Genomic DNA, 56,419 nt, shown 5'->3' on the forward strand with positions numbered 1-56,419 from the left:
TTCTCGGCCTGTGAGTTGACGTCGATGATGAGGCCGTGCGCGTCCACGACGTACATGGCGACGTCCAGGACGGCACCCGTCTCCCGGATCAGCTCCGGGCTCTGCCCGCTATGTCTTTCCGCGCCGGAACTGCTCACTCCCATGCCTCCTCAGCTCCGCCTTTCTCGGTCCGCCACTCTTCCACACCCCCTGGTATGTCCCCCGGCCGTGGCGGCTGCAAGCGGACCGGGCGGCATCCCCGGGCGGCCTGGAGAACCTGCCTTGTGTACCCCGTCAGCGGCGGCCAAACTCCGGGCACCGGAGTATCCGCTCCGCACCGCAGGTCGTACCGGCGTTCGTGCGGCAGATCACAGGAAGCGGGCTCGTGGCGGTCACCCGCGGTCGCCACCGTCGTCGCGGCCTTCGCCGTCGTCGCGCACCTGCCGATCCGGCACTCGCGGCCTCCCCGGCATGGCGTGGCCGGCGCGGTGTCCTGTCCGCGCCCGCGCGGCGGCGTCCGCCGTCCGCCGGCGGGTGCGCCCACGTGAGAGGGACGGGGAAAAATTGCGGCGGAGCACGTCAAAAGGCCCTGTTTACGGCGGATTTGAGGCCGTACGTGTGGATCATGCAGCCGGTGCCGGTGGTTAGACTCACCCGACTGCGATCGGGGACGTCAGGCAGCCGCAGGAGGCACAGGATGGTGCAGGCGAAGAAGATCATGCTCTACGTGGTCGTGGTCTTCGCGCTCTATACGATCATCACGTCCCCGGCCAGGGCCGCCGACCTCGTCCAGATAGGTTTCGAGGGCATATCGAGCGCAGCACAGGGCGTGGGCCACTTCATGACGGAGCTCGTCAACTAGAGCACCGCCCCCGTGCCGCTCCCGGGACGTTCCGCGGGAGCTCCGGCGTACTCGGCAGTCGGCCCTCGTGCTTCACCGGTGCGGGGGCGGAACGCTGTCCGCGTCCACCCTCACCACCCTCCCGCACCCTCCGGCATCAGCGCCCGGGAAGCCTTCCTCGCTCCTCAACTCACCACCAACACGGCACTTTACGGTGCTTGCACACGTTGCACATGTCTTGTGATGCTATGACCGCTTTTGGCCGATGCATCGAGCGAGACAGACCCGGACCCGTGAATAGGTGGTGGCTGAGTGGCGGCGACCCAGACCCGCGAGAGCCGCAGCGCGGAGGCCCGGGCGCTGACCCAGGAGCTCTTCGAGCAGCTGGCCGGGCAGGAACCCGGCACCGCCGGCCACGAACGGGTGCGCACGGCGCTCATCGAGGCCAACCTTCCACTGGTGCGCTACGTCGCGGCCCGCTTCCGCAGCCGCAACGAGCCGATGGAGGACGTCGTACAGGTCGGCACCATCGGACTCATCAACGCCATCGACCGGTTCGACTCCGAGCGGGGCGTCCAGTTCCCGACCTTCGCCATGCCGACGATCATCGGCGAGATCCGACGCTACTTCCGCGACAACGTCCGCACCGTCCACGTCCCGAGGCGACTGCACGAGATGTGGGTGCAGGTCAGCAGTGCGACGGAGGACCTGACCACCGCCTTCGGACGTTCGCCGACCACGGCGGAGATCGCGGAGCGGCTGAAGCTCGCCGAGGAGGACGTCCTCGCGTGCATCGAGGCGGGACGCTCCTACCGCGCAACGTCGTTGGAAGCCGCGCAGGAACGTGAGGACGGCCTGCCGGGGCTGCTGGACCGGCTCGGCTACGAGGACCCCGAGCTGGACGGCGTCGAGCACCGCGACCTGGTGCGGCATCTGCTCGTCCAACTCCCGGAGCGGGAACAGCGGATCCTGCTTCTGCGCTACTACCGGAACCTGACGCAGTCACAGATCAGTGCCGAGCTCGGTGTGTCCCAGATGCACGTGTCGCGGCTGTTGTCCCGAAGCTTCGCACGGCTGCGGGCGGCGAACCGTATCGAGGCATAACCGGGCAGAGTCGGACGTAACAAGGACTCAACTGCCTTCGCTGTGCAGTTTTATCGACATGAGGCTACGTCGCGTTGCCTACTTGTGACATTCTGCAAGAGCTGCGTTTGCCGCAACGGTGCTTCCGGTATGCAGGGGGAGGTGCCTCCCTCGAACGAGGGTGCCGCTGCGACCCGTCCGCGACCTCAAGGGGGTGGCATGTCCGTAGAACTGGGCAGCTCGAAGGTGCTCACCGAGAACACGAACGCGACCGGCGACGTCGACGCCATGGGGGCCCTTGAGGCGCCGACAGAGAACGCCGCCATCGACACGCGCACCCTCTCCCGCTCCCTCTTCCTGCGGCTGGCCACGCTCGGCAAGGAGAGTGCGGAGCGGACCTACGTGCGGGACACGCTCATCGAGCTCAACCTGCCGCTGGTGCGGTACGCGGCGGCGCGCTTCCGCAGCCGCAACGAGCCGATGGAGGACATCGTCCAGGTCGGCACGATCGGCCTGATCAAGGCGATCGACCGCTTCGACGCCGAGCGGGGCGTGGAGTTCCCGACGTTCGCGATGCCGACGGTCGTCGGCGAGATCAAGCGCTTCTTCCGTGACACCTCCTGGTCGGTGCGTGTGCCCCGGCGCCTGCAGGAGCTGCGGCTGGCGCTCACGAGGGCGAGCGACGAGCTGTCACAGGCCCTGGACCGCTCCCCGACCGTCCCCGAACTCGCCCAGGCGCTCGGGGTGTCCGAGGAGGACGTGGTCGACGGGCTCGCCGTGGGGAACGCCTACACGGCCTCCTCGCTGGACTCCCCCTCCACGGAGGAGGACGGCGGCGAGGGCTCCCTCGCGGACCGCCTGGGCTACGAGGACGCCGCCCTGGAGGGTGTCGAGTACCGGGAGTCGCTGAAGCCGCTGCTGGCCAAACTCCCGTCGCGCGAACGCCAGATCATCATGCTGCGCTTCTTCGCCAACATGACGCAGTCGCAGATCGGTGAAGAGGTCGGCATCTCGCAGATGCACGTCTCCCGGCTGCTGACCCGCACGCTCGCGCAGCTGCGCGAAGGGCTGATCGCGGAGGAGTGACCGCTCCGGCCGTACGGACACACGGCGCGCGGAGACGCTCCGCGCGCGGCCTCCGTACGCGCCACCGCACGATGACGGGCATGCGCCCGCGACCGCAGCCGGACCGGCCCGGAAGACAGACGGGCCGGTCACGAGCCGAGCGGTCGAGGCCGGGCCGTCGAGGCTGGGCCGTCGAGATCGGGCCGGTGAACTGCCGTTCCCGCCCCGGCCGTCAGGCCAGTGCGAGCCAGATCGCAGCAGCGACGACCACGACGCCCGCGACGACGCTGAGGACGACGCCCGTACGCGAACCGGACGAAGCCGCCTGCGGGGCGGAACGCCGCTGTGCGCCACCGGCGCCGCCCTCCTCCTCGACGAACGCGCGGAACATCTGCGTGCTGCCGGCCGGATCCTGAGAGTGCTCCGGGCCTTGCGGTGCATGCGGGTTGTGTGCCATGACGCAGGACCTTAGCGAACGCCGCGGGAGGGCCGACAGCCCCGCCCGGCCCCGGAGTGCCGCTCCCCGCGCCCTGTCGCCGTCGCCCCCAGTTTGCAGATTCTTTGCTTCCGGTTTTGCCATTTCATTTGCGTACGGCAACTAACCGACTATAGTTGCCCTAAGCAACAATAAGGAGGGGGTGGGATGGCTGCGCGAGCCGCACGCAGAAGCTACGAGGAACTGGCCCGGCACCTTAGCGGCATAGGCGCCGTGAGGCGAGAGATGGCGCGTGGATTGCCGCAGGACTGCCCGCCCGCTTCCGCAGCCGCCCTGACCCTTCTGCACAAGTACGGCGAGATGCGGATAGGCCGCCTTTCCGAACTGATGGCCGTAGACATGTCGGTCACCAGCCGTCACGTCTCACACATAGAGGAGCGGGGCTGGGTCGAGCGCCATCCCGACCCGCAGGACGGCAGATCGCGGCTGCTGCGCCTCACCGAACGGGGCAGGCGGCAGCTGGACACGCTCGTCCAGGTCACCACCGAGACCCTGGAGACCTTTCTCCACGACTGGACGGACGAGGACATCGCACGGCTGAACGGAATGCTTGAGCGTCTTCGCCAAAGCTTCGGCGACTCCCGTGCATCGCGCCTCGCCCACGAGGACACTCCATAGACCACCGCACCGCACCGAGTACGAAGTAGGGAAACGAATGGCCACGACCACACCTTCCGGTGTGCACGGCGCCGGCGCCGGAGGCGGAGCCGGGCACGCGTCGCAGACGCCTGCGCACGCCTCCGGTGGTGCCGCACCCATGACGCACCGGCAGATCATGGAGGCGCTGTCCGGGCTGCTGCTCGGCATGTTCGTCGCCATCCTGTCGTCGACGATCGTCGCTAACGCCCTTCCGAAGATCGTCTCGGAGCTGGGCGGCGGGCAGAGCGCGTACACCTGGGTGGTGACGGCGTCTCTGCTGACGATGACCGCGTCGACGCCCCTGTGGGGCAAGCTCGCTGATCTGTTCAGCAAGAAGGCCCTGCTCCAGACCGCCATCGTCATCTTCGTACTGGCCTCGGCGACCGCGGGCCTCGCGCAGGACCCCGGCATGCTGATCGCCTCGCGCGCCGTGCAGGGCATAGGCATGGGCGGCATCTCCGCCCTCGTCCAGACCGTGATCGCCGCGATGATCTCCCCGCGGGAGCGCGGCCGTTACACCGGCTACATCGGCGCGACCTTCGCCGTCGCGATGGTCAGCGGTCCCCTGCTGGGCGGTGTCATCACGGACACCAGCTGGCTCGGCTGGCGCTGGTGCTTCTACGTCGGCATACCCTTCGCCGTCGTGGCGCTGGTGGTGCTCCAGGCGACCCTGCGGCTGCCCCGGGTCAAGCGGCAGGTGAAGATCGACTGGCTGGGTGCGTTCCTCGTGGCAGCCGCCGCCTCGCTGCTGCTGATCTGGGTCACCTTCGCCGGCGACAAGTACGACTGGCTCTCCTGGCAGAGCTACAGCATGGTCGGCGGCTCGGTGGTACTGAGCCTGCTGTTCGTGCTCGTCGAGGCGAAGGCCTCCGAGCCGATCATCCCGTTGCCGCTGCTGCGGAACCGGACGATCGCGCTGAGCTCCGCCGCCTCGATGTTCGTCGGCATCTCGATGTTCGGCGCGACGGTGTTCCTCAGCCAGTACTTCCAGCTGGCGCGCGGTGAGTCGCCGACGATGGCCGGTGTGATGACGATCCCGATGATCGTGGGCATGTTCCTGTCGACGACCGTCTCCGGACAGGTCATCACGCGGACGGGCAAGTGGAAGCTCTGGCTCTGCTCCGGCGGTGTACTGCTGACGGCCGGTCTGGGTCTGCTGGGCACCCTGCGGCACGACACCGTCTACTGGCAGGTCGCCGTCTTCATGGGCATGCTCGGCATCGGCGTCGGCATGATGATGCAGAACCTGGTGCTGGCCACCCAGAACCAGGTGGACGCGGCAGATCTCGGCGCCGCCAGCTCGTCGGTCAACTTCTTCCGCTCGCTGGGCGGTGCGGTGGGCGTCTCCGTGCTCGGCGCCGTCCTCTCCCACCGCATCTCGGACCATGTGAACAAGGGCCTGGACAAGCTCGGCATCGACCACGGCGGACCCACCGGCGGCGCCGGCAGCGAGATCCCCGACCTGTCCGAACTGCCCGGCCCCGTACGGCAGGTGATCGAGGGCGCGTACGGGCACGCCATCGGCGACATCCACCTCTACGCCGCGCCCGCCGCCCTGCTGGGCCTGCTGCTGGTGCTGCTGATCAAGGAGGTGCCGCTGAGGACCACGTCGGGCATGGAGCAGCCGGGCGCCGACGGGGACCTCACCGGGCAGGCCGGAGCGCAGGCCACCGACACCACCGCGCAGCACGCCCTGCAGCAGGCCGGCGCCCAGCAGGGCCAGAACCTGCACGCTCCGCCGTCCGCCCTGGAGGCCGCGGAGAGCGAGCAGTCGGGCAACTCGCGGCACTCGGTGCGCGGCACCATCCGCAACCTGGACGGTTCCGGGGTCCCGCGGGCGGCGGTGACGCTGATCTCGCTGAGCGGCAGTCAGCTCGGACGAGCCGTGGCACGCACGGACGGCCGGTACGGAGTGGACACCCCCGGACCGGGCAGCTACGTCCTGATCGCAGCCGCGGAGGGCCACACCCCGCAGGCGTCGACGGTGACCGTCGGCGAGGAACCCCTCCGGCACGACATCCTGCTGGCGGCGACCAGCGGACTCGCCGGGCGCGTGCGCAGCACCGACGAGGGACAGCCGGTGAGGAACGCGATGGTGGTCGTCACCGACGCCAGGGGCGAGGTGCTGGCGACCGGGCGTACGGGCGAGCGGGGCGAGTTCAACTTCGACGAGCTCGTACCGGGGACGTTCACCATCGCCGTGAACGCGCCGGGCTACCGCCCGATCGCGCGTCCCGTCGAGGTCGCCAGCCAGGGCGTCACCAGGATCGATCTCGAACTGGCCGCGGGCGCCCGCGTGCAGGGCGTCATCCGGGCCGGGAGCGACCGGCGCCCGCTGCCCGAGGCGCGGGTGACGCTCATCGACGCGGCAGGCAACGTCGTCGCCACGGCCATGACCGCCGAGGACGGCGCGTACGGCTTCACCGACCTGGACGCCGGGGACTACTCGGTCATCGCCAGCGGCTACCCACCGGTGGCGACCGCTCTGAACGTCCACGGCCATGGTGCGGACGACTACGACATCGAGCTGCACCACCCTGACGAATGACGCATGGGGGTCGCCGCGTGACGAACACGGATCACGCGGCGACCTGCGCAAAGAAGCCCGGCACCGCACCTCCCGTTACTCGCGGGCAGCAGGAAGACTGGGCGGCGGGCAGGGGACGGCACGCCGTCCCCGGTGCCGGGGGGCCTGTCATGGGCCGCAAGACCGGGCCTGAGCGAGAAGGAGCGAATCGGAAGATGGCAGGCGCAGGCGTACGGGCGCAGATCCAGACCCGCGAGGGGTGGCCGGTACAGCACGCCGTGCTGACCGTGACCGACATGACAGGCGTGCAGGTCCTCCGCGCGGAAGCGGACTCGGAAGGCATCGCTCAGAGCGACGAGGCGCTGCCCCCGGGCCCCTACACGGTGATCGCGACCGCGCTCGGTTACGCGCCGGCGGCCGCGACGGCCCTTGTCACCGCTTCGGGACGGGCCGAGCTGGGGACGCTGACGCTGGTACGGCAGGGCGGCACCGAACTGCCGCCGCCCGGCCCCTGGACGATCGACCCCGTGCACTCGACGATCGGGGCGACCGCTCAGCACCTGGGCATCTCCAGCGTGCACGGCCGGTTCACGGAGTTCAGCGGACGCGTGGAGATCGACGAGGACCCGGAGAAGTCCTACGTCGAGGCCGTCATCGAGGGCAGCAGCATCCAGACAGGCAACAGGATCCGCGACGCGCATCTGCGCTCCGAGGACTTCCTCAACGTGGAGAAGCACCCCCAGCTCACCTACCGCAGCCACGCCGTCGAGCCCTCGGGCACCGACCGCTGGACCGTGCACGGCTGGCTGGCCATGCACGGCGTCGTGCGGGACGTGGCACTGGACCTGTCCTACCTCGGTTTCGGCCCGGACCCGTGGGGCGGCGTACGCGCCGCTTTCCGGGCGACGGCGGAACTCAAGCGCGAGGACTTCGCGATGAACTACAACCAGATCCTCGCCGCGGGAATCGCCGCCATCGGCACCACGCTCAGGATCGAGCTGGACGTTCAGGCCGTACAGGGTGAGGAGCTGCCGGACCTGGGGTGAGGACCGCTCACGGCGCCGCGCCGTTCATCTGTGCGCGGCGCCTCGCGGGCGTCCTTGCGACTGCTCCCGCACGAACTGCGGTGGCCCGGTCCGAGAAGGACCGGGCCACCGAGTTTCACTCCCGTGTTGTGTCTGTTGCTCCGTTCTGAAGCATCACCCCGTCTGCGTCAGCCGTTGACGTACCCCATGTACGTGTCCCAGTTCCAGTTCGGACCCGGGTCGGTGTGGTCGTTGCCGGGGACCTCGTTGTGGCCGACGATGTGCGCCCGGTCCTTCGGGATCCCGTGCTTGTCGCACAGGTGCTTCGTGAGCGCGCCCGACGCGCGGTACATCGCGTCGGTGAACCACGACGGGTCGTCGACGAAGCCCTCGTGCTCGATGCCGATGGCCGACGCGTTGCCGCCCCTGGCGTGCCAGGCGGTGTCCGCGTCGCGCACCATCTGCGTGATCTCGCCGTCGGAGGAACGCACCACGTAGTGCGCGCTGACCTCGGCCTCGGGGTTCTGGAACCAGCTGATGGTTCCGGCGTACGCGCCCTGGGTGACGTGGACGACGACCTGGGAGATCGCCGCGTCACGGCCGGTGCTGTAGTTGGCCGCGTTGGCGGGGTTCCAGATCGCCGGCGGGTAGTCCTCGCTCTTCGTGCCGACACCGGGTGCCTTGGCGTCGGCGAGCTTGCCGCGTTCCGGCGTGACCTTCTGCGGCGACATCTCGACCTTCGTGCCCTTGGTGGGGATGCCCTTGCTCACGAAGTCGTACGCGGCGTCCGCGTAGAGGCGCTTGAGGGAGGCGCTGTCGGCGCCGCCGTAGGCGGCGACGGCCGGGTACCAGGCCTCGATGCGCTCGCGGTCGGCCGCCTTGAGCCCGGCCTTGTCGGCGAGGGCCCGCAGGACGGCGGCACCGCCGCGGATGTTGGCGGCGTCGTTCTTCTTCAGGTCCGTGACGGACTCGTCCGTGATCTTCGCGGCCTGGTCGAGCGTCTGGCGCTCGGGGTTGTCGACGAGGTGCATGACGCCGAAGCCGTTGTCCTGGCTGGGCTCACCCTTGTGCCCGTCCAGGTGGGTCTCCGCGTAACCGACGGACACGAGGAGGTCGCGCGGCACGTCGAACTCCTCGGCCGCGTCGGTGAAGGCCTCGTTCATGGTCGGCTCGGTGGGAGCGGCTGTCGCGCTCTGTCCGACGACCGCCATCGTCGCCGCGAGCGCGCCGCCGACGGTGACGGCGAGGAGTCTCTTCCGTGAGTTCATCGGGTCTGGCTGCCTCTCTGCATGTCCGGCGCGTGGTGGGGGGATCGAGCTCCTGGCACCGGCCGGCGCACCGGATCTCGGCCGGTGCCAGGGTCGTGCGGTGGTACGCCCCGGAAGGGCGACGATCCGGCGAGTGGGGCTGCGCCGGGGACGTGCCGTGGTGCGGGGGTCGTGCGGGACGGCCTTGCGGTCGAGGCCCTGTGAAGGGCCGTCAGGCCGGGGCGGGCCGGGGACGTGGAGCCCGCCCGGGAGGTGGCGGACCGTCTCCCCGCCGCCCCCGGGAAGCGCGCCCGGGAGCGGTGAACGGGCGGCCGGGGACGGTTGACGCCCTGTCGGGTCTGCCGTTCAGGGCGTGCAGGGCAGGGAGACGCCGCGCTCGGACATGTAAGCCAGCGGGTCGTCGCCGAAGCCCGTGCCGCCGTCGCGGTGGACCTCGAAGTGCAGGTGCGGACCTGTCGACTGGCCCTCGTTGCCGACGGAGGCGATGCGCTGTCCGCCGGTGACGGTGTCTCCGACGTTCACGAAGCGCTCGTTCATGTGGCCGTACTCCGTGACGGCGCCGTCGGAGTGCTTGATGCGGATCCACTGGCCGTAGCCGCTGGCAGGACCCGACTCGGTGACCGTACCGGGGCCCGCCGCGAAGATCGGCGTACCGAGGGGCGCAGCGAGGTCGACGCCGTCGTGACCGTCGTGGTATCCCTGGCTTATCTCGGCTGCGACCGGGCACGATGCCGGGTCTGCAGCCTTCTCGCTCCCGGTCATGGCCGCACTCGCGGGCACGGCGACGAGGGTGGTCAGCGCGCAGCCGCCGACGGCGGCGAGCGCGATCAGACCGCGCCTGACGCGTCTGCTGTGGGGGTGGGACATCGGTATTCCTTCCACGGATGAAGACGAATTCCGTGCGTCCGCCAGTAGAAGCAACCAGCCATGTACGCGACAACCCCGTTCGTGCAACAAGTGCCACTTTCTTGTTCAGGTGAAGAATTTTCGAGGCGCGAATCGTCAGCAGCCACGCGATACCGGACGACGCCTTCCGTGGTCCGACCACTGAAGGATTCGGCCGTCTCACGTTGTGGACAAGCTGTGGAGCGGCGGTCGGTCGTCGGGCGTACGAAATCCGCAGCCGGTCCCGCCGGGGCGCCGCCGGGACCGCCCGCCCGCCGGAACGCACCGCCATACGCACCATCAACACGCTTGCTGCACGGGATAGTTGACCAGCCGTGACCTCGGTCTCCGGACCGGGAACTGTAGAATCCCTGCTCGAAGAGCCGGGGGTCACCCGAACCCGGCCGGGGGCAGGGGGGCGGGCGATGTCCGGGTACGAGGTGCGCAAGAGCGGCATGTCCGCGGAAGCCGGGAAACTCGACCGCGCGGGCGACGACGTCGGCGGCATCCGGAAGGCCGTCGAGGACCAGATGTGCTATTCGCAGGACGCCCTCGGCGGATCCGACTCCGGTCCCGCCTATGACGAGTTCGCCGACGCCTGGCAGGCCGAGGCGAGAACTCTCGAAGCCGCACTGCACGAACTCGCGGGCAAGGTCCGCGTCTCCGGACAGAACTACCAGGGCGCCGACGACGACGCCGTGCACGGTCTGCGGTCCGCCGCGGGCGGCGGCTCGGCGGCGACCGTGCCTGCTCCGTCAGGCGGCGGACTCACCACCATGCCCGCCCCGGCGGCTCACCACCCGGGGATCTCCACCGGTCCCGCACCGGGCGAACCACCGTCCAGCCTGGCCGACTTCGACTGACGCGGCCGGTCCGCGACCCGGCAGCGTCACCGCAGCGCCGCAGCCACGCATCCGCACGTCGGCGCTGCCGTCGCAGGGCCGCGCCGGCAGCGTCACCGCCGTCCACACCGACCGACACCCACGGGGCAATGAAGCATGGCCGAGGAATCCACCACGGACCGCCGCGAGAAGCTCGCCGGACACGTGAAGTCCATAGCCGGAGCAGACGACAAGAACGGCCTCATCGAAGCCATCGACGACGCCCTCGGCGTGTCCCCGCCCGTCGGATCGCCCAGCACCATCGAGAGCATCGCCAGGCGGTACAAGGGCCAGGCCGACGACGCCCGGGACGTCCAGGACCGCGTGGAGAAGGTCGCCAAGTCGGGCCTGCCGTCGGCGTGGGTGGGGAGCACCGGCGCCAAGGCGTCCGAAGTGGTCGGAGCGGCGGGACGTTCCGCCGAGCAGATGGACGTCGCGTTCCGCAAGGCGTCCAAGGCGCTGTTCGACCTCGCCGACGCGGTCACCTCGGCGCAGGCCGCGGACTCCTCCGGCCGCCGGCAGCTCCGCGAGGCCCGGTCCATGCTCGGCGGCGAGGACGGCTTCTTCGACGGCATGGTGGAGAAGGACGCCGAGGAGCGGGAGCGCAAGCGCGCCCAGGAGGCCGCGGGTCACGGTGTGCGCGGCATGCACAGGGCTGCCGAGCAGGCCGACGACGCCGCCCGTACGGCCGCACGCGAGCTCAACAAGTACGCGTCGGAGGCCCGAGCGGGCCGGATGAAGACCGACGAGATATCGGCGGCCGACCGCCTCGTCCTCGCCGACATCGCCACGGACGGCCGGCCGCAGGAACAGAACGAGCTGCTCACCGCCAACGACCTCGAACGCTCGGGCCGTTACATGGAGAAGATGAGCGACGCCGACCAGGCGAAGTACGAACGGATGCTGGCCGACGCCAAGACCCCCCAGGAACGGGCCTACTTGGTCAAGGCCCTCGCCGCCGGACACAGCCTCGGCGAGGTCTCCGAGTTCCGCGACAAGATCCACGGCAAGGATCCCGCCTGGCTGCAGCAGCACCTCACTCCGGTGACCACCGCCGGCGACAGCAAGGTCGACGAGGGCCTCAACGAGGACGGTTCGAACCGCAACACCGACGACCAGATGTTCGGCTCCGAGAAGTGGTCCCAGGACGGCAACACCTGCGTGCCGTCCTCCACCGTGACCGCCCGCGCCATGGTCGACCCGGTCTACGCGCTGGAGTTGACCGGCGGGCCGTCCGGTCAGGAGGACGATCCCGAGGCCTTCCGCGAACGTCTCGGTGACGAACAGATGCGCGTCCACGACGAGGGCGACGGAAACTACGAGCACTGGTTCTCCGACACCCCCTCCGGCATGGACAACGAAGGCAAGACGGAAGTCGTGAACAAGGAGATCAGCCCCCACACCGGCAGCGAGTACACCTTCCAGGAGACCCGCAGCGCCGACGCACGGCGCGACGTCCTGCCCGACATCGAGAAGTCCGTCGCAGAGGGCAAGCCCGTCCCCATCGGCGTCGAGGGGTACTCCGGCGGCGAGCGGAGCGGCCACGCGATGATGGTCGTCGGCCAGGAGGGGGACAAGCTGCAGATCTACAACCCGTGGGGGACCACGACGTGGGTCAGCGAGGACGACTTCGTCAACGGGCGTATGGGCAAGGCCTCGGACGAGGACCTGCCCGACGCCTACGCCGTACACCTGCCCGCCGACTGAAACGACGACGCCATGCGCACCTTGACCGAGCGGATCGCCCTTCCCGCGCTGCCCCTGCTGCTGACGGCCCTCCTCACCGGATGCGGCCAGGACACCTACGGGCAGGACGAGAAGAAGCTGCAAGTGGAGAAAGGCGACGAGTTCTCGCTCTCCGTCCCCGTCGAAGCGGCGAGGGGAGAGGACTGGTACCTCGTCTCCCCCGAGCCGGAGAAGGACGTCGTCCGCAGTACCGGCGACCGTGAGGAGACCGAGGGGAGCGACGACGACGGCGGCCAGAGCGCCACGCACTACTTCGACTTCGAGGCCGTCGGCGAGGGCACGACGAGGATCAGGCTCCTCGAGTGTCCCCAGTCGGGCTGCGCCGGAGGAGGCGACGCCGGTGGCGAGGTCTCCCCCTCACCCGTTCCCAGCGGCAGCCCGACTCCCGACGCCGACGAACGCGGCAGGTACCACACCTACGAAGTCACCGTGAAGTGACCTTCTCGACAACCCGGTTGAGGCAGCCATGAGCACCACGCCCACGCCCCCCGCACGCACCGACGACGAACTCGCCGCGCTGGATCCGGCCTCGATGCTGCGTTACGGCCTCTCCTTCGGGGGAGCCCACCGCACGGCGCTCTTCGGCGACGGCGCCATATGCGCGGCCGTCCGCCTCGACCGGCTCGGCGTCCAGCCGCGTGCCGCCGCGTTCGTCGCCAAGATCGTCCGCAGCGGGGGCGTACGGTACGCGGCCGCACTGCCCGCGCCGGTACCCGGTGACGAGGCCGCGGCGCTGGTGCGGTCCTGGCTGGAGTCGGCCTCGGACGTGGCCACGGACCCCGACGGCGACGAAACCTGTGCGCGCTGGCTCGAAGCCGTGGCGGAAATCCTCGTCCTGCGCCACGTCCACCGGCAGCGGTGAGCGGGACGGCCGGACGGCGGGACGACGGGACGGACGGCCGGGGCAGGACGCGCTCGCCGTGGCGGCCGCCGGCCTGACCACACCGCGAACACTCCCTATTACTCCGTTCGACCCGCTGCTGTGGCCCGCGCGATCGCCTTGTCCGAGGCTTGGCCCTGTGGGAGAGGAGCGAGATGGATGATGCTCAGCACTCGAGCCGCCGGGTCGCGGTGAACCTGTCGGAGGGCTTCGGGGAGCGTCTGCTGGGAGAGCTCCTGGACCGTGCACATGAGATGCCGCCGCAGCTGATCGCCCCGCTCGTCGCGGAGGAGATCCACAGGATCGGCGGCAGAGATGTCTCGATCTTCCTGCAGGACTACGAACAGACCCAGCTGGTGCCCCTGCCGGGGCGGGGGCTGGTCGTCGGCTCGGCCTTCCCCATCGACGGTTCGAAGGCGGGTGATGCCTTTCTCCGGAAGACCGTGGTCGAGGACGTCCAGTCCGACGGCGTGCGGATGTACCTGCCCCTCCTGGACGGCAGCGACGAGGTCGGGGTCATGGGCCTCACCCTCGATCTCGTCGAGGAGAACGACCGACGGCTGCTGCGGCGGCTGGCAGGTCTCGTGGCAGATCTGGTGGTCACGAAGCACGCGTACACCGATCGGTTCTTCCAGGCGCGCCGCCGCATGCCCATGTCGCTGTCGGCCGAAGTTCAGTGGTCCCTCCTGCCCCCGCTGTCGATGGACACCCCGCAGGTCGCAATCGCCGGGATCCTCGAACCGGCCTACGACGTCGCCGGTGACAGCCTGGACTACGCCCTCAACGACGACATCCTGAACATGGCCGTCATCGACGCGATGGGTCACGGCCTGAACGCCTCCCTGCTGGCGACCCTCGCCGTCTCGGCCTATCGGCACGCCCGACGGCAGGACGTCGGACTCGAACGGCTGTATGCGTTCATGGACCGGGCGATCGACGAGCAGTTCGGCCCCGACCAGTTCGTCACCGCGCAGATGATGCAGTTGCACGTGGGCACGGGGCACCTGGACTGGGTCAACGCCGGCCATCCCTCACCGTTGTTGATCCGTGGGCACCGGGTCATCGAGAGGCTGGACAGCCCGGGAACCCTGCCCGTCGGTTTCGGAGGCGCCTCCCCCCTGGTTTCCTCCGTGCAACTCAACCGCGGGGATCAGGTCTTGTTCTACACCGACGGTCTTGTGGAGGAACACAGGCTCGGTGGTGAGCAGTTCGGCGAGGACCGCTTGATCGAAACCGTGGAGCAGGTGAGCCCGCTCAACCGGGGTGTACAGGCTCTGGTGCGCAGTCTGTCCCAGACGCTGAAGCGAGAGCGCGGAGGCGTCACCAGCGACGACGCGACGCTCCTCCTGGTGGAGTGGCGCGGCGGCACGGCCGACCACCTCGCCGAGGTGGACTTCTAGCGCAGCATCCACGCTGCGGACGGGAGGTCACGGCTCCGGCACATGCAGCCGGTGAGGCGATGTCAGGGGCAGCGCGAGACATCCGAGGCGGAGAACGAGGACCAGCTGTCCCGCCCCCTCGCACGAAGGGCACGGCTCGATGTAGGTGCGCATGCCGGTCATGCCCGTCATGACGGTCTGGCCGGCGCCGCTCCCGGAGCACGCGGGGCAACGGATGGGAGCGGAGCCACGGTGCACGAGCGAACACCTCCTGGCGGAACCGCTTCCCGCGTGAAGTGTCCAACGACTGTGAGGTGACCCCGGTTACGGATTCGCCGCGTCCGGTCCCCCTGGAGGCGATTCCGGTATCGCCGACTGGGCCGAGAAGTCCTACACCAAGGTGCGGATCGGCGAGACCACCCTCTACGACCTGACCAGGAAGAAGCAGTAGCGATACGCGCACAGCACCGCTTGCCCCAGCGGCCTTCACGGCAGCGGATATGCGTAGCTCAGAGGCGGTCGGTGTCCACTACTGCTGTCGACGAAAGACGAAAACAGAGGCCCCCGGGTTACCCGGGGGCCTCTGTCTGCTGCGCGCTCGGCAGGATTCGAACCTGCAACCTTCTGATCCGTAGTCAGATGCTCTATCCGTTAAGCTACGAGCGCTTGGCCTGCCGACTGTTGATCAGCCGGGGCGGCGTTGCGGGAACAACATTACATGACCGGTGCCCAGAGTTGAAATCTGTTCTCCGCACCCCCACTGAGCTGCGAAAAGGCCTTCCTGAGACCTCCGCTGAACCGACGAAAACCCCGGCCGTGAGAGCCGGGGTTTCGGCGATCTTGGAGATCGGAAGCGGAGGCTGAGGGATTTGAACCCTCGATGGGGGGTTATCCCCAAACCGCATTAGCAGTGCGGCGCCATAGACCAGACTAGGCGAAGCCTCCCGACACCCGCCCGACAGAAGTGAGCGGTGTGTGCAGATGATGGCACAGCCCGGTGGGCTGTCTCCAATCGGCCCCCACCGTACTCGGTTCCGGTGCCGCCGGGCAAAGCGATTGGCGGCACCGACCGCCGATGACCGGGAACGATCCGCCCGTTGGCAGCGCGTCGGCAGCCGACGGGGCCTTCGGCCCCCGTCCTGTCGGGCCGCGCCCGGGACCGAACTGACCGTGACCGTACGGCAGTCCGTCCCGGCCGCGTGTGTGCGGGCACCAGGGGGTGTGCATCCCCGGCCGCCCGGTCGTCCTCCCGTCGGCGCGGCGCCGGTCACCGGGACCACGCCGGGCGGTGGTGCGGGCGGACGGCTCACCGAGCCGGCCCGGCCAGCGACCCGGCGAGCGACTGGGCCAGCGACTGGGCGAGCGGGCGAGCGCGGACGAGGGTGAGAGAGCCGCCCGGTGTGTCATCTCACCCCTGGAGGTCAAGGGGCGCACACAGGTCCACAGGCGCGCTCGGAGATATGCCGGAAACCCCTCACGAGGGGACCGGAGCCCCCATATTCCGGGGATTCCAGGGACCTGACTCCTCCGCTTCCCCCGCCGTTCCACGGCTGCTGCCCGTAGACTCCCCCCTAGTGATACGGCCGGGATCAGCGGCACACTGGCAGCCGTGACCGGACCGGACGGGATCGTGCGGCTGGTTGTCGGCACCGTGGTTATCAGGAAGGGAACGTCGTCGTGAGCAGCAGGCCATCCCGAGGCGCTGCTCGTCTCGCCGCCATACTCGATGCGCTGCCCGATGCGTTGCTGCTCGTCAACTGCAACGGAACGGTGGTGAACGCGAACACCATCGCTCTGGAAGCGTTCGAGACCCCCGGCACCGCACTGGTCGGGCGAGGGCTGCTCGATCTGCTGCCCGAGTTCGATTCGAAGCGGATCCCGGGTTCGATGCGCAGGCCGGACGAGACCGCAGCCGAGCTGCAGCAGCGCCAGCGTCCTACCCGCATGGTGGCCAGGCGCACGGACGGCGCCGAGTTCCCCGTCGAGGTCACCAGCGCCAATCTTGAGGACGGGCGCACGCCGTACGCGTCCGCGTTCGAGGCCGCCTTCGCCGACCACGGTCCCGGTAACAGCTACACGGGGAACGAGCTGTTGATGCTCGTCGTCCGCGACCTCACGGGCACCCTCGACACCGAAGCCGAACTCGCCCGCCAGCAGCGCCAGACCGAGATGATCCTGCGCGCCGCGTCCGAGGGTGTGGTGGGCGTGGACACGGAGGGACGGATCGTCCTGGTCAATCCGGCGGCGGCCCAGATCCTGGGCTACCGGGCCGGCGACCTCGGCGGCAAGGAGCTGCACCCGCTGGTGCTGCACTCGCGGCCGGACGGCAGCCCGCTTCCGTACGAGGAGACGACTCTCCACGACACCCTCAGATCAGGGCGCAAGCACCGGGTGCGCGCCGGGCAGGTGCTGTGGGCGAAGAACGGTCAGGCGGTGCCCGTCGACATCACGACGGCACCCGTGCGCGACGGCGAGCAGCTGGTGGGCGCGGTGGTGACCTTCAGCGACCGACGGGCCGTCGAGTCGCTCGCAGGCCGTCATGATCAACTGCTGGCCGTCCTGCAGGAGTCGCTGCGCAAGCCGCTCGACCAGCTCCGGGACGAGCTGGCCGGGCTGGCCGCCGATCCCGCGGGGCAGCTGTGGCCGGAGGCCAACCAGATCCTGCACCACCTGGCGGCGGGCTACGCGCGTATGACGACGCTCGTGGACAACGTGCTGGCCTATCAGCGCCTCGACGCGGGGCAGGAGAAGCTGCGCCGCGAGACGATCTCACTGGACGGGGTGGTCGCGAACGGCGTCGAGGGCGCGATCGAGCTGATCGGTCCGGGACGTGCGCAGTTCGCAGTCCATGCTCCGCCGATCGAGGCCGAGGTCGACGGCGGACAGCTGGCGACCGCGCTCGCGCATCTGATCGCCGACGTGGCAGGCGTGGACGCGACAGGCAACGCCCCCGCCGCCACAGCGGGGATGGACTCGACCATCGTGGTGGCAGCCGCGCAGCGCGGGGACGTCGTGCGGATCGAGGTGCGCGGCCCGTACAGCGGCGGCAATCCCGTGCACGAACCGATCGTGCGGGGGATCGTGCGGCGGCACGGCGGTGTGCTGCAGACGCACGAGGTCCCCGGCGCGGGCGGCAACGCGTACGTACTGGAGGTGCCGGTCTCGGCGGAGGGCGCGGCGGGCTCCGATGCCGGTGCTGCCTCCGGCGAGAGCGGTGGCGCGAGCAACGGCGGCAACAGCGGCAACGGTTCGGGCGCGCGTCCCCGCGAGGGCCGTGAGAACGAGACGACGGTGATGCCGGTGCCCGCGCAGCCCGTGCGCGGGACCGATGGAGCGACGACGGGGACGCAGCTCTCCGCAGCGGGCGCCTGGACCGGGACGGGTGACGTCTCGGGCAGCGCGCCCGCGGCCGGGATCCCCAGCCAGTTCCAGGCGCAGCAGGGGCAGGACCCGGACCGGCAGCCGCCCACAGGCAGGCGCCGGGGACGTCCGAGCCCGGCGGAGGCACAGCAGGCGGAGCAGTCCGGGGCGCAGGGCGGCGCGCTGGAGATTCCGGCCGCGGGCGGTGACGCAGGTACGGATGCCGGAGCCGCGGTGCCCCAGCAAGGCGGTGCCGGCAGGCCCTCCCGGCGTGCGCTCGCCGCGCCGGCCGGCGGGGGTACGGACGGTGCGGGTGTACAGGACGTCGCCGCCGAGCAGGGCCAGGGCCAGGTGCAGTCGGCCCAGCCCGGCGAGGCCGCGGCAGCCGCCCAGTCACCGGCTCAGGTCCAGCCGGGCACGGGACGGCGTGCCCGCCGCCCGGTGCAGGCACCGCCCGGGCAGGGAGACGCCGCCCCGGCCCCGGCGGCGGGTACCGCCGAGGGGGCCGAAGGAGCGCCCGCCACGGCGGACGGCGGTGCGAGGCCCGCGGGTACTTCCGGCGGCAGGAGAGCGCGCCGTCTCGCACGTGCCCAGGCGCAGGGCCGCGCCCAGGCCGGTGCGGGTACGCAGGGCCAGGGCGTCCAGGTCCCTCCGAACGGGCAGCCGGGTCAGCCCGGACAGGCAGAGGGTGAAGCGGTCCCCCAGGGAGTGCAGTTCGCGGCTCCGCCCGGACAGCCGCAGCCCGGATACGTACAGGCAGGAGCACAGGCGGGAGCACAGGCGCAGGCCGGGGCCCCCGCGCAGAACGGCACGAACGGCACGAACGGCGCCCACAGCCCGGGCGCGGCCGGCACGAACGGCGCCGTCGGCGCGGGAGCCGCGGACACCGGCGAGCAGGTCACGCCGCCCGGGCAGCCCGTCCCGGCGGGCACCGCCGGCCCGAACGGCGTGCAGCCGCCCCAGCCCGTACAGGAGGAGCAGGCGCCCGAGCCGGAGCCCGAGCCGCAACCCGTGGACCTCTCGGTGGTCGCCGCCAGCCCGATCCTCGGCGGCGGGCCGCTGCCGCCGGACACTCCGCAGCCGCAGGGTCCGCCGATGCCGGGCGCGCCCAGCTTCCCCGACGGCGGGCAGTCGCCGTACGAGACCGGACACCATCAGGTGCGGACGCTCGGGCAGGGCGTGCCGTTCACCTACGGGGGCGGCGACCAGACCGGCGCCTACTCCTTCGGCCCGTCGGGGCCCGCTCCGGTTCCCTCGGCCACACCGGCGCCGGCGACGGCCATACCGACCACTCCGTCGACACCCGGGTCCGGCAGGCGCCGCAAGCTGGCGGCTCCCCCGCAGCCGGGCGGTCAGCCGGACGGTCAGCCGGGCGCACAGCAGCCGGCGCCTCAGGGTCAGGCAGGAGCACAGGCGCAGGCGGCACCCGCCGCACCGGCACCGGCCCGGGAGTTCACGATCGAGGCTCCGGCTGCGGGCGCTGGTGAGGGGCCCGAGCCGCTGGACGGTCCGAACAGTCCCGTGGAGATGAGCAACGGGCGCGGCGTACCCGTGCCGCCGCAGGCCGTCGACGACGAACTGCCGCCGGAGCCGCTGGACAATCCGCGGCGGCTACTGGTGTGGCCCGAACCGGAGGCGTCGACTCAGCAGGCCCTGTCCGCGCGTGGCTACCGTCCCGTGCTCGTGCACTCCCGCGAAGAGGTCGATGCGCAGGCCGGGACCTATCCGGCCGCGCTGTTCGTCGACCCGCTCACCGGACCGATCACACGTACGGCTCTGCAGTCGCTCCGGACCGCTGCTGCGGCCGCAGAGGTCCCGGTGCTCGTCACGGCAGGGCTCGGGCAGGCGACCCGGGAGGCCGCATACGGCGCCGACCCCGCAGTGCTGCTGAAGGCGCTCGCACCGCGCGACAGCGAACAGCATCCGCCGCGGGTCCTGCTGATCGAGGAGCGGCCTCCGGTCGCGGGCGCGCTGGCAGCGTCCCTGGAGCGGCGCGGCATCCAGGTCGCCCACGCCCCGACCGACACGGACGCGGTGACCATCGCCGCCCGGATGCGGCCGAACCTGGTCGTGACGGATCTGATGCAGGTGCATCAGCGGCGTGCCGGTCTCATCGACTGGCTCCGGTCGAACGGCCTGCTCAGCCGCACGCCGTTCGTCATCTACACCTCTGCCGGCATGAACCCGGCCGAACTGCCACGGCTGACGACCGGTGAGACGGTGCTCTTCCTCGCCGAGCGCGCGACGAGCGACCAGGTGCAGCACCGGATCGTCGACCTGCTGACGCAGATCGGCACACGCTGACGCACAGTTCGACGGGCCACGGTCTCCGCGCGTTGACCTGCCGTGACGGGACGTGAGTTGCACTGAGCCGACGTGCGGCGAAGCAGAGCGCTGCGGTGCGGTACGCCGCTGGGCAGCCGGACAGGGGACGGACACCCCGAGCGCCCGTCCCCTGTCCCCGTTCCTCTCGCAGCCGCTCCCTGCCCGGACCCGCACCGATGCGGAACCGGGGTACGGAACCGATGAGGAACCGGGGTACGGGGCCGGGGTACGGGACGAGCTCCTCAGAGCTTCGTGACGTCCAGCTCCCCCGCCGCGTACTGGCCGCGCAGCACCTTCTTGTCGAACTTCCCCACACTCGTCTTGGGTACCGCCGGCACGACCGCCCACCGCTCCGGCAGCTGCCAGCGCGCGATGCGCTCGGCCAGGAAGGCCCGCAGCTCCTCGTAGCCGACGTCGCCCGCGTCCTCCTTCAGGACGACCGTCGCCAGCGGGCGCTCGCCCCACTTCTCGTCGGGAACCGCCACGACGGCGGCCTCGGCGACGGCTTCGTGCGCCATCAGCGCGTTCTCCAGCTCGACCGAAGAGATCCACTCGCCGCCGGACTTGATGACGTCCTTGGCGCGGTCGGTGAGCGTCAGATAGCCGTTCGGGGTGATCACACCGACGTCACCCGTGCGCAGCCAGCCGTCCGGGCTGAACTTGTCCTCCGGCCTCAGCGGCTCACCCGTCGCCCCGCCGTAGTAGGCGGCCGCGATCCACGGTCCCCGCACCTCCAGCTCGCCGGGCGACTCTCCGTCCCACGGTGCGAAGGAGCCGTCCGGCGCCGCGAGCCGCGCCTCCACTGAGGCGGGGAAGCGGCCCTGGCTGATGCGGTACGGCCACTCGTCCTCGGCGCTGAGCCCGGCGGGCGGATGGGCGAAGCTGCCGAGCGGCGAGGTCTCCGTCATGCCCCAGGCGTGGCACACGCGCACGCCGTGCTCGTCCTCGAACGCGCGCATCATCGCGGGCGGGCAGGCGGACCCGCCGATCGTCACGCTGCGCAGGCAGGAGATGTCGCGCGGCTTGTCCGCGAGTTCGGCCAGGAGCCCCTGCCAGATGGTGGGGACCGCCGCGGCGTGCGTGGGACGCTCGGACTCGATCATCTCCGCGAGCGGCCCCGGCTGCAGGAAGCGGTCGGGCATCAGCATGTTCACGCCGGTCATGAAGGTCGCGTGCGGCAGCCCCCAGGCGTTGACGTGGAACATCGGGACGACCGGCAGTGTGGTGTCGGAGTCCGTGAGCCCCATCGACTGGGCCATGTTGACCTGCATGCTGTGCAGATACATCGAGCGGTGGGAGAAGACGACGCCCTTGGGATCGCCGGTCGTCCCGGACGTGTAGCACATGGCGGCGGCCCGGCGTTCGTCGAGCTCCGGCCAGTCGTAGGCGGTGGGACGTCCCCTCAGCAGCGACTCGTACTCGTGCACTGCCGGGCGGCAGCCCTCCAGTACGGAGGTGTCACCCGCGCCGACGACCACGATGTGTTCGACCGACTCCAGGCCCGGCAGCAGCGGAGCGAGCAGCGGCAGAAGCGAACCGTCGACCAGGACGACCCGGTCCGCCGCGTGGTTGACGATCCATACGAGCTGGTCGCTGGGCAGCCTCAGGTTGAGGGTGTGCAGGACGGACCCCATGGAGGGTATGGCGAAGTACGCCTCGACGTGCTCGGCGTTGTTCCACATGAGGGTCGCCACCCGGTCGTCCTCCACGATCCCGAGTTCGTCGCGCAGCGCGTGCGCGAGCTGGGCGGCGCGTGCGCCCGTCTCCCCGAAACTCTGTCTGCGCGGCCCGCCCTCGTCTGTCCATGTGGTGATCTGCGACGCCGCGTGGACGGTCGAACCGTGACGCAGGATGCGCGAAACGAGCAGGGGTACGTCCTGCATGGTGCTCAGCATCGGGGGAGCCTCCCGGGGGGCGGTTACGCATGGGTAATCGTGGCGCTGATTGTGCGTGCGTACCGACTGGTATGTCACTACCCCGTCCCCGATTCGGCTCCTGGTGCGGGGTGGGGCGGGTGCGGGTACGGGTACGCGGCAGCGGCAGCGGCAGGGTGGGGCAGGGCGGACGGGCGGCTGCCGGTTCGGATGGGCGGCCGCGAGGGCCGCCGTCAGGCTGCGGCGAGTTCGTCTCCCCGCTCTCCGCGCGCGGGCGCCGGACCGTCCTCGGCCGCCGATTCACCCAGCACGTCCATCGCGAGCTGCGGGTCCTCCCGGAGCTTCACAAGCGCCCGCGACACCGCGCTCTTGACCGTGCCGACGGAGACGCCCAGCACCTCGGCCGTACGCACCTCGCTCAGATCCTCGTAGTACCGCAGGACGACCATGGCGCGCTGCCGGGCGGGCAGTCTGAGAACGGCGTGCCACATCGCGTCACGCACCGCCTGCGCCTCGGCGGGGTCGGGACCGTCGTACGGCTCCGGCTCGGGCAGTTCGTCGCAGGCGAACTCGTCGACCCGGCGCTTGCGCCACTGCGACGTGCGGGTGTTGAGAAGTGCTCTTCGCACGTAACCGTCGAGTGCGCGGTGGTCCTCGATGCGCTCCCAGGCCAGATAGGTCTTGGTGAGGGCCGTCTGCAGCAGGTCTTCCGCATCGCACGGATCGGCTGTGAGCGAGCGGGCGGTGCGCAGCAGCACCGGACCGCGCGCCCGCACGTACGACGTGAACGTCAGCGGCGTTCCCGTCGATGAGGCGTTCCCGGCAGGCCGGACAGTCCCAGGCGTGGTCATGGCTCAACGCTAGGAGCGGACGCCGTCGCACGGATCGCCCGAAGGTCCCGAAGGCACCTCCCCCTCTGGGCGGAGAGGTGGTGACCGCCCCACCTCCGTAAGGTGGACACGGTCGTCCGCGGGAATCAGGGTGGCTCAGGGGCGCGTGTACGGGGCCACGTTCCGGCCGGGGGCGTACGAGGCGGACGGGGCTTCGGGGGTCTCTCGGTGACCGGGGTCTTTCGGTGACCGGGGTCCGTCCGCCGCAGGCTCATCGCCGGCTCACCTCACGACGGCTACCGGCGCGTCCACGAGGTTGCGGTCGATGTTCAGACTGTGCCCGCCGTACGTCCGTCGCACGTTCCCGTCGTACTGATGGATGCGCCGGTGCGGCTTCCAGGCGTCCCTGGCGATGTACTTGTCGTTGTTGAGGGACGGCTTCACCCGCCACCGTGCGAACCACAGCATCTCCGGCAGGTTCTTCCTGCCCGCCTTGCGCGCGCCCTCCATGTGTTCGATACCCGAGTCGCTGCTGCTGTAGAAGCCGGGGAGGTAACCCGCCTTGCGCACGGCCCGGTTCCAGCCCTGGATGAAACGGAGCGTGGTGATGGCGCACGCGGTGTTCGAGTTGTTGTAGGCCTCCATGTCGAGGTAGACCGCGCTGCGCTTGCCCAGTCCCAGCTTCTTGGCCTGGCGCACGGCGTCACGGCCTTCGGTGCCCCCCTGCTCGGCGGGCCGGCGGCGGGACATGGTGAACGCGCGCTTGTTGCTTGCGCGGACGCAGTACGACTGGGAGCCGACGTAGAGGGGCAGCAGCTTCCAGCCGGTCGCGTCGGCCTTCTGCACCCAGTCGGCGTCGAGATGGGGCTGGTCGGTGCAGGCGCGGGCGCGCCCGCCGATGTAGACCCCGACCGCCTTGAAGGGGGAGGTCCCGTACCAGGCGCGCATGAGGGCGGACGACGGTGTGCGGCACGTGTCGAAGGCCTGCCCCTTGAAGATCTTCGCGCCGAGTGCGCGGGGGTCGCCGCCGGAGAGGTGCCGGCTCCGCCCCGAAGTCGGCCCGGGGGAACGGCCGTCGGCCACCGCCGGGGCCAGGTCCGCGCCGAGGAGCGCGGTGAGGACCGCGAACGGGACGAGCACTGTGCGGGAGAAGCGCTTCGTGTGCCACATGAGAGTGAGTGAAAAGGCTGCGCGCGATCCGTCCGCTGAGGCTCGCCAGATGCTGAGGCGGTTTCAACCGTCTGGTCCGTTCATATGGCGATCGGGTACGCCGCGTGCTCGCGCCTGCCGCATGGAGCGGTGCCTGCCCGGGGCTCTGTGGAAACGGCTGTGCCCGGTCAGCGGGAGTCCGGCCGCAGGCAGCGGCGGCCCAGGGGCTTGAGTTTGGCCTGGTCGACGTAGCCGGTGACCTCGCTGCCGACGACGTGGCCGTAGTCGCGGAAGCGGTACGGGGACGAGGCCGGGGCGTCGTCGAGGCCGAAGAGGTCGTCGGCGCGGACGTCGCCGATGTCGTTGCGCCTGCCGTCGAGGATGTCGCCGTCCTCGAGCACGCGGTAGACACGCGTCGGACGGCAGGAGCCGCCGCTGCTCGGGTCGGAGGCGGAGCGGGAGACCCCGGCACGGGGATTCCCGTCGGTGACGGCCTCGCCGTCACCGCCCGTCACGAGCGTCTGGACCGCGATCACCACCCCGGCGGCGAGCAGCACGGCTGCGCCGGCCGCCAGCGCCGCCCGTCGGGGTGAGGTGCCCGGGGTGAGGCCGCGTGACAGGGTCCGCCGGCCGTCACCGCGTACGTCGTTCCGCTCCGTGGAGACGGGCACGGCGGCGGGCTCGGCGGCGGGCTCGGCCGCGGGCACGGCGTCAGGCACGGCGTCGGATTGGTCCGTGGATGCGGCGCGCAGCGCGGTCTCCGCCCGCTCCCGCTGACTGCCGAGTTGTTGCTGCTGCCGGGGCGTGAGGCCGGCGATCCTGCACAGTTCGGCGAAGGTGTCCGCGGGGATGATCTCCTGGCCGTTCAGGTAGCGGGAGACGGGTGACTTCGTCAGATGGAGCGCCGCGGCAAGCTCGCGCTGGTTCAGCTGCGTCCTCTCCAGATACACCTGACGGAGCGCCTCCGTGAACTGCGCGACCGGCTCGGGCAGTTCGGGTGACAGCGGCTTCAGCGGACGTCTGCCTGGCGCGGACACGTCCCTCCTTCTCCCTCGTCCCTCGTTCTGGTCCCTCTGCGCTGGTCAGCGCCCTGCGCGCGGGAGGGACGTCCCTCACCGGGCGGAGGCCCTGGCAACCGCGGGGACAGGACCGAAGAATCAACTCGATGCGCGGCCCGGGCACTTGGCTGCACCACACCGACCGGTGCCTGCCGGGATCCGGAGGCATGCTCTCACGCGACGAGCAGCCGGAGGGATCGAAAACGTGGCCTGCACGGGGAGCGCGCCACTCAGTCAGAAGCGACCGCGTCCACGGGACGCGATTTTCCGGAAAGAGGACGATGACCGTGCCAAGGAAGCTGCCACTCGCCGTCTCGGCTGCCGTACTCACCGCACTGGCCGCGGCACTGACCCTGCTGCCCGAGTCCGCGCAGGCCGCGGTGAACCGGTACCAGATCCAGGCCAACTCGCCCAAGCCGACGGTGTGCGACAACCACGGCACGATCCCCGCCGGCACCTGGCTGCAGAACAAGCCGTGCGGCTACTTCATCGGCACGGCGATGGCCGGCTCGGCCTTCGACGTGCACGAGACCACTGCCAAGGACTACCACTACGGGCACAACTACGGCGCCAACAACCTCTGCGCCTGGATCCCGCCCGCGGCTCTCAGCGGCTCCCCGTCCGGTTCCGCCGACCCGTCGTGCAGTGCCGAGACGCGTGAGCGGATCAGTCACCGCAAGTCCTTCGGGCTGGACTTCAACGCCGGCGCGCACGACGCGACCGACGGCAGCCCGGTCTCGGTGGACCCGGCCTGCGGGGGCGGGGCGTACTACAACTTCTACAACTCGAGCGACTACAGCGACGGGGCGCTGCGCGACCCGGCCGGTGCTCCGTCGGGTGAAGTCAGCTACCGCTTCACGACCAAGGGGGCCAACCCCGCAATCGTGGTACGGGACGCCAACCTGGGATGGGTGTTCATGGACCGTGACTGCGTGACCGACTGGCGGGGCCTGGCCTTCAACAACGAGGACGACTGAGCCTCCGGCTACCGGCCCGCCACCTCGGGCACACCCGCGGGGCCTGCGCCGGGCCGCACCCGTATGACGACGCCGACAGGGGCGCCGGTCGTCCGACCGGCGCCCCTGTCCGTCAGCCGGAGAACTGCGCCGACTGCGCCTCCGCAAGCGGAGCAGCCCTACGTGACCGCGCCCGCCGTCAGTCCGGCGACGATTCGGCGCTGGAAGAACAGCACCAGGATCACCAGCGGAACGGTCACGAGCACTCCGGCGGCCATCTGGCTGCCGTGCGGTGCGATGAACTGCGACGCGCCGGTGAACTGCGAGACCGCGACCGGAGCAGTCTGCATGGACTGCTTGTTGGTCATCGAGACGGCGATCAGGAACTCGCCACGGCCCGGACTCCTCCATCGCACCCCCCACCGCGAACTCGGACGGGCAGCTGTGTCGTTAGTGTTGTCGGACGACCTGAAGCCGACGGTCCACCGGGTCCCCATGCCCGTCCGCCGAAGGGACTCCATCGCCGCACCGCGGCATTGACCACAGCCGCACCGCGGCCCCGACCATCGCCGCACCGCGGCATTGACCACAGCCGCACCGCGGCCCCGACCATCGCCGCACCGCGGCAGCGAATACCGCCGCCCCCGACTTGAGGGTGGGTTCCGGCAAATCCGGGGCAGGCACATGCCGAAGCCCCGAGTCCGCGCACAGCACCGGCCCATGACCTCACCCCTCCACCCCTGACCTCCACAGAGACCGACCGGATACACAGCCCTGCCCGAACCCGGATTCACGCCCCCACTCCGCACGGCCGCCTCCTGAGGACGGCAGCGAGCCGTTGTCCGCCGACGGGTGCTCAGCCGCGCCCGGACCCCGGGCCCGCCCGTGCGCCGTACGGCATGCACCGTGCGGCATGCGGCGGCCCGGACAACCGAATAACGAGATGACGGAATACAGGACAGAACCCACCGCACCGCACTGCGAGGATTCACAGTGACCGACAGCACCGCACCACACCGCCAGGCCGGCCCCGACTGGTGGCGGCAGGCCGCCGTCTACCAGATCTACCCCCGCAGCTTCGCCGACTCCGACGGTGACGGCCTGGGCGACATCCGGGGCATCACGTCCCGGGTGCCCTACCTCGCCGAACTGGGCGTCGACGCCGTCTGGCTGAGCCCCTTCTACCCGTCGGCGCTCGCCGACGGCGGTTACGACGTGGCCGACTACCGCGACGTCGACCCGCGGCTGGGCACGCTGGACGACTTCGACGAGATGGTCGCCGAGGCCCACCGCTTCGGCATCAAGGTGATCATCGACATCGTCCCGAACCACACGTCCAACGACCACGAGTGGTTCCAGGCGGCCCTGAGCGCCGGCCCCGGCTCGCCCGAGCGGGACCGCTACGTCTTCCGCCAGGGCAAGGGCGAGAACGGCGAACTGCCGCCCTCCGACTGGCAGTCCAACTTCGGGGGGCCCGCCTGGACGCGGCTCCCCGACGGCTGGTGGTACCTCCACCTCTTCGCCCCCGAGCAGCCCGACCTGAACTGGGACAACCCCGAAGTACGCGCCGACTTCGTCAGGACGCTGCGCTTCTGGTCGGACCGCGGCGTCGACGGCTACCGCATCGACGTGGCGAACGCCCTCGTGAAGGACCTCTCCGAGCCGCTTCGCGACGTGGGCGACGCCCCCATCGAGCAGCAGATGGAAGCAGTCGAGGACGGCCAGCACCCGTTCCTCGACCGCGACGAGGTGCACGAGATATACCGGGAGTGGCGCGGCGTCTTCAACGAGTACGACCCGCCCCGCGTCGGCGTCGCCGAGGCGTGGGTGAAGAACGAGCGCATGGTGCTCTACGCACGTCCCGAGGGACTGGGCCAGGCCTTCAACTTCGACTACCTCAAGACCGGTTGGTCCGCCGCCGAGCTGCGTTCGGTGATCGACGTCTCGCTGCGCACGGCACAGTCGGCGGGCGCGTCGGCGACGTGGGTGCTCTCCAACCACGACGTGATCAGGCACGCGTCACGTCTCGCCGTCCCCGAAGACGCCGACGCCGAGGCCTGGTTGCTCAGCGGCGGCACCCGCCCCCGGCTGGACGCCGAACGCGGGCTGCGCCGGGCCCGGGCCGCGACCCTGCTGGAACTGGCCCTGCCCGGTTCCGCCTACATGTACCAGGGCGAGGAGCTCGGACTGCCCGAGGTCGCCGACATCGCGGAGGCGGACCTCCAGGACCCCGTGTGGGAGCGCAGCTCCCACACCCGCAAGGGCCGCGACGGCTGCCGCGTACCGCTTCCGTGGAAGCGCGAGGGCGTCTCCTTCGGGTTCGGCGGCACGCCCTGGCTGCCGCAGCCCCCGTACTTCGGCGAACTGTCGGTCGAGGCTCAGGAGGGCCAGGAGGGCTCCACGCTGGAGCTGTACCGGGAGGCACTGCGGCTGCGGCACAAGCTCGTCGGCTCCGACGAGTCGATGCAGTGGGTCGGCGACTCCGGGTCCGGGGACGAGGACGTGCTGCACTTCGTACGCCCCGACGGCTGGCACTGCATCACCAACTTCAGCACGGAGACGAAGCCCCTGCCGGAGGGTGAAGTGCTGCTGAGCAGCGGCGCGCTCGACGGTGAAGGGCTGCCCGGCGAGACGACGGTGTGGCTGCGCCAGGGCTGACCCGACCGTCCGCGGCGTAGCGCTGCGGCGTTCCTGCACGGACAGCACGGCACGGCAGGCCGGAGGGGAGCCGAAAGGTCCCCGGGACGGTCTGCCGTGCCGTTGTGCGTACGGGCGTCAGGGCGTACGGGCGTCGGGGCGTGCGGGCGTCGGGGCGTGCGGGCTGACGGCGTCCGGGGCTTGCGGGCCCGTACCGGGGGCCGGTACGGGCTTACTCGTCGACGAAGAAGCTGTCGTGCTGCACGCGGAAGTCCTCCAGCTCCTGGCCGCCCCGGCGCGTCATCTCGGCGACCCGTTCGAAGTAGTCCTCGCGGGGTGCTCCGGGGGAGAAGAGCAGCAGCAACGACACGGGATCGTCCGAGGTGTTCTTGAACGCGTGCAGGCCGCCCACCGGCACGTACAGGAAGTCCCCCTCCCGGCCGGTGATCCAGCGCTCGCCGTCGAAGAGCTGCATCTCGCCGGAGAGGATGTAGAAGGACTCGGAGATCGAGCGGTGGAAGTGCGTGCTCGGTCCGGGCGAGCGCGGCCCCATCTCCACCTTGTACAGGCCGAATTCACCCCCGGTGCTCTCCCCTGTCGCCAGGTAGTGCGTCCTGTTCCCCGTCCCGGACGACAGTTCCGGCTCCGCGGCGGCGGACCTGAAGGTGGCGTTGACCTCGCCGCCTTCGCCGAGGTAGCGGGGTGGGGGATACGTCAGATGCGACATCGCGCCCTCCTTGTCTCCATTGCCTCGATTCTCGTCCCTTCGGTACCGCCGCGGCATCGGACCTGCGACCGGATGGCGGTACGGCGCAAGGCGGAGCGCGGGGCCGGGGCCATGGGCCGGCTTCCGTCAGCCCATGGGCACCGGCCGCCCCTCCCGTACGGACTCGTAGGCGGCCAGCGCGATGCGCAGCGACCGCAGCCCCGCCTCGCCGTCGGCGACCTGCACCGCGCCGTCCGCGGCTCCGTGGAGGAACGTCCGCACCATCGCCTCGTCCAGGTCCGCGCCCCAGGGCAGCAGCACGCCACGGCGGTTCCGCTCGTCGAAGCCGGAGACGACCTGCCCGAAGGCGTCCATCTCCACCGTGGCGCTCTCACCCACGAGCTGGAGTTCGAGGCCGCCCCAGGTGGGGTGGTGGTCCGGGTGGCTCCAGCTGCAGTCGATGGTGGCGACGGCGCCGTTGTCGTAGCGGACGGTCACGAGCCCGGCGGTGTCCACCTCCACCTCGCCCTCGTACATGAGGTTGTTGCTCTGCGCGTACACGTCGACGGCACGCGCGCCCGCGAAGAGCTCGTCGAGCAGATCGGCGATGTGGACCGTGTGGTCCATCATCGCGCCGCCGCCCGCCAGCCGCGGGTCGACGAACCAGGCACGGGCCCCGGCCGGGAGGCTGCCGTTGTTCGCCCCGGCCACGGTGAGCACCCGGCCCGTCCCTCCGCTGCGCACCGCCTCGCGCAGCGCCGCATAGGCGGGGCTGAAGCGGACGGGGTAGGCGACGCCCAGCCGTACGCCCGCCTCCCGGCAGGCGGCGACCATCGCTTCGCCGTCCTCGACGGTGGTGGCGAGCGGCTTCTCGCACAGCACGTCCACGCCGTGCTTCGCCGCGAGTTCGACGAGCGCGCGGTGCCGGGAGTTCTCGGACGCGACGATGACGGCGTCCGGCCCCCAGTCGAACAGGGCCTGAGAGGTGGGCACATGGCTGACTCCGAGCTGCTCCGCCAGCGCGCGTCCGCGTACTTCTCCGGGCGGTGCCGAGTCACCGTCGGGATCACTCGTGAGGAGGTCGACACCCGGCATGTCGCGCAGCAGCCGCGCGTAGCCGGCCGCGTGTACGTGGGCGAAGGACAGCACTCCGACCTTCAACGGGCCACCTCCTGGGATGCGTTCCGGACCTGTGCTTTCGCCTGTGCCCCTGCCTGTGCCTGCGAGCCGGGGCCTCTCCCCTGTTCTGGCGGCCGCTGGGCGGCGGGCCCGGTCTCCACGGACGCGCCCGTGCGGGCGGACTCGGCCGCTGCGACCGCGATCCGTACGGCCTCCAGCCCGTCCTGCGCGGTCACCCGCGGAGCGGGGCCGCCTGCCACCGCCGCCGCGAACTCCCGCAGCTCGGTGAGGAAGGGGCTCTCGGTCAGGTTCGTCGCGGGGATGCCCTCGCCCTCCGACGCGCCGCCCCGGGAGATCACCCTGAACGCCTTGGTCTGCGCGGAGTCGTGCTGCAGTACGCCGTCCCGTCCGGCGATGCGGAACGTCGTGCGGAACTGGGCGTCCGGCAGCCCCCAGACCCCGTGCACGTGGCTGACCGCTCCGGAGGCGTGCGTGAGTACGGCCGTGGCGGCGGCCACGCAGCCCGCCGGCGCGGGTGCCTCCTGATGGCCGCGGACGTGGGCGTGTACGCGTACGACCTCACCGGCGAGCAGCCTGGCGAAGTCGAAGTCGTGGATCATCTGGTCGACGAGGATGCCGCCGGAGAGCGTGGGGTCGGCGAACCAGGGCGACCACACCGGGTACGTGCCCGTGCGGGTGAAGCGGAGCACGGCGGGCCGACCCACGGCTCCGCGGGCGACGGCCTCGGCCATGGCGGCGTACTCGGGGAAGTACCGCACCACGTGCGCGGGGAAGAGCAGGACGCCCGCGCGGTCGGCCTCGGCGATCATCTCCTCGACGTCCCCGGGTGTGAGGGCGAGCGGCTTCTCGCAGGCGACGTGACGTCCCGCGCGCAGTGCGGTGAGCGCGACCTCGCGGTGGGTGTGGGTGGGTGTGCAGACGTCGACGGCTTCGCTGCTCTCCAGCAGTTCGTCGAGCGTGCGGGCGACTCCGACCTGGCCTTCCGGGTGCTCCGCGGCGAGCCGCGTGCCGCTGTCGTCGGGGGTGAAGAGGGTGACTCGGGCTCCCAGCTCCAGCCAGGCGGGCAGATGAGCGCGGGCGATACCGCCGGCGCCGATCAGCCCCACTGCGAGTTCCGGCATAGGGATACGGCTGCCTTCCTGTCGGTCGGGGCGTGGTGGTCTCGGGGTCCGGTCAGTGAATGCCCGGGGCAGGGCGCTGCCGGCTCAGCCCTTCGATCCGCTGAGCGCGATGCCCTGCACGAAGTGGCGTTGCAGCAGGACGTAGAGGATCAGCATCGGAAGGCTGGCGATGACCGAACCGGCCATCAGCACCGGGTAGTTGGTCAGGAACTGCCCTTCCAGCGAGATCAGTCCCGCGCTGATGGGCACCTTCGAGGGGTCGGTGTTGACCACGAGCGGCCACAGCAGGTCGTTCCAGGACCACATGGCCGTGATCACCGCGAGCGCGGCCAGCGCGGGACGTACCAGCGGCAGCATGATGCTCCAGAAGATCCGGAACGGACCGGCGCCGTCGATGCGGGCGGCCTCCTCCAGCTCCCGCGGCAGCGCCATGAAGAACTGCCGCAGGAGGAAGGTGCCGAACGCGCTGAACATGCCCGGCAGGAAGAGCGCGGGGATGCTGTTGAGCAGCCCCAGCCTCTGGATGATCTCGTGCTGCGGAAGGACGAGCAGCTGCGAGGGCACCATCAGCACCGAGAGGAAGAGTGCGAACAGGACGTTCTTGCCGCGGAACTGGAGCCGCGCGAACGCGTATGCCGCGAGTGAGCAGAACACCAGCTGGCCGAGCGTACGTCCGACGGTGTTCATGAGGCTGTTGCCCAGCATCTCCGTGAACGGCACGGCGCTGAAGACCTGCTGGAAGGCGGCCCAGTTCCACTCCGCGGGCAGGATGCTCGGCGGCACCTGCACGGACTCCGGCATCGTCTTGAACGCGGTGAGAACCTGCCACAGGAACGGGAAGACCATCGCCACAGCCCCCAGGGAGAGCACCACGTGGGTGGCGAGACCGCCCACGTCGCGGGGTCCACGGCGTCCACGGCGGGGGCCCGCGCCCACCCTCGCGGACCCGGCCGCCGGTTCCCTTCGGGGCACGGTGGGCATCGTCGTCGCGGGCTCAGGCATAGTGCACCCACCTCTTCTGGAAGCGGAACTGCAGGTACGTCAGTGCGGCGATCAGCAGCATGAGGAGGAAGGCCAGCGCGGCTGCCGGGCCCTGGGCGTTCTCGTCGAAGGCCCACTTGAAGAAGAGCGTGACGATCGACTGCGTGTCGCCGAGCGCGGGATTCTCGGCGCTCATCATCACGAAGATCAGGTCGAACTGCTGGAGCGAGTTGATCACGCAGATGACCGATGCGAAGAAGATGCTCGGGCTCAGCAGCGGCAGCGTGATGCGGAAGAAGCGCCGCACGGGCCCGGCACCGTCGATCTCGGCGGCCTCGTAGTAGTCCCTCGGAATGGCCTTGATGCCGGCGGTGAAAATGATCAGGTAGTAGCCGACGTGCGACCAGATCATCACGGCACCTATCGCGTAGACGGCGGTCGAGGGGTCGGAGACCCAGTAGCGTCCGTCGATGCCGACCCAGGACAGCGCCTGGTTGATCATCCCGAAGTCGCCGTTGTACAGCCAGTTCCAGACGAGTCCGACTGCCGCGGGCATGGTGATGAACGGCAGGAAGTACAGCGCCCGGTACACGGGCACGCCCCGCAGGCCCCGTCTGTTCATGAGGTCGGCGAGGACGATTGCGACGGGCAGCGTCAGCAGCCCCATCGCCGTGTACAGCAGCGTGTTCCCGAGGGCCTGGCCGACGGTGACGTCGCTGACCACCCGCGCGTAGTTCTCGCCCCCCACCCAGCTGCTGCCGCCGAAGACACCGAAGGAGGTGAAGCTGAACCAGAACGTCTGGAGCAGCGGCCAGATGTAGAAGACCAGGAAGCCGATCGCGATGGGCGCGATGAACAGGTACGCCGAACGCTGCGAACGCCGGTTCGCGGAGGAGCTGTTGCCGAGCTGCCGCGCGCTGTTCCGCCGGCGGTCCGCGTGGACCTTCGCGGCCGTGGAGGGGAAGACAGCCATGTCGTCACTTCTCCTGTTCCAGGGCGAGGTCCATCTGGCGGGCCAGGGTCCGGGAGGCGTCCTCGATGCCGCCCTTGCCGGTGAACGGGCGTCCCAGCAGCTGAGGCTGGAGGTTCTCCCAGACCGCGGTGCGCTTCGAGGCGGGGTAGGGGACGGCGTAGCCGAGCATGTCGATGAAGACCTGGAGATCGAACTCCGGCATGGACTTCACCCACGCGTCCTGCGTACCGGCGTAGGAGGAGATGGTCACGCCCTCCTCCGACTGGATGCGGGCGGCCTTCCGGGAGCCGAGGAACTTCACGAACTTCCACGCGGCCTCGGTGTTGCGGCTCTTGCCGGAGATGGCGGCGGCCAGACCGTGGACCGTGGTGGCGCGCTCACGCCCCTTGGGCAGGACGGCGACACTGCCGTGGTCCTTGATGGCGGGGGCGGCGTACATCTGGGAGGCCATCGCGGAGAGGTCGTAGTTCATGGCGACCTTCTCCGACAGGTACAGCTGCCGCCCCCTGGTGTCGGTCATCGCGCTCTGCGACGGCGAGTGGCCCTTGTCGACGAGGTCCGTCCAGAAGCGCAGCCCGTCGATCGTCCGCGGGTCGCCGAAGCCGGACCTGCCGTCCCGGATGACGTAACCGCCCGCCTGGGCGATGGTGTTGTAGTACGTGTACTGCCTGCTCATCTCGGCGGCTATGCCGTGCACACCGCGGCGCGGATCGGTCAGCTCCGCCGCCGCGTCCTGGACGGTCTCCCAGGTCCAGCTCTCGTCCGGGTACTCGATGCCCTTCTTGTCGAAAAGCTCCTTGTTGTACCAGAGGCCGATCGTGTCGAAGTCCTTCGGCATCGCGTAGTGCGTGCCCTTGTACGTGTACATCCGCAGCAGCTCGTCGGGGTGCACGCCCATGTCGAAGCCGTCCCGTTCGATGAATTCGTCCAGGGGCTGCAGCACACCGCCCGCCGCGTACAGCTGGAGGTTCACCGCGTTCATCCAGAACACGTCCGGCGCGGAGCCGCCGCGCATCGCGGTCTTCAGAGTCGTCCAGTACGAGGTGAACGGCGTGACGTGGATCTCCACCGTGATGTCCGGGTGCTCCGTCTCGAACGCCTTGACGATCTTCTTCATGCCTGCGACCTGCAGCGGATCCCACATGCCGTACGTGATGGCCGTACGGCCGCCGCTCGAACCCGACGACTGGGGCCCGCCGTTCGTACAACCGGTGACGGCTGCGGCGGCGGGTGCCGTCAGCGCTCCGGCGAGCAGAGTTCTCCTGCGCATGCGCGCCTCCGAAGGGGCGAGGGACGGGGTCGGAACGAAGGGGACGAAGAGAGCAGCGGAACCGAAGCGGTGCCCGGAGCGCAGCCCGGACAGGCCGCGCGCCTCAGCGGGTGACGGACGGCAGCGGAGCGGTGGCGTCGGAGAGCACGGCCTCGACGGTGTCGAGCGCCTTGCGTACGGCGCCGAGCGCGACGCCCTGCTCGCCCAGCGTGCTGACGGCGATGCGGGGCACGTGCATGACGACGTCCACCGGGACCTCCCGCAGATGCCTGGTGAGCAGCGGGACCAGCGCCTCACCGACGGGGGTCATCCCGCCGGAGAGGACGATCAGTTCGGGGTCGACGGCGAGCAGCAGCGCGCCGATGCCGGGGGCGAGACAGGTCGCGTAGCGGTCGAGGACTTCTAAGGCGTCGGGATCGCCGGCCGCCGAGGCCCGGGCGAGCGCGGCCACCTCCGACTCGCCCTCCGGACGCTCGCCGCGCCAGACGAGCGCCTCGTGCGCCCGCGCCAGGCCGAGTTGCCGGTGCAGCCCCAACTCGCCCGCCCCGCCCCGGTGTCCGCGGTGCAGACGGCCGCCCAGCAGGATGCCGCAGGAGGAACGGTGGCCGATGAGCAGACAGGCGACGTCGTCGACGAGCTGTGCGGCGCCCCGCCAGTGCTCGGCCATCGTCGCCAGGTTGACGTCGTTCTCGACGAGGATCGGGCAGGGGAAGGCGTCGGCGAGTCTCCGTGCCAGCTCGAAGTCCGACCACTCCGGCACGATCACCGACGTGAGGCGTCCGGATTCGCCGACGATGCCGGGGACGCCCACGGACAGCGCCCACAACTCGTCCGCCCGCACCTTGTGGTCCCCGAGGAACCGCTCGATCCGGCTGCGCAGATAGGCGAGCCGCTCCGCGCCTCCCATCTGCGGGTCCACGTCCTCGCGTTCCGACGCGTGGATCTGTCCGGCCAGGTCCGAGAGCAGCAGCACGACCTTGTGCAGGCCGATGTCGACGCCGACGACCCGGCCCGACTCCCCGCGGAAGCGGAAGCGCCTGGCCGGACGGCCCGAACGTCCCGACGTGGCGTCCGGCGCCTCGGCCAGCCAGCCCTGCACCGTGAGTTCCTCGACGACCTGGTCGACAGTGGGCCGCGACAGGCCCGTCGCAGCGGCCAGTTGGCTGAGGGTCTGCGGACGTTCCGGCCCCTGCGAGCGCAGGAAACGCAGCACGGCGATCGTGTTCAGCCGCCGCAGAGCGGCCAGGTCGTGACCCCGCACCCTGTGCACCTCCCCACCCGTCGGCCGGATTTGTTGATTGAGGACTGTTGCATAAATGCGGCTGGGCGTGAAGGCTTCCCGCCGAAGGATTATGAAGGACTCTTCGATATTCGATTCAGTTCGGCGGTGACGGGACATGGCGAGTGAGGACCTTCGCATCGGCGTCGTGGGCGTGGGGGAGCGGGCGAGCCTGGCCCTGCACGCCCACCGTCCCGGCAGCGGTGCCAGAGTCGTGGCGTGCGCCGACCCGCACCCCCGCGGAGCACAGGCGGCACGGGAACTCTTCGGCCCCGGCGTACCCGTGCACCGCGACCACCGGGTACTGCTGTCGGAGGGCGTCGACGCGGTCATGGTCCTCACCCCCGACCACCTGCACGCACAGGGCGTACTGGACGCGCTGCACGCCGGCGTCGCCGTCTTCGTGGAGAAGCCGCTCGCCGTCACCACCGACGACTGCGATCTCGTACTGCGCACGGCGAAGGCCACCGGCACCCGGCTCTACGTCGGGCACAACCTGCGGCACGCGCCCGTCGTCCGGGAGATGCGACGGCTCGTCCTCGCCGGAGCGGTGGGCCGCGTGCGGGCGGTGTGGTGCAGGCACTTCGTCGGGCACGGCGGTGACTTCTACTTCAAGGACTGGCACGCCGAACGGCGCCACACCACAAGTCTGCTGCTCCAGAAGGGCGCCCACGATCTCGACGTCGTCCACTGGCTGGCCGGCGGCAGCACCCGCAAGGTGACCGCCGTCGGCGACCTCGCCGTCTACGGCGGGATCACCGACCGGCGCGACCGCAGCGGCGAACGCATGACGGAATGGCACGACCCCGGGGCGAACTGGCCGCCCACCGAGCTCACCGGCCTCAACCCCGTCGTGGACGTCGAGGACATCAGCATGCTCAACGGCCGTACGGACAACGGCGTCCTCGTCAGCTACCAGCAGTGCCACTTCACGCCGGACTACTGGCGCAACTACACCGTCATCGGCGATCACGGCCGGCTGGAGAACTTCGGCGACCTGGACGGCGCGGTCGTCAAGGTCTGGAACTCCCGCCGGTCCGGCTACCGCGAGGACGCAGACGAAACCGTGGTCATACCGCAGCCCCAGGACACGCACGCCGACGCACACGGCGGCGCGGACCGGCGGCTCGTCGAGGAGTTCCTGGAGTTCGCGGCGGACGGCGGCACCACCGAGACCTCTCCGGTCGCGGCCCGGGAGGCGGTCGCCGCGGGCCACGCAGCCACCCGCTCGCTGCGGGCCGGCAGCGTACCCGTCGAAGTCCCGGCGCTCCCGGACGAGTTGACGGCCTACTTCGCGCAGGGCCAGCCGTCCGCCGGCGAGCCCGCCTGAGGGCGGGGCGCGAACGCGGGGGCGGCAAAGGCGGGGGGCGCGGGGCGCGGAGATGACAGGGCGCGGAGGTGACAGGGCGCGCGGCGCGACGGCGCGGGCCCTGCCGGCGGCGCCGCGAGCCTCCTCAGCGACCGTCCCGGCCGGGCACGGCCATGGTCAGGCCCGCCCCGGGAGCGGCGTCGAAGCGGTCGTCGACCAGGACGACGGTGCGTCCGGAGGCCGCCAGCAGCGAGGCACCCATCGCCGCCCGCATCCCGCTCCCACAGTGCACCCACACCACGCCGGACGGCACTTCGCCGGTCCGGCCGTGCAACTGGTGGACGGGAATGTGCACCGAGCCGTCGATGAAGCCCTCCGCGCGCTCCGTGTCGCGCCGCACGTCCAGCACGACGGGCTGATCACCGGCTGCTGCGGGGTCTGCACCCCCTGTCGCTCCGGCGTCGGCCTCGGCATCGGCCTCGGCCTCGGCTCGTACGGCGGCCAGGTCGGCGAAGCTCCCCCGCTCGAACGACCCGGGTTTCTCCCCCTGCCGCAGCCAGTCGTACGGGCCGCCCGCCCCGGCGGCAACGGGACGGTCGATGCCCACGCGAGCCAGCTCGCGCTGCGCGTCCGCGACCTGCCCGCGGCTCTCACCCAGCAGTGTCACCGGCTTCCCCCAGGGGATCAGCCACGCCAGGTAGGTCGCGAGCTTCCCCTCGTACTCGAAGTTGTACGTCCCGGGGACGTGCCCTTCGGCGAAGGCGACCCTGCTGCGCAGGTCCACGACCCACTCGCCGTCGGCGAGACGGGCACGGATCTGCCCGGCGTCGGCCTCCTGCGGCGGTGTGAGGTCCACCGGCGCGGGCCCGGCGGCGTTGACCGGTCCCATGTGCGCGTAGTACGCCGGTACGTCGTCCAGCCCGGAGAGCGTCTCGGAGACGAAGGTGTCGACGTCCTTGCGGAGCGCGTCGTTCCTCTCGCGCTCGGCGCCGATGGTGGACGACTCGCTGTCCGCGGGAACCGCCGAGCAGAAGCTCCCGAAGCCGTGTGTGGGGAGCACCTCGACGGCGTCGTCGAGGCCGTCGGCCAGCCGGCGGGCGGAGGCGTGCTGCTCACGGGCGAGCCGCTCGGTCAGCCGGGGCTCCACCAGGTCGGGCCTGCCGACCGTGCCCATCAGCAACGATCCGCCGGTGAACACCGCCGCTCCGTGACCGTGCTCCTCCAGGACGTACGCCGTGTGGTGCGGGGTGTGACCGGGCGTGGCCACGGCCCGGAGCACGAGACCCCGGTCCACCTCGAAGACGTCGCCGTCCGCGACGGGCGTCCGCGCGAAGGAGACCGGAGCCCGTTCGGGCACGAGGTACCCGGCTCCGGTCACGCGGGCCAGTTCCAGCCCGCCCGTCACGTAGTCGTTGTGCACATGGGTCTCCGCGACGTACGCGATACGCACCCCGCGCCGCGCCGCGGCGGCGACCACCCGGTCGATGTCCCGCGGCGGATCCACGGCCACCGCGGAGTCCGGACCGCCGGCGAGATGGCTCCGGTTGCCCAGCCCCTTCATTTCGATCACGTCCACGAAGAACACGGCTCCGGCTCCTTCCCGGAACGGCCACCCACCCGGGGTGCGGTCCGGCCCCGCACGGCGGTCTCCGCCGGGCGGACTCGCCACCTGCGAACCGGCCGCTCCTTCCCCGGCCGGGTGCCCGCCTCGGCGAGGGGAAACCAGCCCGCCGGGACCACGGGAAACCAGCCCGCTGCGGCGTCGGCCCGCCGTGCTCACGGCCGCGGCATCGGGGTCCACGCCCCTCGAACGTCCCGATGTCTGCACGAAATCCCGTTCGTGCCGGATCGCGGCACGGATCGGTGTACCTTGACGTGCCCTCGCACCGCTGGGCAACCGTCGAATCCGTGCGTACGCCAGAGGAAACCCAAGATGAAGCAGAAACTTTTCGTGCTCGCCGCCCTGTTGATCGTGCTCGGTGTGGGCCTGTTCGTCTGGGAGCCCGCCGGGCCGGAAGCGGAGTGCGCCGAGGACTCGTCGAGGACGTCGGGCTTCGTCGACGAGGAGAAGAACTGCCCGATATCCATCGAGAGTTACGAAAGAATCCGGGAGTCGAAGACCGGACCGCAGTGGGACAACATCGGCGGGCTGGTCCTGGTCGTGGCGGGGGTGGGCACCGCAGTCGTCGCCGCGGTACGGAAGCCCAAGTCGGCCTGACGACGGCACCGTTCCCTGCCGCCGGGGCCGCCCCGAGGGGCAGAGCGCTCGAATGCCTCCGCACAGAGCATCGTTCACGGCTGCGGATTCACAGCGGTTTCCACATTCGCAGCGGTTTCCCGAGGCACAGCGGTTTCCCGAGGCACAGCGGTTTCCCGTCGTCCGGCCGTCTGCGTTCCGACCGCGGCCGGAACTCCGATCGCCACGTTCTCCGGGCGAGCCGGAACGGATTCAGTGAGCGGCCTTCGGCGGAACGTTGTCACTGCCGTGCGGGGACAGTAAGTTCCCGCAGTCACATCGGCATTTCGAAACGGGGAGACCATATGAAGCGGTCACGCACGCTCGCGCTCGGGACGGTTCTGGCGTCCGCCACGGCGATGTTCGCCTTCGCCCAGCCGGCGCTCGCCTCGGACCAGGGCGCAGCACCGGCGGCGGCACCGGTGGACTGGTCCGCGGGGCACGGGGACGCCGACGCCTCCGGTACGCGGTGGACGGAGAGCGGCATGCCGTTCCCCTCTCTGAAGATCGAGGGGAAGCTGACGAAGACCGGTGCCGGCTGCAGCTCGCTCTGGGTGAAGTGGACCTTCGACCTCGCGCCCAGCGCGCCGAAGAAGGTCGTCACCCAGTGCGACGCGGGCACCGCGCCCGTCTCGATCACGCTGCAGACCTACATGCCCACCACCACGGGGGAAGTGGCCGTCTGCAACGGCCAGGCAGACACCTCCGACTGCGGAGCCTGGAAGTCCGTCACGACCTGGCCCACCGGCCGGCAGGGCTGACACCACCGCGCCGGACAGCACAGAAGGGGCGCCCGGATGTCCGGGCGCCCCTTCTGCCGTGCGGTCGTGCGGTCGTGCAGTCGTGCGGTACTCGGCCCGCACCGGTCACTGCACGTCGTTCAGCGCCTCGAAGTCCACAAGTCCCGTGTCCTCGAGGACGGTGATGTGGTCGAGGACGATGGCGTTCGCCCTCGTCGCCAGCGACCGCACCATCGAATTGCTCGTCTGGTCGCGGACCAGCCCGACAAGGCCGAAGACCACCCCGTGCTGTTTCCGCAGGTGGTCGACGAGGACCTTGTCGAACTCCTTGCCCTGCGCCTTTTCCATGTCGTCCAGGTACTCCTGCTGCGAGCCCGTGGGCTGCGTCGGGAGCGAAACGTTCATCGCACGGGCGGCCGTGACGGCTCGCTTGTCCAACTCCGTGTGCCCGTCGACGAGATGGTTGCCGGCGATCCGCACCGACTTCCGCGTACCCCGTTCCTGCGCCGAGCGGCCCGCGGGCAGCTCCCACAGTCCCGCGGCCCGCACCTTGCGCAGGAAGTCACGGTCCATGGCGGTGAGCGGACCGTATTCGGTCTTCCAGGTTCCCTTGCCGTCGTCCTGCCATCCGGAGCGTGCGATGGCACTCGCCCGGTTCCCCGCCAACATGTCCGAAGGCAGTACGAGCCCAGCAAGCGTTGCTACCAGCGCGAGAACGATCAGTACCGTGCCGACCGCCCGGCCCGACGTCATGGCGAACCGCATCCGCCCCTCCTCTCCGCACACATCATCAACGTGCGCAGCACGTTAATGATGTGCGTGAGCTTCTGGTCAAGGCTTCGTCACGGCCGACAAGAACGTCTACTGCGGACCCGAAGCCTGCTATGCGAGCGGCCCCATTGTGCCGTCCTTCGCCGAGAATGACCGCGATCTGGCCCACACTGGCCCGAACTCGGCCGTCGCGAGCGGGAGCCGTCCGGCTCGTACTGGCCACGTGCGGCTTCGACACTCACCGTACGAGCAGGGGTTCCGTTCCCACATCGACCGCCCCGGCCGGCCCTCCGGCCTCGGCTCACCCCGACAGGCCGCCCTGGGTGGCGGCGAAGGCGAGAAGCGGCACATTCTTCCCATGAGCGGAGCTTTCCTGCCCTGCCCGGTCCGGTCCCGGACAGCGGCCCCGGACGGAAGACTCCTGACCGCCGACGGGAAGGGCGCATGGCGTGGCGGACGACATGGGCTGGGTGAGCGACCTGCTCGCGGCGGTGCAGGCAGCGCAACCGGTGAAGTCGGTCGCGGTGCTCGGAAGGGTTCTGCGGGAGCAGCTCTCCGCCGAGGAGGTCACCTTCCTCATCACGGATCTCGGGGGCAACGCCGTGGTCCGGCTGACGGGATCGATCGAACAGGGCGGCACCGGCGCGCCCGAGCCGCTTGCTCTGGCCGGCACCGTCTACGAGGGGGTGATCCGCTCCCAGCAGCCGTGGGTGAGCAGCGAGGGGCGCGTGGCAGACGCAGCGAGCCCGCGCGCCACCCGGGTCGTCGCACCGGTGACCGACCGGGGCGACGCGATCGGGCTCCTGGAACTGACCCTTCCCGCTCCCCCCGACCGCCGGACGCTGGAGCGCATCACCGAGGCCAGCCGCGTGCTGGCGTTTGCCGTGGTGATCAACAGACGCTTCACCGACCTTTACGAGTGGGGGAGGCGGACCACCAAGCTGTCCCTGTCGTCGGAGATCCAGCACCGCCTGCTGCCCGAGTCCTTCACCTGCGATGCCGGCCGCTTCATCATCGCAGGGGCTCTGGAGCCGGCGGCCGATGTGGGCGGCGATACCTTCGACTACACCCTCAACGGTCACGGCCTCAACATGTCACTGACCGATGCCATGGGTCACGACGTGCGGGCAGCACTGCTTGCCACCGTCGTCGTCGGTGCCCTGCGCAACGCCCGCCGCGCAGGTCTCGGTCTCGCCGCACAGGCTGAAGCCGCCAATGAAGCCGTGCTCGCGCACACCGTGCGCGAGCACCGCGCGGCTGTCGATCAGTCCGCTCAAGTGACCAGTGCGCTGGCGGAGCACGGTGCCCAAGCAATGGTCACGGGACAACTGCTGTGGGTCGAGTTCGAGACCGGACGCACCGAGTTCATCAACGCCGGCCACATCTGGCCGCTGCTGCTGCGGGACGGTCACGTCGAGGAGGTCACCCCGGTCGTCGACTTGCCGTTCGGCATCGCATCCCAGACCAGCTATCGCGTGCAGAGCCTCGGTCTGCGGCCCGGCGACCGTCTCGTCCTGATCACCGACGGCATGCTCGAGCCGCAAGGCCACGACCGGGTGCTGCGTCGTCTGATCGAGGAGACCGGGCATCTTCACCCTCGCGAAGCGACGCGCACGTTCACGCAATCCGTCCTGAGGGCCAGCGACCACGACCCACGGGATGACGCCACCGTGCTCTGCCTGGACTGGTCCGGCCCCGGATGGTCCCAGGACGACTCGTCACCCCCCTCGCCGTGACGACGGGGCCGAGCCGCCCGCCCGTGTCCCCGTTCCCGTGACCGTGTCGTCCCCGTACCGGATCGAGGGAGGACAGCGGGGAGACCGGGGCCACGTTCGTCCGCATGGCGTCTCTCGCCTGCAAGTAGCCTGCGGACACAGCGAGTTGGGCCCCGCGTGGTCCACACTGGCCCCGCAGCCGCAGCATGCCGAATCACCCCTCGCGGCCCGGGGCCGTACGGTGCCGCGGCCCGCGGTGGAACCGTGCACCCAGCAGACGCCATCTGCTGGACAGACTTGGGGAGCGTTCATTGGTCGTCACAGCTCAGCGGAGGGCGCGGGGCCGTTGCGCCGCGACGTGCTGCCGACGGGGTCTCGGTCTGGGTGTCGCGCTTCTCTGCGCGACCAGTGTGCTGACCGGGTGCGGTGATCGCTCCGGTGGAACCTCCGCACGACCAACGCCGACGACGGCATCCAAGGAGATACGCAAGATCGACTTCTCGAACCGGCAGTGGTTCGATTCAGCGACGTCATCGACCGTGAAGCTGGTCGACGGCAAAGCGGAACGCGAAGCCGACAACGAGTCCGGCGGATTCAGCTGGCGGCTCTCGGGAGAACCGCGGTACGCCGACGCCGACGGGGACGGCCACGAAGACGCCGCAGTGGAACTGCAGGCGAGGGGCGCGCAGTTGGCAGCCAAGTCCTGGTACGTCTGGCTCTGGCGCAATGGCGGACCCCGGCAACTGCGGCTGCCCATCGCGCAGACGTCGCGGTGCGACCGTCCCATCGAATCGGTGACGGCTGCCCGGAACGGCTTCGAAGTCCAGATGTTCATGCCCGTGAGCGAGGACGACTGCGCAGGCGGCGGCTCCGTGCCGATCACATTCGTCGCGGCGGTGCGAGACGGCTGGCCCGTACGTACCAAGCCCTACTTCGGCCCGACAGCCCCCTGCGATTCCCGGTCCCTCACAGCGGCGTTGCGCCCGGCAGGCAAGATCTTGCTGCACACCTCGCCGGACGAGCGCTCCCCCTCCGTCGAGTCGGCCGCCGCATACGACGAGTTCCTCGTCGACGAGTACAGCGCGGACCCTGAGCTGACCCCTGAGCGGGACTGGATCCTGGGCATCGCGACGAGCGGCAGCCGCAAGGTGTGCGGGTGGGCCCGTGCGGATCAGGTCCGTGCGTCGCCTCAGTGACCTCGGCGGCGGTTCGCGACAGGCCCAAGCAACGGCTGCGCGGCGGCGCTACTCGGGCCGGTATCTCGACCACAACTGGACGAGGTCGGTGCCTGGGCTGCCCGTGACGGCCACCCCGATGGATCCAGGGTCGCCCTTCCACACCAGCGCCCGCTGGGTGGGGCTCCATGCGAAGACGTGGAGCCCCGGCGGAGGATTCTTCTCGCCGCCCACCAGCTCCGCGGGCGGTGCGGCGTCGAAGTAGGCCCGTGCGACCTTGTCGTAGGTGGCGGGCTTGAAGTGGGCGTCACGCCGACGGCGTCGAGAGGTTGACCAACTCATCGCCCCCGCAGGGTGGTTGACCCCCGTCAGGGCCAACCACCCTGCGTGCGGGTCACGCCTGGAGCCACCAGGGGCTCGAGTACGCCACACCCCAGTCGTTGCACGCGTGGCCCGAGGGGCCCGGGGAGGGGTTGGCCTGGGCCGGGTCGGAGATGCGCAGGACGATCCAGTTGCCGTCGGCGGCGTTCAGGGGCACGGTGAACGTCGTCAGCTTGTTGGACTGGGTCTCGATGACGTCCACGACGGTCGGCGCGTCCGAACCCGGGCGCAGGACCTGGACGTTGAGGGGCTTGCCCTCCCATTCGGGGCCGCGGTCGAGGTCGACGGTGAACTGGACGTCGCCCGAGGCCAGCCCGAGGGTGCCGCCCATCTGGACGCCGTTGGCCACCGCGTCGAGCCGCAGGCCCGAGACGCGCGTTGCGAAGAACCGGCGGGCCCGCATCGCCTCGAAGATGCCCGCCCGGGTGTTCTCGGCGACCCACAGCCCGCTGCGGCCCTTGCCCTCGGGGAAGCCCCAGTCGGTGCCGTGCTCGTCGGTGACGCCCGTCAGGCCGGTGCGCCAGCCGACGTTGAGGCAGGCGACGAGGGGCGAGCGGCCGGTCTTGTCCCAGCCGTCGAAGAGATAGTCGTCGCCGCGGTTGAACATCTCCAGGCCGACCATCTTCTCCAACGCCCCAGCGGAGAAGCTGAAGTTGTCGAACATCCCGGACTCACGCCCCGGGTGGTTGAAGCTGGCGACCGCCTCGCGGTCCTGCAGCCAGCTGTAGAGCGAGCCCGGACTGCCTGCGCCGCCGAGGTCGACCCAGTCGTCGGTGAACCAGACGTTGGCGTGGCCCTGCAGGGGGTGGGACCACTCGAAGCCGCGGATGGCGGTGTACGCCCCGGGGTCGTTGGCGGCGTCGGCGAGCTGGCCCGTCCGGTCCCACTCCTCGGAGCTGAGGCCCTCGATCGACAGCAGCGTGGCGTGGTCGGTGAGGGCGGCGACGTCCAGTCCCGCGTCACGCATCGAGGCGAAGGCGAGCTCGGGGTCGCCGTCGCCGTCGGACATGGCGGTGTGGTTGTGCATGTCGGCGTGGACGAGCGTGGTGCCCTGGGTGAGGCGGGAGGCCCTGGCGGCCCCGGTGCGCTTGACCGGTATGTCGGACGATCTGGCGGTCCGGGTACTGGCCGCACTCGCGGTACCCGGGGCCGACGCGAGGACGAGGAGGCCGCTCGCACCGGCGAGCAGGGACCGTCTGGTGGGCGTGTGATGGTGGTCGTGGTCGTGGTCGTGTTTCGTCATGCGGGGTATTCCAGCGCAGAGCGGCCTACTCGTCAGTACCCCGCGCACGACGGATGGCTGAACTTCTCCCTTTCGGAGCATTCCCGGGCCGTGTCGCAACTCCAGTCGGCAGCACGGGAGTTGTCCGAGTACTCATCCCCGGCCGGCAGTTCCGCCCCGTAGCGCGGGAGCAGCGGGGTGCGGTCGAGCGGCTAGGGTGCGCACGTCCAGGACGTGCCCGCGGACAGCCGGACGTCACGCAAAGACCGCGACCCGCAGCGACGGCTGGGTCGCGCCTCTATGGTGGACCGATGGCATCGGTCAAGCAGGTCCAAGTCACCTTCGACTGCGCAGAACCTGAGCGCGTCGCTCGTTTCTGGTGCGAGGTGCTGGGGTACGTCGTACCGCCGCCGCCGGAGGGGTTCGCTACCTGGGCCGATTACGATCGCACGCTGCCGCCCGAGCGGCAGGGTGCGGCGTTCGCATGCGCTGATCCCTCAGGTGTGGGCCCGAGACTGTTCTTCCAGCGCGTACCCGAAGGCAAGGTCGTCAAGAATCGGCTGCATCTCGACGTGCGGGTCGGCACCGGACTCGTCGGTGAAGAGCGCCTGGCAGTGCTTGAGGCCGAATGCGCACGGCTGGTCGCGCTCGGCGCGGCACGCGTGCGACTGCTGCTTGCCGACGAGCACAACGAGTCGTGCCTCGTGATGCAGGACGTCGAGGGCAACGAGTTCTGTCTGGACTGAGCGGCAGCGATCGTCGCCTCGTCGCCCAGACGGGACAGCAGCCGGTGGCTGGCCGGCGGTAGATCGGGAACTGCCCGGCAAGCGCAACCCGTCGACCGCCGGCAGCCGCCGGTACGCGACGCCGCCTCGCCAACAGCCGGCCACGAGCCGGGTGAACGCGTCAGGAGTGCCGATCATGATCCTTCCGAAGGTCCGGGACCCTCGCTTCGTGACGATCCGCCGCGGGGGGACCCTCACTGACGCGGATCACCACCTCCTCGCCCTTTGGGCGGCATCCTGCGCGGAGCACGTCCTTGACCTCTTCGAGTCGGCTCAGCCCGAGGATCCGCGGCCGCGTCAGGCGATCGAGCATGCCCGCGCCTGGGTGCGTGGCGAGGTCAGGATGACCCAGGCCCGTACGGCGGGCGGCCATGCGATGGGTGCGGCCAGAGACTTGCGTGGGGCGGCACGGCATGCAGCGTACGCAGCCGGCCAGGCCGCTGTCGTCGCCCACGTCGCCGCGCACGAGCTCGGTGCGGCCGCCTATGCGATCAAGGCCGCACGTGCGGCCGCGCCGGAAGGCGAGGGCGAGGCCGCGGGGCGAGTCGAGTGCCAGTGGCAGCGCGACCAGCTTCCGGAGGCGATTCGCGAGCTCGTACTCGACGACCAGCGGTTGCGGAACGACATCTGCTGGTCGGTGTTCGACTGTTGAGCGTGCGTCGGGACGCCGGCACAGCTGTCCGGCCGAACAGGTGCTGGACCGCGAGTCATGGACGTCCTGCGAGAAGCCACGGCCGCTCAGGAGCGCTGTTCCAGAGGGTGACGTAGCAACGCGGTAGGACTGGTCGGCTCCTCGACCATAGTCAGCCATTGGGATTCCGGGCCGCCTCGGCTCAGCCCAGCGCGTCCATCAGGGCGGTGACGTAGGCATCCAGTCGCTCCTCGACGGCTCGCGTCGTCAGCTCCGTCCTTCCTGCCTCCCGCCATGGCTGCGCCACCGACTGCACTTCTTCTGAGAACGCCAGTCCGTCCCGCACCTGCCAGTACAGGCGCTCGCTCGCGGCCTCGGCCAGCATCCCGCCGGCCTCCTCATACGCCTCAGCGAACCGCAGGCCCCATGCCGGGCCGTGCAGCAGCGCGAGATTGGTGGAGCAGTGCGCCACATCGAGGTCCGCCGGGCCCCACGAGGTCGCCGCCCAGTCGACGACGCCGGTGATCCGGGCACCTGCCGACTGTGAAGGCAGTACGTCGAACAGCACGTTGCCGGGGTGGAAGTCCCGGTGCAGGAACCGCCCTTCACAGGGCGGCACGGGCCTGCGGATCACGTCGATCGCAGCGGCCCATGCCGCAGCGTCTGCGCCCTTCGGAACCACGACGGTCTCGGCGGTCGTCAACGCCACATACCCCGGGGGCCGCACGGCGGGTCGCAACGCGTGGATCGCCACGAGTTGACGGGCCAGCAGAGGGACGCGCGTCTCCAATCCCTCATCGTCGAGGACCGTCCGCCCCGGCAGATGTGTCATCAGCAGCGACGGATACTCGCAATGCGCGGCGGCCTGATCAACCGCGACCAGTCCAGGCGCCGGCACACCGGTCCCCGTGAGCTGGGCCAGGGCCCCGGCCTCCCTGTTCAGCGAGTCCTCGGCGCGCTCCACGAAGTACGGGTCGCCGAAGGTCCGCAGCACCAGGTCGCGGGTGCCTCCGTCCCGCCTGCCGATGGTCAGCCGCCGCATTTCGGCGGTGATGCCGCCGTGCAGCGCCTCGGTTCCGACGATCCGTTCGCCGGCCTCCAGGTGCCCGCTCACCCAAGCCAGGGTCGACGGTCGGACAGCCGCCGCCTCATCGTGATTGGTCACCCTGCCACGCCATCATCCGGACGATGGCCCGCACAAAGGGCTTTGGGCTGGAGGCGAGGGCCGTGCTGCTCAGTCGGAAGACTCCCCCGGCACGAGCCGGACCGTAGCCCGCACCGACGCCCACCGTCAGGGTGGGGGGACCGGTCCGGATGCGCTGCGGACCGGAGCGGACTCGCGACCAACTGCGCCGCCGGCTGTGGGCTGTTGGGCAGGCAGAACGGCCTTCGGCTGAGCCGGGGCGTCGAGTTTCGGCGTGTGGGTGGCCGGTTGGCCGATGCGTCCCCGAAGTCCCGCCAGGAATGTGAAGAAGCGGTCGGGGAGGAAGACCGCGTCGGCAACGATCATCGCGCCTGAGAAGAACGGCAGCCCCAGCAGTACGGCGATCGCCAGATGCATGCCGAGCATCACCGGCAGAACGACGTACTTGACCTTGCTGAACAGAACGAACGGAAAAGCGACTTGGAGCAGCACCGACAGATAGCCGGCGATCGCGATGAGTACCGTCTGCTGATCCACCAGGAGCGACAGCTCGGGCCAGGGCCGGAACAGGTCGAGGTTGAGCACGTAGTGCAGGGCGGTCCCGTCGCCCCAGAAGTTGCCCTGGACCTTGAACAGTCCCGCCGATCCGTACAGGAAGGCGACCTGGACAGCAATGACGAACATCGCGCAGTTGTGCAAGACCGTCGTCGCCTGCCCGCGGACGATGCCGAGTTGAGCGGGCACACGGCGAGGCTTCGCGACGGATACGGCAGTCCGGCGCCGAAGCCTGCGGGCGTCCAGTGACCAGCGTCGGCCGCAGGCGGTGAGGCTGAGGTAGAGGGACATGAGCAGGACGAGATTGTCTCCGCCGTCAGTCATGTAGATGGCCCGTGAGTGAAACGAAGCGACGATCACCGCAAAGAGCAGGGAGATCGCCCTGGTTCGCCAGCCGAGCATGAAGAGCACTGCGACGACGACGGCGAGGGCGTAGCAGGTTTCGAAGTACGGGCGGCTGTCGGACAGGGCGAGGATGCTGGCGAAGCCGGTCTCGTCGGTCAGTTCGGCCGAGAGGTCCGGCGTCCACGCCGAGCCCGGGCCCCACAACTCGTCACGGTGGGGGAACTCCCGCAACAGCAGGGCGAGATAGAGGAACCCGTATCCCATGCGCAGCACCGCCGCGGCGTACAGCGAGACCGGTCGCTGCGTCAGGGCAGCGCGCAGGGAGCGCAGGCCTTCGGCTACGCGCTGTCTGCCTGCGGGCAGGATCGACGGGACCCCGGTCCGGCGGGCCTGGTGCGGCAGACGCGTTGTCTGTTCAGTCGGCATGTGTGGCCACCTTCCACCACGGCAGATACCTGGTCTCGTGGGACTCGCGGCCAGTGGGCCGAGAGGCACCGCCGTCCGGTGCGGGCGGGGGGATCCGCTTCGTGACCACGCGCAGTTGAATGGAGTCGAAGGTGCTGTGCCTGTGGGCGGCGATCCGATCGGCCGCGATGTTGCGGAGGTACTCCTTCATCATGCGCGCCCGGTCCGTGTGGGACCGGTCGTTGCCGCCGTGGTGTCGCTCGTAGGAGATCCAGGCCCGGCGCAGCATGTTCTGCGCGGTATGACTCGGGAAGACGCTGTGGCGGACGGCTGCGGTGTCCATAGCGGACAGATCGACCCAGCCGCTCAACACTGCGGTGCCGTCCTTAGCGGTACGGGCGGTCCTCGCCGAGATCTGCTGATTCACCGACTCCGGATTCGGGGCGAAGAGTTGCCAGTTCTGCTCGAACAAGGGCAGGACCCACGCGTCGATCTTCTCTGTGTAGCGCTTCGAAATGCTGTTGGGAGGCGCCACGTGGAGAAACACGAGAAGTACGTGGACGAGGGATGCCGCGATACACAGGACCGCGATCCAGCCGACCAAAGTCCGCCAGGGGGCGCTGAGTTGTGAATCCTTCCGGAGCCCGTCGGGCTCTGCGCCCGGATCCTGCGCAGCCGGTGCATCGCAGGTAGTGGTGGCTGCGTCGTCAACCACGCCGCTTTTCAACTTCCGTCACATCCAGTTGTTCATCGCCGGGTCTGCCCTCACCCGACCTCTTTCGGGTGCGGCACGCGACGGATCACATGGATCCGCCGCGTGCCTCGTCGTACGCCGATGGACCGCCACCCGGCGTCGGGAACACGTCCCGCGCGCCGGGTGGCTCGTGCATCAGTCAGGGATGTGCCGGCTCGCCGCGATCGCAATGAGGCTTACCGCCGTCCTCCGGGGGCGGGCCGCCCTTGTGTCCCTCGTGCGGACCCTTGCCCTTGTGACCCTCGGGCGGGCCGTCTCCCTTATGACCCTCGGGCGGGCCGTCTCCCTTATGACCCTCGGGCGGGCCGCCCTTGTGCCCGTCGTGCGGACCCTTGCCCTCGTGCCCCTCGGGCGGCGGGCCCTCCTCGTGGCCAGGGCCCCCCTTGTGGCACTTGCCCCCGTGGTCACCCTTGTCCGGGGCCTTTTCGCCACCAGTGGTGGCTCCCGTTGTGCCACCGGTGTTGGCACCCGTCGTGCCACCGGTCGTAGTCGTCGCGCCAGTGGTGTTGCCACCTGTGGTGATGCCACCTGTGGTGATGGCGAGGCCGCCCGAGGTCGAAGTGGACCCGCCACCCGTGGTGGTCCCGCCCGTAGTGGTGGTGCCGCCCGTTTCGCCGGTCGTCCCGCCGGTGGTGGTCCCGCCGATTTCGCCGGTCGTCCCGCCGTCGGTCGTCGCGCCGTCGGTCGTCCCGCCGTCGGTGGTCCCGCCGTTGGTGGCCGCGGCGCAGTTGCTGGCGTCGACGTCGTTGGTGTCCATCGTCACGGAACCGTTCCGCGCCAGCGCCCGCCCGTTGATGTCTGCGCCAGTGTTAAGCGTGATCGAGGTCAGGGCCATGATGGTGCCGACGAAATTGGTGTCGGTACCGAGCGTGGCGGAGCTTCCGACCTGCCAGAACACATTGCACGGTGAGGCACCGTTGATGAGGTTGACGTTGCTGGCGGACGCCGTCGTCAGTGTCGACCCGATCTGGAACACCCACACAGCATTGGGGTCACCCTCGGCGTCCAGAGTGAGGTCGCCTGTCAGTTGGGCGGAGCTGTCGAAGCAGTAGACACCGGGAGTCAGCGTGAGGCCGCCGAGGTCCTGCCCGGTGAGGTTGACGTCGCAGGGCTGGCCCGCAGCCTGGTTGTACGCAGTTGTCAGATCAGCCTGTGCCCCGGCGGCGTGGGCGTCATTCTGATGGATCGTGCCCAGCACCGTACCGGGGGGGAACCCGCTGATCGCCGAACCGGGACTGACTCCCAGATCTCCGGAGACCACAGACGGCCCGGTGTTGGTGACCGACTGCCCTCCCAGCACGCCGTAGCTGTCCGCGGTACCGAGGTTGACCGCTGTAGCAACGGCGTTCGCGCTCGACGGTGTCAAGGCCACGGCGCCGGCGGCGAGTAGCACCACCGCCACGAACCAGCTGACAATAGCGTGCCACTGCAGCACGCCATGGACTCTCAATTTCATCGAGGATGCTCATTCCTGTGGGAACGAATTGTGGCGGCCTCGTCCTGCAAGCCCTCAGCAAACCGAAGTGACCGCCGACCACTGACCTTACTCGTTTTACACCGCAGGAAAAGCGAATACACCTGCCACACAGGTGAGCATAAGGATGAAGATTGAGCATGCGAAATGAACGGTCATACAAGAATATGCGTGTGATGTTGCATGAAGTTCCGGCGCGATAGACGAGCACATTACTGCCCGAAAGTGCCCGTCCCTGCTTCGCGGGTGGCGGCGGCTTCGTACGGCTCGACGCAGTTGAAGCAGCGTTCGAAGTTGCGGCGGTGTACGCCACGATCGAGACGCACAGCCGCGCACCGCGTCGTCGCCGTCCCGCGACCGTCGGCACGTTCGGGGGCCGTGCAGGCGATACCGCATCGACTCAGACAAGCACCGGGTGTAGCGCTCACCCCGAACGGCAGCATGGTCTACCTCACCAACTCCAGCAGCGCTTCGGTGTCGGTGATGCAAACCAGCAGTGACGCAGTCATCGCCACACCCGGGGTCGGCACCATCCAGCAGGGTTCGGCGATTGGTTGACCAGGGCGGCCCTGTAAGGAGACCGACATGACTGACGGCTGCCTGAGCAGCCACGGCCCGGCTCCACAGCCGCCACCCCCAAGTAATAGTCCATCCCCCTGACTTGTAGGGGGTGCGCCGAGTTGGGCGGTTCCCCCGCTGGAGGCGGCGAGGCTCCTGGTTGCACACCGCCAATGACGCCAAGCTCAGCACACACCTGAGAACCACACGGCCACCGAACCCGAGGACGAGACCACAATCCGCGTGCTCTCTCTGGGAATTCCGTGGCACCGGCTACAGCCAGGGCGAATCCCTACTCGCCGAAACCGTCCCCTACGAACGCACCCTCGTGCTCCGACTCAAACACGAGGGGGCGATCAAAATAGGGTGAGCGCGCGAGCCTCTATCCAGTCCCTCACATTGCCCGAAGTGCTGTCCGAGATGCAGATCTGGAGCATTCGCAAGCGGGCGAACCGCGCCAAGCCAAACCAACTCCGCAGGAGAGCCGGCCGTCAGCCGCACTCCAAGAGCTACCGCCTCAAAGCCCAAGCAGAGAGGCGACGTTCGGAGCTGCTGACTGCGCTGCGCAATAGTGAATAGTTAGATACAGCGACAGGTCTGGCCGGCTCGGAGTTTCACGAACTCCGTTGGCCCGCCTGGAACATGCGCGCGCCTGTACTCACGCGGCAATGAAGTGGCCCAATGCTCTCAGCGAAGCACCGTGCCGGCTTCGCCGACGCCTTGCGACCATCACCTCGCATCTCGTCAACGATCGCCGCGGGGCCCCACAGCCCCCAACCGCGACTACCAGCCCACACACCGACCACCCCACAGCAGCGGCACATAACAAAACTCCCGAACCCACAACCGTGGGTCCGGGAGTTTCCGATGTCCTGAGACATCACATCGGCGGAGGCGGTGGGATTTGAACCCACGGTGAGGGGTTACCTCACGACGGTTTTCAAGACCTTTTGCCACCCGACCACTGATCTCGCATTCGTCCTGGTCAGCGGTCGGATGAAGGCTCTTCAGGTGTTGCCTCCACGACTTCGTGCCATCTACGTGCCACTAGCGCCGTCCTTACCGGTCATCCATGCGTCTGCCGCTTCGGCGACTTCCGAGTCACGACCGGCCACGGGACGGGCGTAATGGCGCGTGGTCACACTCGCGTTGGAGTGGCCGAGGCGGTGGGCAGCAGTCATTACGCCGTACCGGTCAGCCACCCACGTGCCATGTGAGGCACGCAGATCGTGCGGTGTGATGTCACCCAGACCAGCCGCACTCACGGCGGGGTTGAAGTGAGCCTTGCGCCACTGGTTGTAGCGCAACGGGTTGCCGTCCCGATTCGTGAACAGGAGTTCTTCGCTGTCTTCGGGCAGGCCCGTCAGGTACGTGCCGAGCCGTTCCGCAAGCGAAGCAGCGAGCGCCAAGGTCCGCTTCTGATGAGACTTCGGGGTGTCGAAGACAAGCGCCCCGTTGGCCTCCGCCAAGTTCTCGTCCACCACGAGCAGACGCCGGCTGACGTCAATGTCCCCTCGCCGCAGTGCGAAGGCTTCCCCGATACGCAAGCCGTTGAAGGCCAGGAGAGCAATCAGCAGGTCGTGCGGCGCCGGAGCACTCTCGACGATGCGCGCAGCCTCTTCGGGCGTGAGGATGTGCGGCTCGGATTGCGGCATGCGCGGCAACCGGACACCGCGGCACGGTGTGGTGACGATCAGACCGTTGTCGACGGCCGATTCCATGATCTGTGAGAGCACGCGGTACGCCTGCCGGATACGCGATGGACTCAGCCCGGCCCTCCGCATCTGCGCAACCCACTCGGTGACCGCGATCGGTCGGAGGCTTGAGAGCTCATGACCTCCGAGCGACGGGTTGATACGCGAAGCGATGAGCGACCGGTACGACGCCTGTGTCGTGTGCTTGAGCTGTGGCGACACCGATGCCAACCACCGGGCGCCCCAGTCCTGAACGGTCGCCTCGCCGTGAGCGGGATCTACCCAACGTCCCTCTTCGATCTCGATGCGTTTCCGCGAGAGCCAGACATCAGCATCAGTGACCGTGGGAAACGTCCGATCAGCAGGACGGAGCAGACCATCCGGCCCCGGATACCGGACCTGGTAACGCCCAGATGGCAGCTTGCGAACACTGCCGTAGCTCCGACGACGCTTGCGACGAGGAGGCATCAGGCCACCGCCTTGAGCCGCCGTGACGATGGTTCGACGCAAACCACCGTGTGAGCAGCCACGTAGTCACTCAATGAGCTCTCAGGGATGCGCACATGGCGGCCGACCTTGACGAAGGTGATGCGTCGTTCTTCGATCAGCCGGCGCGGGAACCGCACGGTAGTGCCAAGCCGGTCGGCCACCTCATCGACGGTCAGCAGTCGTTCCATGTCCACTCCTCCCCCGTGCTGTCGAGTTCCGTGATGACTTCGCGTGCGGTTTCTCGGTTGGTCTGTAGGTCGCGGTGGATGTTGGCGGCGAGCCAGGATTCGCCGGGTGTGTGTCCGTGGCCGGCGTAGGTCCAGTGCGCGAGCGTGAGCGTGGTGGCCTCGCTGTGTTCGTCGGGATCGGGGAGTCCGCGTTCGCGGCGTTCTTGTGCGGCGCGGTAGTCGGCTCGTACCTGGCGGCGAGATCCGAGCGTGGTGGAGTAGGCGCGCGACTTGGTCATGAAGTGGCCGCGGAAACCGAGCATGTGAGCCCAGGCCCACAGCTTCCGATCCGGGTAGAGGTCGTCCAGGTCCCGGCAGGCCCGGATCAACTGCAGTGTGTGGTCGGGCAGTTCCGGGTGCTTGTCCAGCTCGGACATCTCCCCGATGCGGCGATCCAGGGTGCCGGTGGTCTCCGCCGCTTTGGTGGCGTACTTGGCCACGTAGCCGGCCACCGCAGCATCGGTGAGTTCCTGGCCCTGGTCGGTGCCGATGGCGCGGACATCGACCTGACTCCCCCACCGCAGCATCCGAGCCGACTGATCACCGGCAGCAGGCACGACCGTCTGTGCACGGCCAGCCGCAGCGCGGATCGCGTCCTCGAGCAACGCCGTTGTGGCCCAGGCGGGCGGAGGTGAAGTGGGGCCGTCGGGTCCGTCGATGCGGATGATGGCGTGGAAGTGGATCGCGCCGCGGCGTTGGAACTCTGCGACCTTCCCGAAGGAGACCCGCGCGGTCTCCTTGAGCAGGGTCTGTGTGATGCCGGCGCGTGCAGCGACTTCGCGGCGCAGGTAGATGGTGAAGCGCTGCCACAGCACGCTCGCGTGGTTGTTCCACAGCACCGCCGCGGCGTAGTCGTACCGCTCCGGATCCACCGCCGTCCCGAGGACCGGAGAGTTCTCCGCATGACGGACCCCGCAGGCACAGCGACCGGAGGCCGGACGGTTGTGGACCGGTCCGAACGACGGAGCCGTCAGGGTGGTGAATACCCCGGGGTGGGTGCGAACGCGGTCGGGGATGGCCATGCGGGGATCGCCGGTGATGCCGGCGCGGATGAGGTGGAAAACATCCCCCGCATACGTCCAGGCACAGGCCGGGCAGCGTGAAGCGCGACGGTTGCCGCACGCGAGGCGGAGCCGTCCGCCGGGCTCGTCGGCGGTGGAGTAGGAGTAGAGGACTTCGCCGGTTTCACGGTCGCGGGTGACGGTCGTTCCGGTCAGGTGGATGGGGTCAGAGCAGCCGCCCGTGCGGCGTACTTGGTCTTCCCAGCGGTCGAAGCCGTCAGACCCGGCCACCCTGAGCAGGTCTCCCAGGGTGATCGGGTCCAGGCCCACCGCAGTAGCGGTGTCGATCATGCGGTTACCGCCCCACCGGAGTTGTCTGGCGAGCGTGGAGGGCGACGGTGCCGGTGCCGTCGCAGGCGGAGCACGTGACGCGGAGGGTGGCGCGGGTTCCGTCG

At 69.8% G+C, this 56,419-nt stretch carries 49 protein-coding genes and 2 tRNA genes (2 of these 51 running past the window's edge); 21 read left to right on the top strand and 30 right to left on the bottom strand.

The window, feature by feature from the left end:
* A protein-coding gene (locus ACFPA8_RS14940; RefSeq protein WP_386448215.1) for a SpoIIE family protein phosphatase crosses the window boundary here: on the bottom strand, nt 1-137 show its beginning. Its footprint begins 1,612 nt before the window's first position; 137 of the gene's 1,749 nt are visible here — the first part of the coding sequence; its start codon is at nt 135-137; its stop codon lies beyond the left edge, outside the window.
* A gap of 539 nt (nt 138-676) precedes the next feature.
* Here ACFPA8_RS14940 and ACFPA8_RS14945 point away from each other — a divergent pair.
* From ACFPA8_RS14945 to ACFPA8_RS14955, 3 genes are all read left to right on the top strand, one after another.
* Entirely contained in the window at nt 677-841 is a 165-nt protein-coding gene (locus ACFPA8_RS14945) for a hypothetical protein (protein ID WP_175439808.1), read from the top strand.
* Nucleotides 842-1,132: 291 nt separating this feature from the next.
* A complete protein-coding gene (locus ACFPA8_RS14950; protein WP_386448219.1) occupies nt 1,133-1,924 on the top strand; it encodes an RNA polymerase sigma factor SigF in 792 nt (263 codons plus the stop codon).
* Nucleotides 1,925-2,122: 198 nt separating this feature from the next.
* Nucleotides 2,123-2,989 (top strand): RNA polymerase sigma factor SigF, encoded by an 867-nt coding sequence (locus tag ACFPA8_RS14955; protein WP_386448221.1) that lies wholly within the window; start codon nt 2,123-2,125, stop codon nt 2,987-2,989.
* Nucleotides 2,990-3,200: 211 nt separating this feature from the next.
* Here ACFPA8_RS14955 and ACFPA8_RS14960 read toward each other — a convergent pair whose 3' ends face one another.
* On the bottom strand, nt 3,201-3,425 hold the full coding sequence (locus ACFPA8_RS14960; protein WP_386448224.1) for a hypothetical protein: 225 nt from the start codon (nt 3,423-3,425) through the stop codon (nt 3,201-3,203).
* Between the two features lie 186 nt (nt 3,426-3,611).
* Here ACFPA8_RS14960 and ACFPA8_RS14965 point away from each other — a divergent pair, with 186 nt between their 5' ends.
* The 3 genes from ACFPA8_RS14965 to ACFPA8_RS14975 all read left to right on the top strand — a co-directional run bounded on the left by ACFPA8_RS14965 (nt 3,612) and on the right by ACFPA8_RS14975 (nt 7,676).
* On the top strand, nt 3,612-4,082 hold the full coding sequence (locus ACFPA8_RS14965) for a MarR family winged helix-turn-helix transcriptional regulator (RefSeq protein WP_386448227.1): 471 nt from the start codon (nt 3,612-3,614) through the stop codon (nt 4,080-4,082).
* 139 nt (nt 4,083-4,221) lie between these two features.
* Nucleotides 4,222-6,651 (top strand): MFS transporter, encoded by a 2,430-nt coding sequence (locus ACFPA8_RS14970; RefSeq protein WP_465270238.1) that lies wholly within the window; start codon nt 4,222-4,224, stop codon nt 6,649-6,651.
* 194 nt (nt 6,652-6,845) lie between these two features.
* Nucleotides 6,846-7,676, top strand: coding sequence for a YceI family protein (locus ACFPA8_RS14975; RefSeq protein ID WP_386448233.1), 831 nt, complete (start codon nt 6,846-6,848; stop codon nt 7,674-7,676).
* A 167-nt stretch (nt 7,677-7,843) separates the two neighbouring features.
* Here the strand turns inward: ACFPA8_RS14975 and ACFPA8_RS14980 are convergent, their stop codons facing one another.
* Complete coding sequence (locus ACFPA8_RS14980; RefSeq protein ID WP_386448236.1) at nt 7,844-8,923, bottom strand: N-acetylmuramoyl-L-alanine amidase; 1,080 nt, start codon at nt 8,921-8,923, stop codon at nt 7,844-7,846.
* A gap of 345 nt (nt 8,924-9,268) precedes the next feature.
* Nucleotides 9,269-9,790, bottom strand: coding sequence for a M23 family metallopeptidase (locus tag ACFPA8_RS14985; RefSeq protein WP_386448239.1), 522 nt, complete (start codon nt 9,788-9,790; stop codon nt 9,269-9,271).
* Between the two features lie 443 nt (nt 9,791-10,233).
* On the opposite strand from ACFPA8_RS14985, the gene ACFPA8_RS14990 reads away from it, so the two are divergent.
* From ACFPA8_RS14990 to ACFPA8_RS15010, 5 genes are all read left to right on the top strand, one after another.
* Nucleotides 10,234-10,671, top strand: a complete 438-nt coding sequence (locus tag ACFPA8_RS14990; protein WP_386448242.1) for a WXG100 family type VII secretion target — start codon at nt 10,234-10,236, stop codon at nt 10,669-10,671.
* A 135-nt stretch (nt 10,672-10,806) separates the two neighbouring features.
* Nucleotides 10,807-12,396 (top strand): cysteine peptidase family C39 domain-containing protein, encoded by a 1,590-nt coding sequence (locus ACFPA8_RS14995; protein ID WP_386448245.1) that lies wholly within the window; start codon nt 10,807-10,809, stop codon nt 12,394-12,396.
* 12 nt (nt 12,397-12,408) lie between these two features.
* A complete protein-coding gene (locus ACFPA8_RS15000; protein WP_386448248.1) occupies nt 12,409-12,873 on the top strand; it encodes a protease inhibitor I42 family protein in 465 nt (154 codons plus the stop codon).
* A gap of 28 nt (nt 12,874-12,901) precedes the next feature.
* Entirely contained in the window at nt 12,902-13,297 is a 396-nt protein-coding gene (locus ACFPA8_RS15005; protein WP_386448251.1) for a hypothetical protein, read from the top strand.
* A 173-nt stretch (nt 13,298-13,470) separates the two neighbouring features.
* Nucleotides 13,471-14,715, top strand: coding sequence for a PP2C family protein-serine/threonine phosphatase (locus tag ACFPA8_RS15010; RefSeq protein WP_386448253.1), 1,245 nt, complete (start codon nt 13,471-13,473; stop codon nt 14,713-14,715).
* Between the two features lie 572 nt (nt 14,716-15,287).
* On the opposite strand, the gene ACFPA8_RS15015 is transcribed toward ACFPA8_RS15010, so the two are convergent.
* Both ACFPA8_RS15015 and ACFPA8_RS15020 read right to left on the bottom strand, forming a co-directional pair.
* Nucleotides 15,288-15,360: transfer RNA gene (locus tag ACFPA8_RS15015), tRNA-Arg, on the bottom strand.
* A 188-nt stretch (nt 15,361-15,548) separates the two neighbouring features.
* Nucleotides 15,549-15,639 (bottom strand) — tRNA-Ser (locus ACFPA8_RS15020).
* A 732-nt stretch (nt 15,640-16,371) separates the two neighbouring features.
* Here ACFPA8_RS15020 and ACFPA8_RS15025 point away from each other — a divergent pair.
* Nucleotides 16,372-20,358 (top strand): PAS domain-containing protein, encoded by a 3,987-nt coding sequence (locus ACFPA8_RS15025; RefSeq protein WP_386448256.1) that lies wholly within the window; start codon nt 16,372-16,374, stop codon nt 20,356-20,358.
* Between the two features lie 263 nt (nt 20,359-20,621).
* Here ACFPA8_RS15025 and ACFPA8_RS15030 read toward each other — a convergent pair whose 3' ends face one another.
* The 4 genes from ACFPA8_RS15030 to ACFPA8_RS15045 form a co-directional block, all read right to left on the bottom strand.
* Nucleotides 20,622-22,274 carry a long-chain fatty acid--CoA ligase gene (locus ACFPA8_RS15030; RefSeq protein WP_386448258.1) on the bottom strand — a complete coding sequence of 551 codons (1,653 nt, stop codon included), beginning with the start codon at nt 22,272-22,274 and terminating at the stop codon, nt 20,622-20,624.
* A 212-nt stretch (nt 22,275-22,486) separates the two neighbouring features.
* Nucleotides 22,487-23,104: a SigE family RNA polymerase sigma factor gene (locus tag ACFPA8_RS15035; protein ID WP_386448261.1), complete on the bottom strand. Its 618-nt coding sequence runs from the start codon at nt 23,102-23,104 to the stop codon at nt 22,487-22,489.
* Between the two features lie 261 nt (nt 23,105-23,365).
* Complete coding sequence (locus ACFPA8_RS15040) at nt 23,366-24,253, bottom strand: DUF1906 domain-containing protein (RefSeq protein WP_386448263.1); 888 nt, start codon at nt 24,251-24,253, stop codon at nt 23,366-23,368.
* Nucleotides 24,254-24,420: 167 nt separating this feature from the next.
* Complete coding sequence (locus ACFPA8_RS15045; protein ID WP_386448266.1) at nt 24,421-25,269, bottom strand: helix-turn-helix transcriptional regulator; 849 nt, start codon at nt 25,267-25,269, stop codon at nt 24,421-24,423.
* Nucleotides 25,270-25,571: 302 nt separating this feature from the next.
* On the opposite strand from ACFPA8_RS15045, the gene ACFPA8_RS15050 reads away from it, so the two are divergent.
* Nucleotides 25,572-26,267, top strand: a complete 696-nt coding sequence (locus ACFPA8_RS15050) for a hypothetical protein (protein ID WP_386448269.1) — start codon at nt 25,572-25,574, stop codon at nt 26,265-26,267.
* A gap of 158 nt (nt 26,268-26,425) precedes the next feature.
* Here the strand turns inward: ACFPA8_RS15050 and ACFPA8_RS15055 are convergent, their stop codons facing one another.
* Nucleotides 26,426-26,662, bottom strand: coding sequence for an ABC transporter permease family protein (locus ACFPA8_RS15055; protein ID WP_386448272.1), 237 nt, complete (start codon nt 26,660-26,662; stop codon nt 26,426-26,428).
* A gap of 577 nt (nt 26,663-27,239) precedes the next feature.
* Between ACFPA8_RS15055 and ACFPA8_RS15060 the strand changes: the two genes are divergently transcribed.
* On the top strand, nt 27,240-28,904 hold the full coding sequence (locus tag ACFPA8_RS15060) for a glycoside hydrolase family 13 protein (RefSeq protein WP_386448275.1): 1,665 nt from the start codon (nt 27,240-27,242) through the stop codon (nt 28,902-28,904).
* 211 nt (nt 28,905-29,115) lie between these two features.
* Here ACFPA8_RS15060 and ACFPA8_RS15065 read toward each other — a convergent pair whose 3' ends face one another.
* The 7 genes from ACFPA8_RS15065 to ACFPA8_RS15095 form a co-directional block, all read right to left on the bottom strand.
* Nucleotides 29,116-29,610 carry a cupin domain-containing protein gene (locus ACFPA8_RS15065; RefSeq protein WP_386448278.1) on the bottom strand — a complete coding sequence of 165 codons (495 nt, stop codon included), beginning with the start codon at nt 29,608-29,610 and terminating at the stop codon, nt 29,116-29,118.
* 126 nt (nt 29,611-29,736) lie between these two features.
* The gene (locus ACFPA8_RS15070) at nt 29,737-30,750 is read right to left on the bottom strand and encodes a Gfo/Idh/MocA family protein (protein WP_386448281.1); all 1,014 of its coding nucleotides are present in this window, start codon (nt 30,748-30,750) and stop codon (nt 29,737-29,739) included.
* Nucleotides 30,747-31,850, bottom strand: a complete 1,104-nt coding sequence (locus ACFPA8_RS15075; protein ID WP_386448284.1) for a Gfo/Idh/MocA family protein — start codon at nt 31,848-31,850, stop codon at nt 30,747-30,749. The genes ACFPA8_RS15070 and ACFPA8_RS15075 overlap by 4 nt, the downstream gene beginning before the upstream one ends.
* A gap of 84 nt (nt 31,851-31,934) precedes the next feature.
* Entirely contained in the window at nt 31,935-32,852 is a 918-nt protein-coding gene (locus ACFPA8_RS15080) for a carbohydrate ABC transporter permease (RefSeq protein ID WP_386448287.1), read from the bottom strand.
* On the bottom strand, nt 32,845-33,804 hold the full coding sequence (locus tag ACFPA8_RS15085) for a carbohydrate ABC transporter permease (protein ID WP_386448289.1): 960 nt from the start codon (nt 33,802-33,804) through the stop codon (nt 32,845-32,847). The genes ACFPA8_RS15080 and ACFPA8_RS15085 overlap by 8 nt, the downstream gene beginning before the upstream one ends.
* A gap of 4 nt (nt 33,805-33,808) precedes the next feature.
* Nucleotides 33,809-35,074, bottom strand: a complete 1,266-nt coding sequence (locus ACFPA8_RS15090) for an ABC transporter substrate-binding protein (RefSeq protein ID WP_386448292.1) — start codon at nt 35,072-35,074, stop codon at nt 33,809-33,811.
* Between the two features lie 103 nt (nt 35,075-35,177).
* Entirely contained in the window at nt 35,178-36,335 is a 1,158-nt protein-coding gene (locus ACFPA8_RS15095) for an ROK family transcriptional regulator (protein ID WP_386448295.1), read from the bottom strand.
* Between the two features lie 136 nt (nt 36,336-36,471).
* On the opposite strand from ACFPA8_RS15095, the gene ACFPA8_RS15100 reads away from it, so the two are divergent.
* Nucleotides 36,472-37,683: a Gfo/Idh/MocA family protein gene (locus ACFPA8_RS15100; RefSeq protein ID WP_386448298.1), complete on the top strand. Its 1,212-nt coding sequence runs from the start codon at nt 36,472-36,474 to the stop codon at nt 37,681-37,683.
* 124 nt (nt 37,684-37,807) lie between these two features.
* Here the strand turns inward: ACFPA8_RS15100 and ACFPA8_RS15105 are convergent, their stop codons facing one another.
* Nucleotides 37,808-39,247, bottom strand: coding sequence for an MBL fold metallo-hydrolase (locus ACFPA8_RS15105; protein WP_386448300.1), 1,440 nt, complete (start codon nt 39,245-39,247; stop codon nt 37,808-37,810).
* 348 nt (nt 39,248-39,595) lie between these two features.
* On the opposite strand from ACFPA8_RS15105, the gene ACFPA8_RS15110 reads away from it, so the two are divergent.
* Complete coding sequence (locus ACFPA8_RS15110) at nt 39,596-39,880, top strand: hypothetical protein (protein WP_386448303.1); 285 nt, start codon at nt 39,596-39,598, stop codon at nt 39,878-39,880.
* A 323-nt stretch (nt 39,881-40,203) separates the two neighbouring features.
* Complete coding sequence (locus tag ACFPA8_RS15115; protein ID WP_386448306.1) at nt 40,204-40,659, top strand: hypothetical protein; 456 nt, start codon at nt 40,204-40,206, stop codon at nt 40,657-40,659.
* A gap of 105 nt (nt 40,660-40,764) precedes the next feature.
* On the opposite strand, the gene ACFPA8_RS15120 is transcribed toward ACFPA8_RS15115, so the two are convergent.
* Nucleotides 40,765-41,403, bottom strand: a complete 639-nt coding sequence (locus ACFPA8_RS15120) for a DUF4142 domain-containing protein (protein WP_386448308.1) — start codon at nt 41,401-41,403, stop codon at nt 40,765-40,767.
* A gap of 455 nt (nt 41,404-41,858) precedes the next feature.
* Here ACFPA8_RS15120 and ACFPA8_RS15125 point away from each other — a divergent pair, with 455 nt between their 5' ends.
* A complete protein-coding gene (locus tag ACFPA8_RS15125) occupies nt 41,859-43,145 on the top strand; it encodes a PP2C family protein-serine/threonine phosphatase (protein ID WP_386448311.1) in 1,287 nt (428 codons plus the stop codon).
* 518 nt (nt 43,146-43,663) lie between these two features.
* Complete coding sequence (locus tag ACFPA8_RS15130) at nt 43,664-44,320, top strand: hypothetical protein (RefSeq protein ID WP_386448314.1); 657 nt, start codon at nt 43,664-43,666, stop codon at nt 44,318-44,320.
* A gap of 48 nt (nt 44,321-44,368) precedes the next feature.
* Here ACFPA8_RS15130 and ACFPA8_RS15135 read toward each other — a convergent pair whose 3' ends face one another.
* Both ACFPA8_RS15135 and ACFPA8_RS15140 read right to left on the bottom strand, forming a co-directional pair.
* Entirely contained in the window at nt 44,369-44,641 is a 273-nt protein-coding gene (locus ACFPA8_RS15135; protein WP_386448317.1) for a hypothetical protein, read from the bottom strand.
* A gap of 52 nt (nt 44,642-44,693) precedes the next feature.
* Nucleotides 44,694-45,923 carry a CehA/McbA family metallohydrolase gene (locus tag ACFPA8_RS15140; RefSeq protein ID WP_386448319.1) on the bottom strand — a complete coding sequence of 410 codons (1,230 nt, stop codon included), beginning with the start codon at nt 45,921-45,923 and terminating at the stop codon, nt 44,694-44,696.
* Nucleotides 45,924-46,213: 290 nt separating this feature from the next.
* On the opposite strand from ACFPA8_RS15140, the gene ACFPA8_RS15145 reads away from it, so the two are divergent.
* Entirely contained in the window at nt 46,214-46,648 is a 435-nt protein-coding gene (locus ACFPA8_RS15145; RefSeq protein WP_386448322.1) for a VOC family protein, read from the top strand.
* A 175-nt stretch (nt 46,649-46,823) separates the two neighbouring features.
* Nucleotides 46,824-47,339, top strand: a complete 516-nt coding sequence (locus ACFPA8_RS15150; protein ID WP_386448325.1) for a putative immunity protein — start codon at nt 46,824-46,826, stop codon at nt 47,337-47,339.
* A gap of 181 nt (nt 47,340-47,520) precedes the next feature.
* On the opposite strand, the gene ACFPA8_RS15155 is transcribed toward ACFPA8_RS15150, so the two are convergent.
* The 8 genes from ACFPA8_RS15155 to ACFPA8_RS15195 all read right to left on the bottom strand — a co-directional run.
* Nucleotides 47,521-48,483: a phosphotransferase family protein gene (locus ACFPA8_RS15155; RefSeq protein WP_386448328.1), complete on the bottom strand. Its 963-nt coding sequence runs from the start codon at nt 48,481-48,483 to the stop codon at nt 47,521-47,523.
* Nucleotides 48,484-48,609: 126 nt separating this feature from the next.
* Complete coding sequence (locus tag ACFPA8_RS15160; protein WP_386448331.1) at nt 48,610-49,788, bottom strand: HTTM domain-containing protein; 1,179 nt, start codon at nt 49,786-49,788, stop codon at nt 48,610-48,612.
* A complete protein-coding gene (locus tag ACFPA8_RS15165; protein ID WP_386448334.1) occupies nt 49,778-50,302 on the bottom strand; it encodes a DUF5819 family protein in 525 nt (174 codons plus the stop codon). The genes ACFPA8_RS15160 and ACFPA8_RS15165 overlap by 11 nt, the downstream gene beginning before the upstream one ends.
* Nucleotides 50,303-50,660: 358 nt before the next feature.
* A complete protein-coding gene (locus ACFPA8_RS15170; protein WP_386448337.1) occupies nt 50,661-51,956 on the bottom strand; it encodes an ice-binding family protein in 1,296 nt (431 codons plus the stop codon).
* A gap of 1,634 nt (nt 51,957-53,590) precedes the next feature.
* A complete protein-coding gene (locus ACFPA8_RS27685; RefSeq protein WP_465270237.1) occupies nt 53,591-54,715 on the bottom strand; it encodes a tyrosine-type recombinase/integrase in 1,125 nt (374 codons plus the stop codon).
* On the bottom strand, nt 54,715-54,924 hold the full coding sequence (locus ACFPA8_RS15185; RefSeq protein ID WP_386448340.1) for an excisionase family DNA-binding protein: 210 nt from the start codon (nt 54,922-54,924) through the stop codon (nt 54,715-54,717). Before ACFPA8_RS15185 ends, ACFPA8_RS27685 begins: the two co-directional genes overlap by 1 nt.
* The gene (gene repSA / locus ACFPA8_RS15190; protein WP_386448343.1) at nt 54,909-56,315 is read right to left on the bottom strand and encodes a replication initiator protein RepSA; all 1,407 of its coding nucleotides are present in this window, start codon (nt 56,313-56,315) and stop codon (nt 54,909-54,911) included. The genes ACFPA8_RS15185 and repSA overlap by 16 nt, the downstream gene beginning before the upstream one ends.
* Before the next feature lie 4 nt (nt 56,316-56,319).
* Nucleotides 56,320-56,419 carry the 3' portion of a hypothetical protein gene (locus ACFPA8_RS15195; RefSeq protein ID WP_386448346.1) on the bottom strand. Its footprint extends 89 nt past the window's final position, so only the last 100 of its 189 coding nucleotides appear in the window; the start codon falls outside the window, past its right edge; it ends in the stop codon at nt 56,320-56,322.

This window comes from Streptomyces ovatisporus (genome assembly GCF_042653885.1).
Lineage (GTDB): Bacteria > Actinomycetota > Actinomycetes > Streptomycetales > Streptomycetaceae > Streptomyces > Streptomyces ovatisporus.

Excerpts from the sequence above, each read along its gene's own strand:
- ACFPA8_RS14945 (WP_175439808.1), top strand. The coding sequence starts at position 677 with ATGGTGCAGGCGAAGAAGATCATGCTCTACGTGGTCGTGGTCTTCGCG.
- ACFPA8_RS14955 (WP_386448221.1), top strand. The coding sequence starts at position 2,123 with ATGTCCGTAGAACTGGGCAGCTCGAAGGTGCTCACCGAGAACACGAAC.
- ACFPA8_RS14960 (WP_386448224.1), bottom strand. The coding sequence starts at position 3,425 with ATGGCACACAACCCGCATGCACCGCAAGGCCCGGAGCACTCTCAGGAT.
- ACFPA8_RS14965 (WP_386448227.1), top strand. The coding sequence starts at position 3,612 with ATGGCTGCGCGAGCCGCACGCAGAAGCTACGAGGAACTGGCCCGGCAC.
- ACFPA8_RS14970 (WP_465270238.1), top strand. The coding sequence starts at position 4,222 with ATGACGCACCGGCAGATCATGGAGGCGCTGTCCGGGCTGCTGCTCGGC.
- ACFPA8_RS14975 (WP_386448233.1), top strand. The coding sequence starts at position 6,846 with ATGGCAGGCGCAGGCGTACGGGCGCAGATCCAGACCCGCGAGGGGTGG.
- ACFPA8_RS14980 (WP_386448236.1), bottom strand. The coding sequence starts at position 8,923 with ATGAACTCACGGAAGAGACTCCTCGCCGTCACCGTCGGCGGCGCGCTC.
- ACFPA8_RS14985 (WP_386448239.1), bottom strand. The coding sequence starts at position 9,790 with ATGTCCCACCCCCACAGCAGACGCGTCAGGCGCGGTCTGATCGCGCTC.
- ACFPA8_RS14990 (WP_386448242.1), top strand. The coding sequence starts at position 10,234 with ATGTCCGGGTACGAGGTGCGCAAGAGCGGCATGTCCGCGGAAGCCGGG.
- ACFPA8_RS14995 (WP_386448245.1), top strand. The coding sequence starts at position 10,807 with ATGGCCGAGGAATCCACCACGGACCGCCGCGAGAAGCTCGCCGGACAC.
- ACFPA8_RS15000 (WP_386448248.1), top strand. The coding sequence starts at position 12,409 with ATGCGCACCTTGACCGAGCGGATCGCCCTTCCCGCGCTGCCCCTGCTG.
- ACFPA8_RS15005 (WP_386448251.1), top strand. The coding sequence starts at position 12,902 with ATGAGCACCACGCCCACGCCCCCCGCACGCACCGACGACGAACTCGCC.
- ACFPA8_RS15010 (WP_386448253.1), top strand. The coding sequence starts at position 13,471 with ATGGATGATGCTCAGCACTCGAGCCGCCGGGTCGCGGTGAACCTGTCG.
- ACFPA8_RS15030 (WP_386448258.1), bottom strand. The coding sequence starts at position 22,274 with ATGCTGAGCACCATGCAGGACGTACCCCTGCTCGTTTCGCGCATCCTG.
- ACFPA8_RS15035 (WP_386448261.1), bottom strand. The coding sequence starts at position 23,104 with ATGACCACGCCTGGGACTGTCCGGCCTGCCGGGAACGCCTCATCGACG.
- ACFPA8_RS15040 (WP_386448263.1), bottom strand. The coding sequence starts at position 24,253 with ATGTGGCACACGAAGCGCTTCTCCCGCACAGTGCTCGTCCCGTTCGCG.
- ACFPA8_RS15050 (WP_386448269.1), top strand. The coding sequence starts at position 25,572 with ATGACCGTGCCAAGGAAGCTGCCACTCGCCGTCTCGGCTGCCGTACTC.
- ACFPA8_RS15065 (WP_386448278.1), bottom strand. The coding sequence starts at position 29,610 with ATGTCGCATCTGACGTATCCCCCACCCCGCTACCTCGGCGAAGGCGGC.
- ACFPA8_RS15075 (WP_386448284.1), bottom strand. The coding sequence starts at position 31,850 with ATGCCGGAACTCGCAGTGGGGCTGATCGGCGCCGGCGGTATCGCCCGC.
- ACFPA8_RS15080 (WP_386448287.1), bottom strand. The coding sequence starts at position 32,852 with ATGCCTGAGCCCGCGACGACGATGCCCACCGTGCCCCGAAGGGAACCG.
- ACFPA8_RS15085 (WP_386448289.1), bottom strand. The coding sequence starts at position 33,804 with ATGGCTGTCTTCCCCTCCACGGCCGCGAAGGTCCACGCGGACCGCCGG.
- ACFPA8_RS15090 (WP_386448292.1), bottom strand. The coding sequence starts at position 35,074 with ATGCGCAGGAGAACTCTGCTCGCCGGAGCGCTGACGGCACCCGCCGCC.
- ACFPA8_RS15100 (WP_386448298.1), top strand. The coding sequence starts at position 36,472 with ATGGCGAGTGAGGACCTTCGCATCGGCGTCGTGGGCGTGGGGGAGCGG.
- ACFPA8_RS15110 (WP_386448303.1), top strand. The coding sequence starts at position 39,596 with ATGAAGCAGAAACTTTTCGTGCTCGCCGCCCTGTTGATCGTGCTCGGT.
- ACFPA8_RS15115 (WP_386448306.1), top strand. The coding sequence starts at position 40,204 with ATGAAGCGGTCACGCACGCTCGCGCTCGGGACGGTTCTGGCGTCCGCC.
- ACFPA8_RS15120 (WP_386448308.1), bottom strand. The coding sequence starts at position 41,403 with ATGCGGTTCGCCATGACGTCGGGCCGGGCGGTCGGCACGGTACTGATC.
- ACFPA8_RS15135 (WP_386448317.1), bottom strand. The coding sequence starts at position 44,641 with ATGAGTTGGTCAACCTCTCGACGCCGTCGGCGTGACGCCCACTTCAAG.
- ACFPA8_RS15140 (WP_386448319.1), bottom strand. The coding sequence starts at position 45,923 with ATGACGAAACACGACCACGACCACGACCACCATCACACGCCCACCAGA.
- ACFPA8_RS15145 (WP_386448322.1), top strand. The coding sequence starts at position 46,214 with ATGGCATCGGTCAAGCAGGTCCAAGTCACCTTCGACTGCGCAGAACCT.
- ACFPA8_RS15150 (WP_386448325.1), top strand. The coding sequence starts at position 46,824 with ATGATCCTTCCGAAGGTCCGGGACCCTCGCTTCGTGACGATCCGCCGC.
- ACFPA8_RS15160 (WP_386448331.1), bottom strand. The coding sequence starts at position 49,788 with ATGCCGACTGAACAGACAACGCGTCTGCCGCACCAGGCCCGCCGGACC.
- ACFPA8_RS27685 (WP_465270237.1), bottom strand. The coding sequence starts at position 54,715 with ATGCCTCCTCGTCGCAAGCGTCGTCGGAGCTACGGCAGTGTTCGCAAG.
- ACFPA8_RS15185 (WP_386448340.1), bottom strand. The coding sequence starts at position 54,924 with ATGGAACGACTGCTGACCGTCGATGAGGTGGCCGACCGGCTTGGCACT.
- repSA (WP_386448343.1), bottom strand. The coding sequence starts at position 56,315 with ATGATCGACACCGCTACTGCGGTGGGCCTGGACCCGATCACCCTGGGA.